Genomic DNA, 57,671 nt, shown 5'->3' on the forward strand with positions numbered 1-57,671 from the left:
CCGACGATCGAAACTGACGGGTTGTTCATCCGAACTTGGCGCCTGCCCTAGGACAGAGAGTCCATCGATAACCGCAGCATTGGTCGACCTGCAGACCAGGTCGGCATCGCGCTGTTCACGTACGACCCGGTGGGAGAGGTTCAGGCTTCGAACAAGATCACGAAGGCGTTCATTCAAACGAATGATGGACGAGCCAGGGTGTCATTCAAGCGAATGAACCTTCGCTCTCTTCTCTGGTCAAACGACATCCAACCTGCAGCAGCTTTTCTAGTTGGTCTCATCGCAATCGGCGTGTTGTTCGCCTTGCTGTTGACCTGACACAGGATGATGACCAGGTGACTAACCCGGTACCCAATAGTCTAGTGCGACTGAAGAACGTGTGGCTGGAGACTCCGAAGTGGCTGCGCACTGCAACTCTGGTCAGCTTCGCCATTTCAGCGGTTCTTTTCGTAGTGGGAGTCATCGCTGACGCTTTGAACTGGTCCCCAAGCGAGTGGGGTTACTTCGTCAACCTCTACTCGTCTGTTACCGCCTTTTTCGTGGCCGTGCCTATCGCGCTGATTGGACTCGACGCAATAGCCAAGGAGCGGGAACAGTCAGCTGGTCGCGAGCAGACCCGACGGCTTACGCAAGCGGCATGGAATCCAATCGTGGTAGATGTTTTGAAGTTAACAACTGAAGACCTGACTAAGAAGCCCTTGGAAGCCGTACAAAAATTCATCGCCGCCTGGAGTAAAGTTCCCACAGCGATACAAGACTATGCTGTTGATGGTAGAGAAAACCCTCTGACATATGACGAGATGAAAGCCAGGTTAGAGGATTGCGTTATCGAAATCGAGAGCGCGTTCGAAGACCTCAAGACCGCGGTTGGCAACCGAGGAGTTATAAACCACCGGTGGATATCAATAAAATCAAATCTTGAACTGCTGATGACGCTTGTTCGAGAACGACGACTTGGCTACGATATGCCATGGTTAGAGCCTATAGAGGAATCGAAACTCCGTTTCTACTTTCTAAAAGAGTCCAGTCCGCTGTCGCTAGTGATGGAACTGTGGCAGAGAGATGAGAACGGCAATTCTTTCAATGGTTTGAAATCGATGCCTAATCGAATACGCCGACTTGCAACTCTGCAAGACAAGAAAGCACTTATACGACAGTTCAACTCACTGAACGACGAACTACCTGTTACGCTTTTTAGCGACCGGGCGATCGCATCGAAAAGTAGCTTGCAGGGCATGCGTGAGATTGTTCAACGTGTCGACGCTTCTGACTTTGCGATGTAATTTGTTCTTGCTTTAATTCACACGCCACACGGCTTCCGATCAAGCGCTGCAACTCCACTTGCAGTTGCTCAAGCTGGTGCATCACTTGCATGGGGCGATCCGCAATTGTGGTCACTTCTTTGGACCCCACAGGCGTTTGCGCAACGGCGGCGGCGAGAACAATGTTCTCGGGTTCAGCGACAACAACTCTCGACGACGCGCCTCGCTCCGATGCATCTCGCGGAGCACGGACAGCAGTGCGTTCGGCTCGACAGCCATCGCACCCACTGGTAGTTCGATGTATTCGTCTGTGTCCCAACGAAAGCGCCCTTCTCGCGGGACAGTGCTGTGCGTCATCAGGCGGATCAACGGCGTCTTCGTGGTCCCCATCCTGTGGTGAATGAGCTTTACCTCGTCAGCAACTTCGAGGATGGATGCCCAGGGCAAGACGACGTCGCCGGCGGTCCGGGCAAACAGAGAGCGCTTGGCTGTCCTGACCACAACCTCCGGATACAGCTCGACACCCAACGTCGAACGAAGCATCGAAAGAAGCGGCACCAAACCAATAGTGACTACCGCGAAGAACGCCGAGATGACGTAATGGTGAACTCCAACTCGCGACTCCGGCAGGAGCGATTCGTAGCCCCAACGCCATACGAGGAGCACACAAGTGAAAAAGACAGCGCAGCCCAGCATCATGACCGTAATCAGATTCACCCCCAGCGTGCTTGGGCCAACCCGTACTCCGGATCCGTATTCGTCACGGACACAGGTAGTTACACGACGGGACCGCCGAACCCACCTGAAGCCCGCCATGTGCACGCCGATCCAAGAGCACACGAGGATCATTGCGCCCCCGCCGGCCGCGCCGATCGACCCAGCCACGCTGCCCGCATCACCCGACCATGCGAATACGAACGCGACGACTCCCCAAAAAGCCATGAAGACCGACATGGCCGACCACAACAGGCTGAACCGTTGCGGCCAAGTTTCACGCCAAATCGTCACTCCGGCAGATGATTCAGAGTTCGGAATCGGACCGCTCATCCTGCTACCTCCACAGGTATTGACCGAACTTCGGAACGGCGTATGCAGCGATGGCACCCGCCGCCAATCCCACGACCAGACCCACGGCAGTTCCCGCACCGGGGACGAGTGACCCCATCACAGCGCCCGCGCCCGCCGCGGCTCCGATACTCGAAAGCGTGCCCACGCTTTCCGTGACAATCGCCTTCGTCGGGTCCATTCCGCCTTCGATGTCGTTCGCGATGGCAGGGATGGTTCCGAGCACCGCACCTGCGGGTCCAAGCCGTCGACCTATGCCGTACGCGAGATCGTCCGCCGACGAGGCGGCGGCAGTCCTCAGACCCTCCCCCGTTACTTCGGCCATCCCACTGATCACCGTGCCCGCGACCAGTGCAGGCACGTCGGGCCTCCAGGAGAATCCGCCACCTACGGTCTCGACAACAGCCCCGCCCATCGTTCGACCCGAAAGCTGCTGCAGGGACGAGATCCGCGACCTGAACGCGTCGCACACTCCCCTGGACACAGCGTCTGCCTGGCTCAGCGCGGTAGCGACGGCAATGGTGGCTTCCTGCGTTCTGATGTGCAACGCAAGAAGTGCGTCCTCGGCGAGAGGGCCCGCGATCTGACGCAACGACGCGATGGCACGGTCTGCCGTCACCACTCCGCTGTCGTCGACGTCGAACCCGCGGTCGAGCAAGTCGTCGACGATGTCGAGAAGGTTCGATCGCGCCACGTTCACCGATTCGAAGCCAGTCTCGAACTGCCCTACGATCCGGCCCAGTTCATCGGCGAGTGAGCCGAGCGTCGACGTCTCCCATACGACCCGCTCGGCCGCGGCGACCGCGGCATCGCCGTGCCACGATTCAGCCAGCACGTTCTGCTCGGCTACGACGTTGTCGCGTTCAGCACGGATGGACCTCTGCACCCTGTTCAGTCCGTCGGCCGCGTCGAGCAAAAACGACGGGTTCCACGAACGGACGTCGGACACTGTGGCCGTCATCGGACACCGCTCATCGCACGGAGGCGGGCCGCGAACTCGTCCTCGGTGACGCGGTAGTCCTCGGCGGAACCCCGGGCAGACTGCGCCACGGCGTCCATCCTCTGCGACATTCCGTGCACAGCAGAACCAGTGCACTGGGAGGCTTCGCTGCACAATCCTGGCAGATCCGTCCCAGGTAACGCACTCTGCGCAGACCAGTACGCACCGACAACGTCGATGCTGCGCAAAGCGTCGCCCACGTCCCGCATCACCGCTGCGAATCGTCGCAAGATCTCTGGATCTACGTCCACCACCACACCCGTCGTCCGAGGAAAGGCCTACCCTTTCGGACGCGGCGGGGCGTCGGACGGTTCCATGTCCCCCGTATCTACGCAAACGCATATGCGTGTGCGTAGATACGGGGGCACCTCTATCTGGCCAGCACGACGGTACGGAGGAACACCGTCGGCACCGACCCTTCATTGACATACCGATACGCCCGGTCACTGCGCAGGCGCGCGGACTCCCCCGCCGCGATGCGCGAGACCTCGTCGTCGGCGGTCAGCGTCAGCTCACCCGACGTCACGTGAAACAACTCGAACGACCCCTGCGGGTCGGGCATGCCGCCGTAGCTGTCCCCCGGCACCAGAACCCAGGACCACAGGTCCGCGGCGCGAACACCCGGCGTCGAGACGAGCAAATGCGCGGTACTACCGGCAGGCGACGTCCACACCAGCAGGTGTTCGTCGGCCGCCACTCGTTCGATCGCCGCCTCACCCGGCACCGTGTCGCTGAGCAACTCGGTGAAGTCCGTTCCGAGACTGCGCGCGATGCGCGTGACCGCTACCAGACTCGGATTGGCTTGGCCGTGTTCGATCTGCGTCAGCAGCCTCCTGCTGACCTGCGCCTGATCCGCCAACTGCTGCACCGTCATATCGCGACCGGTGCGCAGAAGGCGGATGCGTGAGCCCACCTGATTCAGGAAGCTCTGTGTCAGAACTCCATCTTCGGTGGAGTCTTGCTCACTCACACTGCGAAGAGCTGCTCGATGTCGGCGAACGCCTTGAACTCCAGCGCATTTCCCGACGGATCCAGGAAGAACATGGTCCACTGCTCGCCCTTCTCACCCTTGAACCGCACGTACGGGTCGATGACGAACTTCGTATCCACAGCCTGCAGGCGTCCCGCCAGCTCCTGGAACTCGTCGACGCTGAGAACCAGGCCGAAGTGCGGAACCGGAACCTCATGTCCGTCAACCGGATTGGTCCCACGCACGCCCTGATCGGGGCTTCCGCCAACCTCATGCGTGACGACCTGGTGTCCACGGACGTTCCAGTCGGTCCACTTGACGTCCGAACGGCCGCGCGAGAATCCGAGAACGTCACCGTAGAAGTGGCGAGCGGCTTCGATGTCATGGACCGGGATTGCGAGGTGGAACGGGGGGATGGTGTTTGTCATGAGAGAATCATACTGCTCATGTCATGCGCACGCAACTGCGCATGACATGGTCAGTACCACTACCGTCGACCCGTAAGAGCCTGCGGCGACAGCAGTCTCGCGACATCCTCAGGCGTCAACAAGCCCGACTCGACGGCCAACTCGGCAACCGTCCTGTCCGACGCCAACGCCCGCGCCGCGAGCTCAGTGGCCGCGTCGTACCCGATGTGGGGGTTCAACGCCGTGACGACTCCTGCAGAACGCTCGACCATCGCCCGCAGCCGGTTAACGTTCGCCCTGATACCGGGTATGCACCGATCCGCGAGAGTGCTTGCAGCATGCGACAAGTGGGTGATCGAGTCGAGCAACTTGTGCGCGATCAGCGGCTCGAACGCATTCAGCTGCAACTGACCGGCCTCGGCCGACATAGTGATCGCAAGATCGTTGCCGATCACCTCGTACGCCACCTGCGTCACCACTTCGGGTACGACGGGGTTGACCTTGCCCGGCATGATCGACGAACCCGCTTGAACAGCAGGCAGATTGATCTCCCCGAAACCGGCACGCGGTCCCGACGACAGCAATCGCAGATCGTTGCAGATCTTCGACACCTTGACCGCGGTGCGCTTCAGCGTGCCCGAAATCTGCACGAACGCACCGACATCTTGCGTCGCCTCCAACAAGTCGGTCGCCGTCGTCAGCTGCAGACCGGTGAGACGACTCAATTCCGACCGGACCAGCTCCGCATACCGCGGATGCGAGTTGAGACCAGTCCCGATTGCCGTTCCACCGAGGTTGATCTCGTCGATCAGACGCGCCGCCTCGCCGAGACGGTGAATGTCCTCCCCGATCATGACGGCGTAGGTGCCGAATTCCTGACCGAGTGTCATCGGCACCGCATCCTGCAGCTGCGTGCGGCCCATCTTGATGACGTCGGCGAACTCCAGAGCTTTCGCCGCGAACGCCACAGCCAGATGCGCCAGTGACGCTTCGAGATCCGCCAATGTCGACCGAACAGCGATCTTGACCGCCGTCGGATAGACGTCGTTGGTGCTCTGCCCCAGGTTCACGTGCTCGAGAGGATGAAGGAACGCATAGTCACCGCGATCTCGCCCCAACAACTCCAGCGCACGGTTCGCGATGACCTCGTTCGCGTTCATGTTCGTCGACGTCCCAGCACCGCCCTGGATGACGTCGACGACGAACTGATCGTGCAGGGAACCGTCGGCGATGTCGTGACAAGCCGCGACGATCGCATCCGCACGCTCCGCGTCGAGTAGCCCCAGCTCCTTGTTGGACTGAGCTGCAGCCGCTTTCGTCAACGCAAGCGACCTCACGAGCGCCGGGTACTTCGCGATCGACACTCCCGTGATCGGAAAGTTCTCCAGTGCCCGCAGCGTGTGGACGCCCCAATAGACGTCCGACGGCACATCGCGGTCACCGAGCAGATCGTGCTCGCTGCGATGCAATTCCGTCACGACACGACCGCGTCGAGCACCAGCATGTGACCCGGGTAGTGCGTCGCCGCATACGCGAGACCTGCGCTCCCCAAGGCCAACTGGGGCGTGACGCCGCAATCCCAGAAGACGGGCACCTGCCCCTCCCCCACACCAGCGAAGACGCCGAAGTCGGGGCGGGTGATGTCGTCGATGCCGAGCTCTGCCGGATCGCCGACATGCACCGGCGATCCGTGACCCGTCGGGTAGCGACCGGTGACGGCGATGGCGTCGTCGACCAGATCTTTGTCGACCGGCCGCATGCTCACCGCGAGAGGGCCGTCGAACATGCTTGCAGCCCCGTCGGTTCGGAGGATCCGATCGGTGATGTACACCGGCGGCGCGGTCGTGGCGACCGAAATGCCTGCGCGACGCAACGGCCCGTCGAACGTGTGGCTGCATCCGAGCGCGAAGGCAACGGAATCGTCCTTCCACCAGGCGCTGAGATCGTTCGGCTCGTCGACGACGGTGCCGCTTTCCCAGACCCGGTAGCGCGGAATCATCGTCGAGATGTCCACAGTGCAGTCCTGGTAGACCATGGTGGGGTCGCCAGGCTGTGTGCGTGCGAGTACGGGACAGACGGTCGGATGCGCTGCGCAATACTCCTCGAAAGCCGCTGCGGCACTTTCCGGTACGACGACGAGGTTGGCCTGCTGATGGCCGTCGAGCAGACCCGCTGTGGCAGTGGTCCATTCGCCGGAGGCGATACGCTCTCGAAGCACGCGCGGTGTCACAGCAGAGCCTCCTTGGAGGACTCACGCACGGTCGTGAGAGTGACCAGCGCGAGAACTGCGGCACCGATGAGCAGGAACCCGGGCATGAGCAGGTTGTCGGTCTTCGAGATCAGGTAGGTCGCGAGGTACGGCGTCAGACCGCCGCCCACGATGGTGCCGATGTTGAACGCGAAGGACAGACCGGTGTAACGCACACGCGTCGGGAATTGTTCTGCGTACGTGGGGTACGTGACCGACTGGACGATCGGCATCGGCAACGCCAGCACCACCATCGCGCCGACGGCGAGGGCGAAGCTGCCCTGATCCATGACGATCATCGCCGGCAGGACGAGGATGGCGTAGCCGAGGAATCCGACGGTGATGACACGCTTGCGGCCCACCTTGTCCGACAGGCCGCCGAAGATCGGCATGAGCGTCGCGACGAACAGGCTGATGGCGCCCATGATCCAGAAGGTGTTGGACTTCGAGTAGCCGAGGTAGGTCGTCAGGTAGATGTTCATGAAGATCAGACCGACCCAGTAGCCGGTGTTGGAGCCGATCGCAAGAAAGATGACCTTGAACATGGCGGCGGTGTGCTCGGTGAAGACCTCGCGCAGAGGCGTTTTCGCGGGCTTCTCACGCTCGGCGACGGCGAGGAATTCCTGCGAGTCCTCGAGCTTGTGACGCGCGACGAGCGTGATGGCGATGAGCGGCAGGGCAAGCAGGAACGGGATGCGCCAACCGAAGTCGCGCAGTTGGTCGTCGGACAGGATCGTGCTTGTCAGGCCCGCGACGAGTGCGGCGGTACCGCCACCGATAGCCACGCCGACGGGTGTGAACGCACCGAAGAATCCACGACGCCCGGTCGGTGCCGATTCCGCGAGATACGTCGCCGAGCCGGTGACCTCACCGCCGGCGAAGAAACCTTGCGCGAGTCGGACGAGAAGCAGCGCCAATGGGGCGAGGACGCCGATGGTTTCGGCAGTCGGCAGGAGTCCGACGACGGCGGTGGCGGTGCCCATGCCGATGACGGTGGTGATGAGGACGGGCTTGCGGCCGATGCGGTCACCCAGGCGCCCGAGGACGATGCCACCGAGCGGACGCATCAGGAATGCGCTGCCGAAGACGGCGAGCGTCGACAGCAACGACGCCGTCGGATTGTCGCTGGGGAAGAACAGTGGACCGATGACGACGGCGAGGTAGCCGTAGACGCCGAACTCGTAATATTCGACGGCTGTGCCCGCTGCCGCGGCGAAGGCGGCGCGTCGGGCATTCTTGGGCTTGACGTGATTCTCGGGTGGAGTGAGCGATCCAGGTACTGTGGTCACGGAATATCTCCAGTTCGATGAGGTCGGTGGCGTTCGCACAGGACGGGTCAAGTCAGAGCGAACACACTGATGAGCAGGTGATGTTTCCTTCTGGCCATCGGCAGGATTGCCGTCCTGTCGATGGCCCGGACATCTATCGGTGTCGTAGTTCTTCGAGCGAAACAGTGGATCCGACGGTCGCTTGCCCCAGCAGATCCAGATCGTCCTCCGTGACGACCCCGATGACGGGATAGCCTCCGGTCACCGGGTGATCGGCGAGGAAGACGATCGGCTCCCCGGACGGAGGAACTTGTATCGCGCCCAACGCCATACCTTCACTGCGAAGGTCGACGGAGCCGATGGTCAGCGGAGCGCCGGTCAGCCGGACACCGACGCGGTTGCTGTCCGCTCCCACTGTCCAGCTGGTCGATACCAGAGCTCGTTTGTCTTCCGCGCTGAAGAGCGAATCTCTGGGACCCCACCGAAAGCGTAGCTGCACAGTACCTTCCGGGCACCGTGAGCGTGCAAGTTCGAGGGGGACATCGGGGGCGGCCGTGGTCGGCCCGAGTTCGAACTCGTCGCCTACCTTCAGTGCAGCGGGGCCGAGGCCGGACAGTGCGTCGGTGCTGGCGGATCCGAACGTGGTGTCGGCGCGAATACCACCAGAGATCGCGACGTAGATCCGGATGCCTGCGGTAGGCCGTCCGAGGGAAAGACGTTGTCCGGCTTGAAGGTACACACGTTCGGGCTCCCTCACCACTCGACCGTCGACCCGCACCTCCACGGGCGCACCTGCTACCGCGACGTACCGAGGGCTCGTGACGGTGAACGCCAGTCCGCCGAAGAGGTTCTCGAATACCGCCGCGTTCTCGGTGTTGCCGACGAGCCTGTTCGCCAACGCGGCCGCAGCACGATCGACGGGGCCCGAGGCGGTGATGCCGAGGTGGGCGTAGCCGGCTCGGCCGGCGTCCTGGACGGTAGTTGAGGCACCGGGGTCGAGGATGCACGCAGTAATTGTGCGCGTTGGTTTTTCGAGGACGCTGGTCATCGGTTCACCCTCTCGAACACGATACGGTCACCGACGGTCAGCCGACTCGGGTTGTCCCACTCGGTATTCCACAGCACGACGTCGGTGTGCCCGATGATGTGCCAACCGCCCGGCGTTCCACCCGGGTAAACCACGGTCTGCGTGCCTGCGATGGCAATGGCACCCGCGGCCACCTTCGGCCTCGGAGAGGTACGACGCGGCAGCGCGAGCCGATCCGGGCAGCCGTCGATGTACGCGAAACCCGGTGCAAACCCGAAGAATCCGACGGTGTGGACCGCGGCAGCGTGCTGTGCGGCTACATCTTGGGCGGAAATTCCCAGTGCGTTTGCGACGTCAGAAAGGTCTTCGCCGTCGTAGACGACCGGGATGGTCGTCGTGCGTCCGTGTTGCTGCTCCGTGGTTTCGGTGAGGCTGGGGTCGTTCAGTAGGGCTTGAATGTGCTTTTCCAGAGCGGGCATGTCATGACTGCGATGCGCGATGAACAGGATCGACGCAGCCGCCGGGACGAGGTCCTGCAGAAGCGCCGACCACTCACTGCGCCGTGTAGCGGCGATCCACGCTGGGATGACGTGCGGTTCCATGTCCACCAGCCATCCGCGATCGCCCGCACGATGCATCTGCTCGAGGGTGATCACGGGTGCCGTCCGATCGGGCTCAGGTCGAAACCGTTGTTGGCAAGTGCCTTACGCGTGTGGGTTGCGATCTCGAGCGCGCCGACGGTGTCGCTGTGCACGCACAGAGCAACCGCGTCGTACGACGACGGCAGCACCCGGACGGTGTCGCCGTCGACGGAGACCGTTGTGCCGGTCTGGACCATCTGCACTGCGCGTTCGGCGGCGGCTTCCGGGTCGGTGATCAACGCGGCCGGGTGACGGCGGCTGACCAGTCGGGCATTGGACGTGTAGTTTCTGTCGACGAAAAGCTCTGCGATGGGCTGGATTCCGGCATCTACCGCTTGGTTCCAGACCTCGGTGTCGTACTGGCACAGGATGGGCAGCGCGGGATCGACGAGCTTGACTGCCTCGACGATGGCGCTGGCGTGACCCGCGTTGTCGGCAGCGACATTGTACAGCGCGCCATGGGCTTTCACGTAGGTGACCTCGGTGCCTGCGATGCGCGCAAACGCCTGCAGGGCGCCGATTTGGTAGACGATGTCGTTGACGAGCGTCGGCACCTCGACGTCGATGAAGCGACGGCCGAATCCCGCGAGATCGCGATAGGAGACCTGCGCTCCGATCGAGACTCCGCGCGCGGCAGCATCTTCGGTCGTCTGGCGCAGGATATCGGGATCGCCTGCGTGGAAGCCGCACGCGACATTAGCGGCGCTGACGGTGTCGAGCAGTGGTCCGTCGTCGATGATTCCCCAGACGCCGAACCCTTCGCCGATGTCGGTGTCGATGTGTACGGCGGTCACAGCTTGGCCCTCCAATACGTGTTCATGTCGTCGGCCGAGTTCTCCCACGCGCGGTGCAGACCGGTTTGGCCACCTTCGATGTGGGCGAGGATCAGATCAGCCAGGGCTGTCGCGTCACCGCTGGACAAGGCGTCGACCATGCCCTTGTGCTCGCACTGCACGCGCTCATAGGCGTTGGTTCCGTGCACGTAGAAGCGGGAGTACGGCTCGAGCCGGTGGTACATCTGCGCGATGATCTCGTAGCGCATCGGCAGCCGCGACAGTCGATACATGTCGAGGTGGAACGACAGGTTGGTGCGGGACCAGGTGTCGGCGCCGGTGTCGCCGACGTTGTCCATCGCGTCGGCCATGTCCTCGAAGCGCGCGATGTCGCGTCGAGACACACGTTCGACGACGTGTTCGGCGAAGCTCGGCTCGATCAGTTTGCGGAGGTCGTAGATCTCGTCGATCTCCTCGATGTCGAGCGCGGTGACGAACGTTCCCCGGCCCCGCTCGGACCTGAGTAGTCCTTCACCGACCAGCGTCCGAAGCGCTTCACGCAACGGAATGCGCGAGACACCGAAGCGATCTGCCAACTCTTCCTGCACCAGCCGATGGCCAGGCGGGTAGACGCCCTCGACAATTGCCGTGCGCAGGTCGGAGGTGAGATCACCGCCATCGGTGTGGTGTGGACCACGGGAGTTCGAAGCCATATACGTTGTATACACTGCATCCATAGGGCTCGGGAACCACTTTCGGGATATTGCCCGAATCCGTAACCGAACCGACCCGGCGGGTAACACGGGCGATACACACCGAGTCCGATTCGGGTTCCTTGTGATCGAATAGGGCTTCGCTCGCCACCTCCCGAAGGAGCACGATGACGTCCCTGGCCCGCGGCGCCAACACTCCCCTGCCGATCACGTCGTTCGAGGTGTCGGTGACCGGCGCCGAAGCCGTCGACGTCCTCGCCTTTCAGGTCACCGAGTCACGTAAGGTCCGGTCCGACGCGGATTTCGTGTTCTTCAATCAACCGGTGTCGCCCGAGGGCGCGGTGCGGCTGACGTCGTCGTCGACACTGTCCGTCGACCTCACCCGAGTGCCGAACGACGTCGAGACGATCGTGATTGCGGTGGCGTCCGATCGGAAGCTCGCCGAGTTCCCGACGCTTGCTGCATCGATCCCCGACATTGCCAGTCCCGCAATGGGTTTGACGTCGGAGACCGCGGCCGTGCTGATCGAGATCTACCGACGCGCGGGCGGGTGGAAGGTCCGCAACGTCAGCGCGGGCTGGGATGCGGGATTCGCCGATCTGGTTCGTGAGCACGGTGTGACCGTCGATGACGAGCCGTCGGTACGCGTCGTTGCGGGTGAGGAGAAGCTGTCGCTGGTCAAACGCGAGAAACTCGACATGCGCAAGCGACAGGTCCACAAGGTCCTACTGACCAAGAATGCCACCGGACTTCGTGCGCGCGTCATTCTCGTGATCGACAAGACCGGCAGCATGAAGAAGATGTACGACCGGGGCGTCGTACATCGTGTCGTCGAGCGAATGGTCGCTGTCGCAACACAAATCGACGACGACGGTCAGCTGGAACCCTATCTGTACGGGTCGTGGTACGCCGCGCTGCCGGACATCACGGTCGAAGGTACGGAGAAGTGGTCCGAAACCTATCTTCACCTGTTCGGCCATCACGGTGGAATCGACTACAAGTCGATCGGCGGGGTGAACGACGAGCTGCCGATCATGAATCACATTCTGTCCACAGCGGTTCCGCGTCAGCCGACGCTGGTGTTCTTCTTCACCGACGGCGGGTTCACCAAACGCGGACCGATCACCGCGTTGATGCAGAAAGCGGCTGCGGCACCTATCTTTTGGCAGTTCGTCGGGGTGGGGCGTGCGAATTACGGCATCCTCGAGAAGCTCGACACCATGAGCGGGCGGGTCGTCGACAATGCCGGCTTCTTCGCACTCGACGACGTCGACGCCATCTCCGACGCGGATCTGTACGAGCGCATCCTGTCTGAGTTCCCGGACTGGGTGCGTGCCGCGCGCGAGGCGAGGATCATCGACTGAGGATTCTCGTCATTCACTTGAATGAATCCTGAGTTCGGATGCCTCGCAGCTGCATTCGACGGACGGAACTTGTCGTACCCCCTCGCTACAGTCGTCGCATCGTGTTTCGGCCACTGTTATCAAGGAGGCTCCTCATGAGCGAGGAACCTGATTTCGACGCGCGAGTGACTGCAGCATGGCGGCAGTTCTCGGGTCGGCTCTGCTCGTACTACATCGACATGGATCAGAACGACCGCCTGGCCATCCACACGGCCCAGGAAGGACTGTCGCTCGTCGTACATCCGTATGGCGCGGATGCCGTCGTCCAGGGCGACCTACTGGAAGCCGTCACGCACGAAGACCACATCATGTTGACCAACGCAGGCTGGTCCGGAGAGGGAATCTCGGACACCGCCCTGAGCCTGAGCATCATCGGAGATCCGGACGAGGTCGTCGACGCAGTCGAGTTCATCCTCCGCGAGCTACGCGGTGTGCCGCATCCGTCGTTCCTCGTTGGCAGCATCAACGGCGGACCGCACAAACCCATGTTCGACGACGGCTGGGAGCCCATCAGCGCCCGTACTCAGCTCGCCGCGGAAGTCGACGTCATGCTCACGTCGATCATGGGTCACCCACCGGTGAAGGACGACGACGGCGACATTCCCTTCGTATTCGACGGGCGGGCGGCGTTTCTGAGGGTCTCGACCTCGGCGCCGGTGATCGAATTGTTCACCGTGTTCCACGTGCACCCGGACAACCATTCAGCGACAGCGCTGGCCGCCGGATACTCGCATCGATGGCCGAATATCAAATTCGACGTCGGCGATCATCACGTCGTCGCGATTCAGCGCGTCGACTGTTCGCCGCTCATCGAGGAACACGTCGGACGCGCACTCGGCGCATTTACGAGGTTCTTCGAGGACGAGGCTGGGAAGATCGCCGACGAGCTCAGGCAGGAGCCGTCGGACATCGACTTGCCGCCCGAGTTGAAGACGATCATCCACCTCGATGCCGACTCACTTACTGCCGAGGACGTCGCGCTGATCTGCACCCACGATCGCGACACCATCCTCGGCCTGCTGGACGTGTGCGTTGAAGTGGAATCGGCCGAGCACATACAAAAACTGTTGCGCTCGGCCCTGCGGTTGGTCGTACTCGAGCTACCGCGGCAAGCCTGAGGCTCAGCAGTTGTTCGGCTCGTCGGTCTTGACGACGGACAGGACAGCGTCGCCTTCCTCGATCGGCACTCCGACGCCAGGGACCTGGCCGACGACGATCCAGTTCGAGTCGTTGATCTGCGCGCGCCCGGCGCCGGTGGCATCCTCGCTACGGGAGAAGAACACGCCGGCATCTTGAATAAGGTTCTGCGCTGCTTGGAGATTCATGCAGACCACGGGCGGCATCAACACTGGCGCGACATCGGGCAGAGGAGGCGCGACCGCGGGCGTCGGCTCGGGCGCGACCGCGGGCGAAGACGTCGTAGGGGGTGCAGTGGTCGTTGTGGGTGCGGTGGTGGTCGTGGTTTCGGTCGTTGTCGTAGCCGACTCGCTCACCGCCTGACCCGTCGTCGACCCGTCGTCCGAGCCGCATGCGGCAAGTGCGGTCATGAGCAACAGACCCACTGCGGCCCGGCTGATTGTCTTCGTCATTTCTCGATGCCTTCCTCGTGCGTGCGCGTGTGCGCCGAGGATTTAGATCGCCGGACCGGGCGGTCTGTTACAGCATGGCAGCCTTACAACGCCCCCACTCGTTTACAACAGATGCGCGCGTTGTAAACGAGCGAGCATGTTGTAAGAACGTCGCCCGCCATCGAAATCACCCCTGCCTTGGAACACAGACCGCTCTGTGGACGAAGATGTCGAGCGTGACCCTGTGGATTGTTGCTACCGGAGTGGAAGCGGCCGCGATCGTCGGCCTCGGTGTGTGGATCATCGTGTCTCGGCGGCAGTTGAAGAGCACACGCGACGCGCTCGAGCGGGCTCGCAGCGTCACACAGAACAAGCGTCGTCGACGGGGTCTTGCCCCGCTCGCGATCAAGACGGCGTTCCAGACCGCGGACTCGCTGATCAACAAGGGGTTCGGCGCGACCGTCCGCAACTCGATCGAGGACCTCGCCGGATGGGCCAGAGTCGAGCGACCCGATCTGGCCAGGCTGACCGCGGACGGCGATGTCGTCGTGATGTTCTCCGACATCGAAGGGTCGACAGCCCGCAACGAGGAACTCGGCGACCGTGGGTGGCTGAAGCTTTTGGAAAAACACAACCGGATGATCCAGAAGCAGGTCGAGGACTACGGCGGTCACGTCGTGAAGAACCAGGGTGATGGCTTCATGATCGCGTTCTCCGACCCTGCTCAAGCCGTGCGGTGCGGAATTCAGGTGCAGGAAGCGTTGCGAGAGAAGCCGGACCGCTGGAACGACATCCGGGTGCGCATGGGAGTGCACACCGGCAGCTCGGTGAGGCGTGGAGACGACCTCTTCGGCCTGAACGTCGCCATGGCCGCACGCGTCGCGAGCCAGGCCGAGGGAGGCGAGATCCTCATCAGCGAGCCGCTCAGTCTGAAACTCGGCCGCGACATTCCGCTCGGTGCGCCGCGGGAGGTGGAGCTCAAGGGCATGAGCGGGCGGCATCAGTTGTTTCCGGTCGACCTACCCGTCGTGAGTGAAAATGTATAGCCCCTGATTGACCGCTTGAATGGTTCATTCATGTTGTCAGACAACATGAATGAACCATTCAAGCGGTCACCCCATGTGCACGAAAATACATAACCGGCTATGCATTTTCGTGCACATGTGGCGAAGCCCCCTCACAAGCGGCGAAGCCGCCCCTCCCGGCGAGGAAGTCGTGGTGATCGTAGAAGTCGAACATCGCCCTCAGTCGAGCTGCCGCACCTGCGGGCATCGTGGACCCGACGGTCTCCTGCCACTCGTCGAGCGAGATCCGTTCGACCTCGACCGAGTACCTCGCAGCAAGCTCCCGGACCGACAGGGCTTCCGGCCCGCCGAGCTCGTAGGTCGCGCCGTAATGACGCGTCCCCTCGACCAACACTGCAGCAGCCACGGCGGCAACGTCCCGCAGACTCACGAACGAGAAGCGCGTATCCGGGCTGTACGGCAACGAGATTCGCGTCGACTCCCCCGCGAACACTGACGCGAAGTTGTCCAAGTACGCACAGGGTTGCAGCACAGTCCAGTTCAGCGGCGAACGGTGCAATTCGTCCTCGCACACCGCCTTGTCCATGTGATGCGGCATCGACGGGCTGAACGGCCACGCCACCGAGTGGTACACCACATGCGAGACACCGGCGGACGCCGCTGCAGTCAAGACATTCCGCAGTAACCGTGGCTCATCGGGATGGACATTGGGAGCGATGAAATAGACGGCGCGGGAACCGAGCAGCGCCTTGCGTAACCCGGCGCCCGTTTCCAACTCCACCGCGTAGTCACCGTCGACCCGCGCGGTGTGCACGAGCCGACGAGCACCAGGCGGCAATGCGTCGACGATCGCACTGCCGGTCTTGCCCGCGGCACCGATGACTGCGATATCGGTGCCGCGGACATTCTCGAAACTCATAGGTAGTCGTACACAGCCGACGTGTCGCCGCCGGACAGTCGCTCGTACCCGGGCCCGCGGTCGAAGAACGGCTCGTCCGCACCCCTACCCGCCCGCAACTGGTCACGAAGCGCAACCGTCGCGTCGACGTCGATATCCGGCTCGTCTCCAGCGATCACGACGACACCGTAGTCCTCGCGGGCACCGTCGACGGATACCTTGCGCCACCGGACATCGCGCAACACCTCGTCGACGGGGCGGTCCAGTGGATCTCCCCAGCCGCCGCCACCCGTGGTGCGGATGCGGACGATCTCTCCTGCCTTGATCGGCTCGGCGTCGGTGAGGGCGTCGAACTCGCGCTCGTTCGGGCTGCCTGGATTGAGGGTCACCGAGAACGGTCGACCGGCCTTACCGCCCTTCACACCCCAGCACGCCAGGATCGAACGATCCGCGATGGACATGAAATGCCCGTCCTTGAGCATCCGAATGTGCTTCTCGTAACCCAGGCCGCCGCGGTAGCGTCCGGCGCCGCCCGAATCGATTGCCAATCCGAGCTTTTCGACAATGAACGGGAACCGGCTCTCACTGAATTCCGTCGGGAGGTTACGCGAATCGGGTACGACGTGAATCGTGTCCTCACCGTCCGCGTAGTACCGACCGCCGGACCCGCCGCCGAGCACCTCACGCATGAGGTACGAATGGCCGTCGAAATCCTCGCCGTACACGCCGGTGTACCGGATGGTCTCCTGGTCAGCGGGCATGTTGCCGTCGACGGCCTTGGCGACGACACCCGACAGCACTCCCAGCAGTCGGAGAATCACGAACGTACGAGCATTCGTCGGCGCCGGGAAGATCGGCGTGATCAGCGTGCCCTTCTCGGGGAACTTCATCTCGATCAGGGGCACGACACCTTCGTTCACGTCGAGCTCGGCCATCCGCTCCGGCGTATCGGCGAGGTTGCGCAGAATCGGCGCGAGCCACTTGATGAGGAAGTTGCCGTCCGCGTAGTCACCACAGTGGTTGATCGGTCCCTTCGCCTGCGGACCGGTTCCGGTGAAGTCGAGGATCAGTCGCTCGCCACCCTCGTCCTCGGGAGACGTCTTGGTCAGCGTGATGCGCTGCGTGTGCAGCATGGGCTCGTCGACGCCGTCGTGCTCGGCATAGTCCTCCCACGTGTACTCCCCGACCGGGATCTTGCTCAGGATTTCGCGACGGTACGTCTCCGTCGTCGCGTCCATCATCGCGTCGAAGCAGGATTCGACCGTGTCGACGCCGTACCGCTCGAACAACTCCGTGAGCCGACGCGCCCCCATCAGGCACGCCGAGCATTCGGCGTCCAGATCGGCGGCCAGCGCGTCGGGCATGCGGGAATTGCGCGTCATGATGCGCAACGCAGCCTCGTTCGGAACGCCCTGGTCCCACAGTTTGATCGGCGGGACCATCAGGCCTTCCTCGTAGACCGTCGTCGCACCGGACGGCATCGAGCCGGGGCAGCATCCGCCGACGTCGTCGTGGTGGCCGAATGCCTGAACGAACGCAACGACTTTCGGCTCCGCATCAGGGGTGACGCGAGCGAACACCGGCACGGTGACGCAGAGGTCGGGCAGGTGGCCGATGCCGCCTTCGGAGAGGTAGACGTCGTTGTGGAAATACACGTCGCCGGGCTTCATCGTCTCCAGCGGGAAGTCTCTGGCGATCGGGTGCACGAGCGCCGAATACGAGCGTCCGGTCAGCTTCCGCAGGTTGCGATCGTGGATGCCGGCGCGGAAGTCGTGCGCATCGCGGATCATCGGCGAGCGCGAGGTCCGCGAGATCGACGTCTCGACCTCCATCTCGACGCTGGCAAGGTAGCCCGCGACGATCTCGACGAGAATCGGATCCGGGCTCGCGCCGTCTGTCTCGGTCAGTCGGTACGGCTTGGCTGCAGTCGTAGCGGCAGCCTCCAGAACACTGGTCATCACTTCACTCCGTTCGAGTCGGACGTCTTGGAGATACGGATGTTTCCGTGGGTGTCGATACGCGCCGAGAAGCCCGGGTGCACAGGCACAGTGGAGCTGAACTCCTCGATGACGGCCGGTCCCTCGATGGTGTCACCGGCGCCGAGTCGCGCACGGTCGTAGACGGTGGTGTCGACCCAGGAGTCGAAATATGCCTGACGCGAACCTGTTCGAGCCGTGGCAGCACCGGAACCCGCGGCAACAGTGCGCGCAGCCGGACGCTGAATGGGCCCGATTCCGCTGACGCGCAGGTTGACCCACTCGACGTGCTGTGCGGGGTCACCGCGGAAGTCGTAGCCGTAGAGCTCGCGGTGTGCGTCGTGGAACGCTTCGGCAGCAGCATCCATCAGCTCTGCGGAAATCGGTCCTTCGCCGACGGGCACCCGCACCTCGAAGGCCTGGCCCATGTATCGAAGGTCGGCGGTCCGGGCGTACTTGCGCTGAGTTTCGTCGAATCCTTCTTCGGCCAACGCAACTTCGGCCAACCCTGCGAGCGAATCGAACAGCTCCTGCAGTTCCGACGCCTGCAACCGATCGTGCCTGCCGACGTGCGTCTGCACGTAGTCGTTGCGCACGTCGACGGTGAGCAGCCCGAACGCCGAGACGTTGCCCGGATCCAACGGAACAAGAACGTCTTTCAGACCGAGGATGTCGATCAGCTTGCACGCCAACAGCGAACCGGAACCGCCGAACGTCACCAGCGTGAAGTCGCGGACGTCGAGACCACGCTTGACGGTGATCTGACGCAGTGCGTTCGCCTGGTTCCACGCGGACACTTCCAGGATCCCGACGGCGCACTCCTCGAACCCGAGGTTCAGCTCGGATGCCAGCTGCTCCAGCCCTTTTCGTGCCAGCTCGGTATCGAGTGGGATCTCACCACCCAGAAGGTGCGGTGGGATACGGCCGAGCAGCACATGGGCGTCGGTGATGGTCGGCTCGCTACCGCCCTTGCCGTAGCACAACGGTCCGGGATCGGCGCCTGCCGACTGCGGTCCGACACGCAGCGTCCGCTCGGGCGTCATCCACGCGATCGAGCCGCCGCCAGCTCCGACGGTCACGACGTCGATCATCGGGATCTTCGACGGATAATTCCCGACGCGTCCCTCTGTGGTCAGCGCAGGCTCTCCGCGTACGACGACCGTTACATCGGTCGAGGTGCCACCGCCGTCGCACGTCAGAACCTGGTCGACGCCTGCCGCGTCGGCGATCAGTGCAGCACCGAGTGCGCCGGCAGCAGGTCCGGACAGCACCGTCGTGATGGGCTGGTGAACGACCTCTTTCGCCGACAGCACCCCACCGTTGGACTTCATGACATAGAACGGGATGTCGCGCGACTCGCCGTCCGCGGTGGAGAACTCACGCAAGCGGTTCGCGATGTTGTTGACGTAGTTGCGAATGTTGGGCTTCACGGCGGCGTCGACGAGAGTCGTGATCGACCGCTCGTACTCGCGGTACTCGCGCAGCACCTGGCTCGAGATACTGACGGTGGCGTCGGGGAAGACCTCGTCGAGGATCTCGCGCACTCGCTCCTCGTGCGACGGGTCGGCGTACGAGTGCATCAGGCACACACCGATGGTCTTGATGCCCTGATCCTTGAAGAATTGGGCAGCGGTCCGCACGCTGTCCTCGTCGAGCGGCCGGATCTCGCTGCCGTCGAATGCCAGACGGCCACCGACGGTCTTGACGCGGTCCGCCGGCACGATGCGGTCGGGTTTGACCCAGAAGTACGAGTTGCCGTAGCCGTCGGGCACGGACTGACGGGCGATCTCGAGTACGTGCTCGTAGCCCTCGGTCGTGATGAAGCCAAGGTTCTCGACCTTGCCCTCGAGGAGCTTGTTGGTTGCGACCGTCGTGCCATGGCTGACGGCCCCGATGGAATCGCCGTGCTCACCGAGCTTGTCGAGCACCTTCTCGATGCCGGTGAGGAAACCTTCTGCGGGGTCGGACGGCGTCGACGGGGTCTTGGTGGTGACGATGGCACCGGTCTCGTCGTCGACCGCCACGATGTCGGTGAACGTGCCCCCGGTGTCGATGCCGATCCGAATCTTCCTGGATTCCACTGCTTCCTCCGTCAAGTCGTTCCCGATGGCCTGAACTGATCCGATCGGCTCGTTGGGTGTGAAGCCATTCCACAGCCTGCGCGAAGTGGAATCTTTGTCACAATTCGCCGAACCCGACGGACACTCTTCGGCGGACGCTCACGAGCGCCACGAAAAACGCCCCGAACCAGGGCGGTTCGGGGCGAAATTCCTTGACTGAAGTGCTATCTGGTGCGACCTAACAGTCCACCGATGACGACACCGGTCAGCGCGATGACCGCACCGGCCGCGGCACTGACGAGGACGGTGCGCGTGTCGGTTCCAGCAGAGGGGGCAACTACTCGACCGAGAGAAGGGTCCTTCTCCTGTTGTCCTACAGCAACTTCCGTGGCATTTTCAGGCATCGACGACGGCACCTTCGACGGAATCCCGTTCGCGATGACGCCGTCGATGCTCTTGAAGAACACCCCGGCCATCTTCTTCGCGACGCCGGTGATCATGCGCTGCCCGACGCCTCCCACCATCCCTCCGACAACTGCATCGGCGTCGTAGGACAGCAGCGTTCCACCTTCGTTCTCGGTCAAAGTCACCGTCACATCGGCCTTGACCGTGCCCGGCGCCCCCGCTCCCGACGCGGTCATGACGAACGAGTGGGGTCGATCCTGTTGCGAGAGCACCACTTCACCGTCGTACACGCCCTTGATCGACGCGACTCCCGCCATGATGGAGAGCTTGTAGTGGTTGTCGGTGAGCTGTTCGAGCGACTGCACTCCGGGAATCGTCGCGGCGAGCACGCGCCCGTCCTGAAGATTGTCGTACACCTCTTCGCGGGGTGCCGTGAGCTGTGCGGTTCCGGCGATTCTCATGAATTCTCCTGTGGTGACTGGTGTGCGAGCCGAAGTTCGAACAATTCCGACGGTGAAATAGGCATGGATGTGATGGGGATGCCCTCGGCGTTCTCGATGGCCGCGGCGATGACAGCGCTGGTGGGTATGACGCCCGCCTCGCCTGCACCTTTCATTCCCAACGGATTCAGCGCGGACGGGGTGACGGTGTGGTCCATCTCCAGCGAGTTCGGCATTTCGGTGACGAACGGCATCAGAAAGTCCATGTACGACGCGTTGAGCATCTGCCCGTGCTCGTCGTAGACGATCCGCTCGTACAACGCTCCCCCGATGCCCTGCGCGACAGCACCCTGGACCTGGCCTTCGACGATGCGCGGGTTGATGACGTTGCCGCAGTCGTGGATCACCACGTACCGCAGCACGGTGATCTCGGCGGTGATGGGATCGGTCTCGACGATCGCCGCATGCACGCCCGACGCGAACGTCGAATGCGGCGGCGAATAGAAGCCGGTCGCTTCCAGACCCGGCTGCTCACCCTCGGGAATCGGCGGTTTCGTCATGTCCGGGTCCGCCTTGGCGAAACCGGTGGCGAGCTTGGATTCGCGATCGAACGCATATCGCAGCGGATTCGACAGCACCGCAACCACACTCAGCGGAACCGAGGTCCCCTCGACGCCCGGCTCGGTCCCGATTCGGCAGACGTGACCGCCGCGGAGTTCGAGATCCAGAGCATCGATATCCAGAATCCCCGACGCGATCTTCTTCGCCTTCCCTGCCACCATCTGCGCTGCGACATGGAATGCCGAACCCGACATGACCGCGCCACGCGAGGCGAACGTGCCGACGGCATAACCGAATCGACGAGTATCGCCGGTGACGATCTCGACGTCGGACACCTGAACCCCCAGGTCGTCGGCGACGATCTGAGCGAACGCCGTCTGGTGCCCTTGACCCTGCGTCGTCAATCCCGTTGCTGCCTTGACCTTTCCCGACGTCTCGACGACGACGTGCGCGCCCTCGTACGGTCCGGGCCCGGTGCCTTCGACGTACGCGCCGATGCCGATGCCGACGGTCCGGCCCTCTTCTCGGGCCTGCCTCTGGTACTCCGGGAAGCCGTCCCAGTCGACCAGTTTCTTCAGCTTGTCGATGCCGGCTTGGTAATCACCGCTGTCGTAGATCAGCGGTCGGCCGTCCTGGAACATCAGACCGAAGTCGTACGGCATGTCCTCGGGCCGAACGAAGTTGATCTCACGCACCTCGATCTTGTCCTTGCCGAGGTGGTCGGCGATGGCGTCCATCGCGCGTTCCATCGCGAACACGGCCTGGGGTCGACCCGCGCCGCGGTACGGGGTGACGAGAACGGTGTTGGTGTACAGCGAATAGGCGTCGACGCGGAACGATTTGGGCTTGTACGGCCCCAGAACCTGTGTCGCCGTGTTGATCATGACGATGATGCCGTACGGCAGGTAGGCGCCGTTGTCGTGCCAGAACGTGAAATCGAAGGCCAGCAGCCGGCCGTCGTCGTCGAACCCGATGTCCACCTTCTGAATCTGACCGCGCTCGTGTGCGCTGGAGATGAAGTGCTCGCGACGATCCTCGACCCACTTGACCTCGTTCGAGACGCCCGCGCGGCCGAGGCGTCGGGCAGCCCAGGTCACCATGACCTCCTCGGGCCACGGGTGGACGATCTTCACGCCGAACCCGCCACCGACGTCCGGCGCGATGCAGTGAACCTTGTTCAGCGCCAAGCCGAGTCGCGCGGCGATCGCAGCACGCGCGGACGTGGACGTCTGCGTCGACGTCCAGAACGTCAGCGCGTTCTCGTCCCCGTCCCAGCGTGCGTAGACACCCTTGCCTTCCATCGGCATCGATGCGGAACGCTCGATCTCGAGGTCCAGCGTGAGCCGGTTCGGGGCAGCCGCGATCTCGGCATCCACATCACCGAACCCGTGTTGCAGACGCGCAGCCACGTTGTCCGGAACATCCGCGTGCACAGCATTGACCGCCGTGCGCGCCGTGTCGATCCCCACGACGGGGTCGAGCATTTCGTACGTGACGTCGATCTTGGCGCACGCGTCCTCGGCGATGTACCGATTGTCGGCGACGACCATCGCGATCGCCTCACCGACGTGGTTGACCTCGTCGCGAGCGAGTGGATATCCGTTGCGCGGAGCCACGATCGCCGGATGGGGAATCAACAGCGGAAGGTTCTCGGCCATCTCCTCCGAGTCGTCGAGAAGGTCGTCGTATACGTAGATCGCATGCACGCCCGCCACTTCCAATGCAGGGTCGATGTCGATGTCGACGATGCGCGCGTGCGCATGTGGCGACCGCACGAACGCTGCGATCAGCGCGCCGTGTCCCAAGTCGTCGAGATACCTGCCCTGGCCACTGAGCAGCCGCGTATCTTCCTCGCGCGGAATCGGTTTGCCGAAGAACTTTCCCGACGAGCCCACCGCCTGCTCGGTCTCGACCTGGATGCTCATGACCGTCCCGCCCGTCCGCCCACAGGCTGCGTGCTCCCCCGCACCTGACGGTCGAGCGCATCGCGGGTCGCTTCGTCGTCGACGCCGAGCGGAAACTGGCCTGCGCGTTCACGTGTGATTTCCGCCGCGCGAAGAACCGATGCTCGGATGTTCTGGTATCCGGTGCATCGGCACAGGTTGCCTGCGATCGCGTCGGTGGCCTCGTCGTGCGTCGGGTTGGGGTTGTCCTCGAGGAATGCGGCGATGGTCGTCACGAAACCTGGGGTGCAGAAACCACATTGCAGCCCGTGGCAATCCTTGAACGCTTGCTGAACCGGATGCAGCGTGCCGTCGGGCTCGACGAGCCCCTCGACCGTCGTGACCGAATGTCCCTCGAGACTGGCGGCCAATACGAGGCACGAACGCACCGGGTTTCCGTCGAGCAATACAGTGCACGCACCGCACACGCCGTGCTCGCACCCGACGTGAGTTCCGGTGCGGCGCAGATGATGCCGAATGGCATCCGACGCCAGCGTGCGAGACGGGAGTACGACGGTTTCGGTGACGCCGTTCAAAGTGAAGGTGACCGCCACATGGTGCTCGCCGGTGTCGGCTTGGAGCTCGGCCACTTGGTCGTCGATGGACTTCGGCATTACAACCTTCCTACGAGTGCGCGAGCCGTACGTGCGTCCCGTGCTGCTGCGAGCCCGACACGACTGGTCAGGGCGGACACCAACTGGGATCGATATGCGGCCGTCGCATGGATGTCCGCGTCGGTTTCTATTGTGTCGCGGGCGATGTCACCGACTGCACGCCACAGTGGGTCTCGTTCGTCGGTGGCCGACGCACCGGCAAGCGCATCGCTGTAGTCGACGACGGTACCGAGTTCGCCGGCCGAGATGTAGGTCATCCGCGCCGACAGCACGTAGCCGTCGACCACCTCGACCTGCGCGACGACACCGACCAACGCGTAATCGCCATGGCGTCGGGCAATCTCGTCGATCGCCGTGCCGACACCCTCTCGCGCCGACGGGACGCTGACCGACAGCGCGATTTCATCGGATTCGAGCGTGCTTTCCAGTGGACCGGCGAACAGGTCACTCGCGTCGATGACGCGGTGTCCACGCACCGACGTGACGGTGACCTGCCCGCCCAGCAGAGACAGCACTGCAGGCATCTCGGCCGACGGGTCCGCGTGCACGATCGATCCGACGGTCGTGCCGCGGTTGCGGATGGTCGGATGTGCGACGAGGTTCAGCCCCCGGCTCAGCAGCGGCTGAACCTCGCGGGCCTCGGCATGGTCGTAGAGCGCCGAGTGCGTGACGAGGGCTCCGAACTCGACCGCTTCGGGTGACACGGTGACCGCGTCGAGGTCGCGGACCGCACCGATGTCGACGATGTGCGCGGGCGCAGCCAGCCGCATCGACAGCAACGGAACGAGCGACTGACCACCGGCCATGACCTTGCCCTCGTGGGACACCTCGGAGAGGATGCGGCACGCCTCCTCGACCGTGGTCGGCCGGTGGTACGTGAGCGGCGACGGTTTCATGTCTCGATCCTGCCTGTCATCGTGCGTTCACTATCTGTCGAGATGTGACAACAGTCACCTCGGTGAGCTGTCAACGTCAATCAAGTGAGCTGTTTGGCGGGCGGTGTATCCGCGGCCTTCTTGCGTGGGATGTAGCCGTCGAGCTCGGGGTTTCGGGATCCGATGAACCTGCAGAAGTGATACATCGTGATGACGACGATCGTGCCGAGCGAGATGCCGCCGAGCGAGAACGTATCGCTGAAGGTCAGCGCGGTGTCACCGATGCCAATGATGAGGCCGGCGGCAATCGGCATCATGTTCAACGGATTACCGAAGTCGACGCCGTTCTCCTTCCAGATCTTCGCGCCCAGCAAACCGATCATTCCGTACAGAACGACGGTGATTCCACCGAGCACACCACCGGGCGTCGCCGAGATGAACGCACCGAACTTGGGTGAGAAGCCGAGCAGCATCGCTACGATGCCGGCGACGAAGTAGGCAGCCGTCGAGTACACGCGGGTGGCGGCCATGACACCGATGTTCTCCGCATACGTCGTGGTGGGAGATCCGCCGACGCCACTGGCGATGGCCGTCGCGAATCCGTCACCGGCGAGGGCACGGCCCATGTACGGGTCGAGGTCGTCCTTGGTCATCTCGGCCACGGCTTTGACGTGGCCTGCGTTCTCGGCGATCAGCGCGATGACACCGGGCAGCACGAGGACGATGAACGTGAGACTGAACGACGGCGCATGGATTCCCACGACCCCGTTGGCCTCGTCCGAGAACGGCGGCAGACCGAACCACGACGCCGACGACACCGAGTCCCAGTTGACGCGGAAATGCTCGGTGATGGCGCCGGCACTCGCGTCGAACGAGGTGATCGGGCCGGACACCTTGTCCAGTACCCACGAGACGACGTACCCGAGTATCAGCGCGAGGAAGATCGCGATACGCCCCATGAAGCCGCGCAGCCCTACCGACATCACGATCAGAGCCACCATGACCAACAACGCGACCCACTGATCCTGCGGCCAATACAGACCGGCTACGACGGGTGCGAGGTTGAAGCCGATCAGCATCACGACGGCGCCGGTGACCGCGGGCGGCAGCAACTTGAAGATCAGGCGTCCACCGAGGAAGTGAACAGCAACACCGATCAGGCCGAGGACGAGTCCGGACACCAGGATCGCACCGGTGACTTCCGCCGACGTGCCTCCCTGCGCGCGGATCGCTGCGATACCGCCGACGAACGCCGCCGAAGTCCCGAGGTAACTCGGAATTCGTCCCTTCACGACGAGCAGGAAGAAGATAGTACAGAAGCCCGACATCATCACGGCCAGTTGAGGATTGAGGCCCATGATGATCGGGAAGACGAAGGTCGCGCCGAACATCGACACGACGTGCTGGCCACCCAGTCCGATGGTCCTCCCCCAGCTGAGTCGTTCACCGGGAGCGACGACTTCGCCGGGAGCGACCGTTTTGCCATCTCCGTGCAGGGTCCAAATCGGCATGACTGGCCTTTCGTGCAGAGGAAGGCGCTTGCTGCGCTGTGGTCCAGCTCACAAACTGCCCTTGATGACACTGAACGCTATTACAGCCGGTCGGGGCCGACGTGATGACAATCTGACAGATCGGAGACCCTCGGATTGGCAGGATTAGTGATTGATGCCGCGCATCGCGATTATCTTCAGTGCTAGGGACAGGTCCAGCCGCAATTCCGGCTGCGCGGTGAACGAGCCCAGCATTTTCTCGAGCTTAACGACTCTGTAACGCAGTGTGTTGTAGTGGAAGTGGAGCTGCCGTGCGGTCTCGGCGATGTTGATGTTGGTCGCCAGCAACACTTCCAACGTGTTGCGCATGTCCTGAGCTTCGACGGTCTCCTCGGTGAGTTCGCGCAGCGTCTCCCGGGCGAAGTTCTCGAGCTCGTCCTCGTCTTCGACGAGCGAGAGCAATCGGTAGACACCGAGGTCGTCGAAGTTGGTCAACGACCACTGTCCCGAAATACGCCGCCCCACAGTCAAAGCCGTCCGCGCCTGCGTGTACAGGGCAGGCACTCCGTCGGTGGTCACTGCGGTGCGCGACACCCCGACGCTGAACGGCCTTCTGCCACCGCCTCCTTCGCCCCTCACCACACTCACGAGGTCGCGCACGAGCGCCATGGTGTCGTTTCCGACGCCCATGACGATGACAGTTTCCCCGGTCAGGGCCGTCACCGCGGCGCCGGGATCTCGATGAGCGATCGCACCCGAGAAGGCCATCGCCTGACGGTCGACGACGGGGAGCCTATGCGCGGCGCTGGTCGTTTCGTCCGGAACAGGGTCGGGCTCGATGCTGACGATGACCAACGGCCGGTCGAAATCCCAGCCGAACGTCTTGGCATGTGAGACAACGTGTTCGGTGTCGCCGGCCCGGCCGAGCATCAGATCGTGGATGAAGTTCGCTCGATGCCGCTCCTCGACGGAGGCGACCGCTTGTTGTCGCGTGACGACCAGCGCGCACACCGATGCAGCGCGTTCGACGAGGTACAAGTCGTGCTCGGTCATCTCGCGATCCCACGTGAACAACGCCAGTCGTCCGTGATCGATGTGGTTGGCGGAAATGGCGGCGACCGATCCCGAATGACCGTCGAACACGTGGAGTCCGAGTCCGCCTTCGACGGTGTCGGTACGCAGCCGCCCGGTGGAGTCGAGGGCAGGGCTCGTCGACAATCGTCTTCGGCCTGCGGCGTCGCCTGCACGGCAGATCTCACGGCCGTCCGACGTCGTCAGCAGTACGGTCCCGTTCAACTCGCGGGCCGCGACCTCGGCCAGCTCTGCCAACCCTCCCCCGGCCATGACGACGTCGACGAGCAGTCGGCGCACCCGCTCGGCCTCGAACATGGCCGACACCTGCGACGATTCGACGCGTGCTCGGTCGCGCGACAGTGAGTGATCGCCGTCGCCGTGGAATGCGACGATCGGCAGCTGAGCCTGTGCCGCGGCGTCGATCAACTCGGGTTCGAGATTCCAGCCGTCACCGTCGAATTGCACTGCGAGCGCGGCGACTCCGCGCGAACTGAGCCTGCCGACGAACGCCGTCGCGGACTCCGTCACCAACCCCAGCGTGCGCGGCGTCGTGATCAGGAGTTGGTCGCGCCGGAGCCAGGGGCCGATGTCAGGAACGGCCATGAAGCCGACGCGTCGCACATCGATGTCGTCGACGTCCCCCACGACGACCGACGACGAGGGCAGAAGAGAGGACCGCAGGAGTTCCGTGAGCGAAGGATCGGAGACAGGTGTGGACACGGACCTGACAGACACTGGCGGGCACCTCGGATTTCATCAGCTCGCGAAGGGGGGGGTCGCGAAGAGACGATCCTAACGCTCACAGGCCCGCGCGGCAGGACATTAGGTTATGCAGACGAACTGAGGCCATGGATCGGTCCGCGACGGTGGCGCAACTCCTCGCCCGACGCAGCGCGCATCGTCTTGGTGACCTCGGCCATCACCGACAGTGCGGTCTCGGCGGGAGTACGTGCACCCAGGTCGAGTCCGATCGGCGAATGCAGACGCGCGAGCTGATGGCGAGTGATCCCCTCTTCCTGCAGCAGGCCGACGCGTCGTTCATGGGTGGCGCGGCTCCCCATCGCGCCGACGTACCCGGCGTCGGACCGCAGGGCGAGGTTCAACAGCGGAATGTCGAACTTCTCGTCGTGGGTGAGCACGACGACGGCGGTGCGCGAGTCGATCGGCGCGCTGACCAGGAATCTGTCGGGCCACATGACGACGACCTCGTGCGCCGACGGGAATCTGGCAGGGGTCGCGAACACAGGACGTGCATCGACGACGGTGACCCGGTACCCGGCGAACGCCCCGAGAGTGCTTACTGCAGAGGCGAAGTCGATGGCTCCGAACACGTACATGCGCGGCAGAGGTGCATGGATCTCGACGAGAACGTCGTCGTCGATGCCGGTGAACGTGCTCCGGTGTGCGACGAACACCTCCGAGTCGCCGAGTCGCGCTCGCACGTCCTCGATGTCGTGCCGCGTCAGCGGAAGGTCGCCGTCGTGGCTGGCCTCGTCGATCACGAGGTGGCGGGACGGATGACCGTCGACCATCGTCGTCAGAATCGCAACCGGTCGGTCCTGGGCAAGTCGGTCGCACACTCCCCCGAACCCGGGCCAACGCGGGCCGACTAATTCGACCAGCACTTCGATCCTGCCGCCGCACGTCAACCCGACACCGAAGGCGTCGTCGTCGGTGACGTCGAAGGTCGCGATGCGCGAGTTGCCGTCGGCGAGAACGTCACGCGCGGTCTCGTACAGCGAGCTCTCGATGCACCCGCCCGAGACACTCCCGACGACCTCTCCGCTCCGGCTGACTGCCATCGCGGCCCCTGGTCGACGCGGGGACGAACGCCACGTACGCGTGACGGTCGCGAGCGCGAAGGACTCGCCGGCATCGAACCAGGTGTGCACCGCCGCAGAGATCTCACGCATCGTTTTCTCCGTTCGCTTGTCCTGCCTGTCACGCTAACGGGCACGACCGAGGTGTTCGCTCACAGAAGTCGCCGAAAAGTCGACCGGCTCGTTGTGCACTGTCGCCGACGCGCCGAACGGCGCCCTCGACCATCGTCAATGCTCGACCCAGGTGGACGAGAAGAACGAGGAACGCACCGATGGACGAACTACTCAGCGGAACAAAAGTTCTCGACCTGACCAGGGCACTCGCCGGCCCGCTCTGCACATCCCTGCTGTCCGATTTCGGTGCGGACGTGATCAAGGTGGAACCCCTTGGTACAGGTGACAGTTCCCGCCAGTGGCCACCGTTCGACGACGACCGGAGCCTGTATTTCACGTCCGTCAACCGCGGGAAACGTTCCGTTGCAGTGGACTTTCGAAGCGCGTCGGGTCGAGAGTTGTTGCGCCGGTTGGCTCTCGATGCGGATGTGCTGGTGGAGAACTTTCGGCCCGGCGTGTTGGCGGACATGGGACTCGACCCTCAGGAACTCGAACGCGAGAATCCGCGGCTGATCGTCATGAGCGTCAGCGGATTCGGCCCGGTGGGCCCCGACCATCTCGCGGCAGGTCTCGACCAAGTGGCGCAGGGGATGTCCGGGCTCATGTCCGTGACAGGTGACGCCGGGAGCGCACCGATGAGGGTAGGAATCCCGATTGTCGACACGGTCTCCGGAATCTATGCAGCGCTGGGGATTGCAGCAGCTTTGGCTGCCCGCGAGCGCGACGGACGCGGCCGACGCGTCGAGACCTCCCTGCTGGAGTCGGCCATTTCGATCATGACCTTCCAGGCTCAGAACTACATCAGCACAGGTCGGGTCGCGCAACCCAACGGCAACACGCATCCGTCGATCACCCCGTACGGCGTCTTCGATACCGCGGACTTTCCGATCACCATCGCAACCGGCACTGAAAAGCATTGGATAGCACTGTGTTCGGTCCTGGGTGCGCCGGAGCTCGTGGACAGGCCTGAGTACGCGGATGGGAAGCTCCGTACTGAGCATCGGGACCAGCTGACGAAGGAGATACTCGAACTGCTGACCGTGCATGGTGCTGCGAGTTGGATCGAACAGATGCGCGCCGCGGGAATCCCGTGCGGGCCGATCCACACCCTCGATCAGGTGTTCACAGACCCGCAGGTCCGCGCGCTCGAGATGGTCCAGGAAACAGAGGATTCCGACGGACGCCGAACCCCAGTCGTGCGCGGACCTTTCTGGGTCGACGGGAAGGTGCTTTCGGTACGCAAAGCCCCGCCGATCACGTTGGGCGCGGACACCGTCGAGGTGCTCACCGAACTGGGTCTGGGTGCAGACGAGATCGTCGACCTGCGTAAGCGCGCGGTCATCTGACCCTCCGGGCCCGCTCCTACTTCAGGAGCGGGCCGGCGACGGCAAGGGCATCCGCCTCGCGCCACGGGCGAGCGATGATCTGCAGTCCGATCGGTAAACCGTTGCGGGCCTTACTTATCGGTATGGTCAAGGAGGGCAAGCCGAGAACACTGATCGCCCGGCAACTCGCCAGAGCATCCATCCACGTGAGCTCACGCGAGCCGACGGTGAACTCCTCCAGCCCCAACGGAGGTGCCAGGATCGACGCGACCGGCATGACCAGGACGTCGCCCATCTCGTCGAGGAATTGCCTGATGAGCATTGCTCTGTCGGCCCAGAGATGTTCGACGGGGCCCTCGGGGGTCTCATCCGTGGATTCCGACCCGATCAACGCGCGTATGTCCGCGTGGGACTCGGTGGCACGCAATGCTCCGAACAGCGCGTTGCCGCGTTCGAGCGCAATGCCGTCGTATGGCTTTGCGTCCACTGCGCGAGCAGCGGCCGAAACGGCGGCGATGATCTCGTCGTCGACCGGCATGGTTCCGTCACCAGGTGCCCATCGGATGTCGAGAGTGTCGGGGTTCACGGATGCGGAATCAATCTTCGCAAGGCTTTTTTGAGACAGAACATCCAGTGCCAGTTCGAGATCCGAGAGATTCCGTGCCAGCGGGCCGATCGTCTGGATCGCGCCGTGCACCGTCACCGGATTCGCCAGCACATGGCCGTCGAACATGACCCCGGGGATCTGGCCGTCGGTGTCGACGCGGCCGAGTGTCGGGCGGATCGCGACCAGCCCGGTGCAGTGCGCGGGCCATCGGAGCGAACCGCCGAAGTCCGTGCCGAGACCCAACACGCTCATACCTGCTGCGACAGAGGCAGATTCGCCGCCGCTCGAACCTCCCGGTGACCGTGCAACCCCGTCGGCGATGAGTGGGCTGGCGGTAGTCCCGAACAAATCGTTGGAGGTGAGGCCCGACGCACCGAACTCCGGCGCATTGGTCTTTCCGACGAGGACGGCACCCGCGGCCTTGAACGCGGCCACCGCGGTCGCGTCGCGCATGGGGATGTTCGACGCGAGTGCGCGGGACCCGGCCGTTGTTCTGACACCGGCCGTCGTGATGGTGTCCTTTACCGTGAACGGGACGCCTGCCAGGGGGCCGAGGACTTCGCGTTGGTTTCTGGCGCGGTCGATGCTATCGGCGGCTGCCAATGCCTCTGTGCCGCATACCGTGACGATCGCGTTGAGACCGGGGTTCAGCTCGTCGATTACCGAGAGGTGATCCTCGACGACCTCGCGCGCGGTGACCTCACCCGCGCGTACCGCAGCGGCGATGGACCGCGCCGAGCGTCCCACCCACGTCCGAACGTCCACCTGGGGCCTCTCGATCGACTTCATCACCTCGAACCTAGGTTCCTGTCGGTGGGCAACATATGACCACAGTCGACACAGAATCGTCGGTGACGCTGGCAATGTGTGCCGAATGCGTGGGGTGCTGCAGTTGGAAGGATGACCAGGATGCCCGTGAGTTGGATCCGTGTGGTTGCCGTCGTGTTCGCCGTGAGCTGGGGCGCCAACCAGTTCGCCCCCATGCAGCTCGTGTATCGCGAGACCGTGGGCCTGACGAGCACGTCGTTCACGGCGATGTTGGGTAGTTATGCGCTGGGGCTCATTCCGTCGCTGCTGTATTTCGGTCGATTGTCGGATCGACGAGGACGACGGTTCGTCGTTCGGCCAATGATCGGTGTGGCCGTCGCGTCGACCGTCGTGCTCGCTCTCGGCGCCGACATGCCTGCCCTGCTGTATCTCGGGCGGGTGCTGGCCGGGGTCGCGTCGGGAATGGCGTTCACCGCGGGCGGCGCGTGGATCAAGGAGCTGAGCGACAACCCGGGAACCGGAGCACGTCGGACTGCCGTCGCGCTGTCCGCTGGATTCGGTTGCGGCGCACTGTTCGCGGGGTTGATCGCGCAGTGGCTGCCTGCGCCGGACGTGCTGCCCTACGTAGTTCACCTGGGGATGATGGCGGTCACCGGGCTTCTGGTGTGGAGGGTCCCGGAGACGAGGGCACGCAACACTTCTTCTGGGCGGAACCCGCGCGTCATCGGGCAACGTTGGTTCTACGCTGGGGTCGCGCCGTGGGCACCGTGGGTGTTCGGGGCCGCGACGGTGGCGTTCGCGACGTTGCCCCCGCATGTCGCCGACGTCACCGGGCCGTTGTCCATCGCATTCACGGGAGGCATTGCGGCACTGACGCTCTGGACGGGCGTGGCGGTCCAACCTACTGCCCGACGGCTGTCCACTCGCGGCGACATGATTCCCGTGCGGACCGGCGTCGCATTCGGGTGCGCGGGATTCGTTTGCGCTGCAGCGGCATTGAGTATCAACGGGATCGGATCCGTTGCGCTCGTCGTGATCGCGGCGGTGTTGCTCGGATCCTGTTACGGAATGCTGCTGGTGTCGGGCCTGGTGATCGTCGAGAAGAACACGCCACCCGAGGGTGATCTGTCCAGCGCCACCGCGGTGTACTACTGCTTCGTCTACCTGGGTTTCGCCGTGCCGCTGCTGCTGTCGCTGACCGTCTCGACCATCGGACTCGCGGTGGCAGCGGTACTGATGGTGGCGGGGTGCGTCGCGGCGTCGGTGCAGTCGCGGGGCGTGCGCACCGCTGCTTGAATGGCCCATTCATGTTGTCTGGCAACATGAATGGACCATTCAAGCGATCACAGAGCTAGCTCGTAAAGCTGGCCAACGCCTCGTTGAACGTCTTGCTCGGACGCATGACGGCAGAAGCAGCCTCGGGATCCGGGAAGTAGTATCCGCCGATCTCGACCTCCTTGCCCTGAGCGTCGTTGAGTTCCTGCACGATTGCGTTCTCGCTCTCGGCCAGGGTCTTCGCGAGGGCACCGAAGTGCTCCGCGAGCTCCGCGTCCTCGGTCTGTGCGGCGAGCTCCTGCGCCCAATACAGGGACAGGTAGAACTGGCTGCCGCGGTTGTCGAGCTCGCCGGTGGTGCGCGACGGGCCCTTGTCGTTCTCGAGGAGCTTGCCCGTAGCCGCATCCAGAGCGTTGGCGAGGATCTTCGCCTTCTGGTTGTCGGTCTTGATGCCGAGGTCCTCGAGGCTGACTGCGAGAGCCAGGAATTCGCCGAGCGAATCCCAGCGAAGGTGGTTCTCCTCGATGAGCTGCTTGACGTGCTTCGGCGCGGAACCGCCCGCGCCCGTCTCGTACAGTCCGCCGCCTGCCATCAACGGCACGATCGACAGCATCTTGGCACTGGTGCCGAGCTCGAGGATCGGGAACAGGTCGGTGAGGTAGTCGCGCAGGATGTTGCCCGTCGCGGAGATGGTGTCGAGCCCGCGGATGAGGCGCTCCATCGTGTAGCGGATCGCGCGGACCTGCGACATGATCTGGATGTCGAGGCCCTCGGTGTCGTGATCCTTCAGGTACTTGCGCACCTTGCCGATGAGCTCGTTCTCGTGCGGGCGGTACGGGTCGAGCCAGAAGACGACCGGCATGCCCGAGTTGCGGGTACGCGTCACGGCGAGCTTGACCCAGTCCTGGATCGGCGCGTCCTTGACGATGCACAGGCGCCAGATGTCACCCTCTTCGACGTTCTGCGTCAGCAGCACCTCGCCCGTCGCCAGGTCGGTGATGTTGGCGACGCCCCCCTCGGGGACCTCGAACGTCTTGTCGTGCGAGCCGTACTCTTCAGCCTTCTGCGCCATGAGGCCGACGTTCGGAACGGTACCCATCGTGGTGGGATCGAACGCGCCATTGGTCTTGCAGAAGTTGATCATCTCCTGGTAGATCCGGAAGAAGGTCGACTCGGGGCTGACGGCCTTGGTGTCCTTGGGCCGACCGTCCGCGCCCCACATCTTGCCTCCGACGCGAATCATCGCGGGCATCGACGCGTCGACGATGACGTCGCTCGGGGAGTGGAAGTTCGAGATGCCGCGCGCGGAGTCGACCATGGCCAGCTCGGGGCGCTTCTCGTGACACTTGTGCAGATCGTCGACGATCTCCTCGCGCTGTGCGCTGGGGAGCGATTCGATCTTGCTGTACAGGTCGGACAGACCGTTGTTGACGTTGACGCCGAGCTCGTCGAACAGCTCGCCGTGCTTGGCGAATGCGTCCTTGTAGAAGACCTTGACGGCGTGCCCGAAGACGATGGGGTGAGACACGCGCATCATCGTGGCCTTGACGTGCAGAGAGAACATGATGCCCGTCTTGTAGGCGTCCTCCATCTGCTCTTCGTAGAACTCGATGAGCGCCTTCTTGCTCATGAACATGCTGTCGATGACGTCACCGTCGGTGAGCGACACCTTCTCCTTGAGGACGATGGTCTTGCCGCTGGTGGTCAGCAGCTCCATCTTGACCTCGCGGTCGCCTTCGACCGTCATCGACTTCTCGCCGTGGTAGAAGTCGCCGTGCCGCATGTGAGCGACGTGCGTGCGCGACGCGGGAGACCACTCACCCATGCTGTGCGGATGCTTACGCGCGTAGGCCTTGACGGCCTTCGGCGCGCGACGGTCCGAGTTACCCTCGCGCAGAACAGGATTGACGGCACTGCCGGTGCATTTGGTGTAACGGTTCTTGATCTCTGCTTCTTCGTCGGTCTTCGGGTTGCCCGGGTAGTCGGGGATGGCGTAACCCTTGCCCTGCAGTTCCTTGATCGCGGCAAGCAGCTGAGGTATCGAAGCCGAGATGTTCGGCAGCTTGATGATGTTGGTCTCGGGGAGTTGCGTCAGCCGACCCAGCTCGGCCAGGTTGTCCGGAACCCTCTGCTCCTCGGTGAGGTAGTCGGGGAACTCCGACAGGATGCGGCTTGCGACGGAGATGTCGCTGGATTCGACGTTGATGTCGGCTGCACCCGCGAATGCCCGGATGACGGGCAGAAACGCGTGGGTGGCGAGCATCGGGGCTTCGTCGGTCAGTGTGTAGATGATGGTCGGCTGTTTCGCACTCATGTTCTGCCTTTGCCTCAGTGTCCGTCGACGCATCGCTTTGTGTGCGTGCGTCCTCTTCAACCCTAAACTTTGACGTAACATTACGCGCGTACTGCGAAGTGTTTCGAGCCCCCCGGCCAGTGCGAAAAGTTACTCGTCGGTACCGATCATGATGGTCGACGCCGCACTTCGTCGACCTGCAATGCAGCATCCGATCTGTCCGAATCGGAACAACAACCCCCACGTGGCCCGTTGTTGAAGTATGACGACATACAAGACTGTCAATCCGGCCACCGGCGAGACCGTCAAGGAGTTCGACGCACTCGACTCCGCAGGCGTCGAGCGAGCGCTGGAGTCGGCGCACTCCGGCTTCCAGACGTGGCGAATCACGTCGCCGCAACATCGTTCCGAGGTCCTCGGCCGAGTCGCGACGCTGTACGCCGAGCGCGCCGACGAACTTGCCCGCAGCATCTCGATCGAGATGGGCAAACCCGTCAAGGAAGCCAAGGGTGAGGTGAAGCTCGCGGGAGCCATCTTCCAGTACTACGCCGACAACGGCCCCCGCTTCCTCGAGGAAGAGACACTCGACGTGCCCGGCGCCGAAGAGTCCGTGGTGCAGCGCAAACCCGTCGGCGCGCTCGTCGGCGTCATGCCGTGGAACTTCCCGTACTACCAGGTTGCGCGCTTCGCAGGGCCGAACCTGATGGTGGGCAACACGATTCTGCTCAAGCACGCCCCGAACTGTCCGCAATCCGCGCTGCTCATCGAGGAGATCTTCCACCAGGCGGGCCTGCCCCAGGACGCCTACATCAACATCTTCGCGACCAACGAGCAGATCGCCGACATGATCGCCGACAAGCGCGTTCAAGGCGTCTCGCTCACCGGTAGTGAGCGCGCCGGAACGAGCGTCGCCGAAACTGCGGGCCGCAACCTCAAGAAGGTCGTCCTCGAACTCGGTGGCTCCGATGTGTTCATCGTGCTCGACTCCGACGACATCGACGCCACGGTCAAGTCCGCCACCCGCGCGCGTTTGTCCAACGCGGGCCAGGCCTGCAACGCCGCCAAGCGGATCATCGTCACCGAGGACTACTACGACGAATTCGTCGGCAAGCTGACCGCGTCGTTCGCCGCGACCAGGACCGGAGATCCGCTCGACGAGAACACCAAGCTCGGTCCCCTATCGTCGCAAACGGCCGCGGACACGCTCATCGAACAGATCGACGACGCCGTCTCCAAGGGTGCGACGCTCTTGACCGGCGGCAAGAAGATCGACGGCCCAGGCGCCTATGTCGAGCCGACGCTGCTCTCCGACGTCACACCGGACATGCGCGCGTACGAGGAAGAGCTCTTCGGTCCCGCAGGCGTCGTCTACAAGGTCAAGAACGCCGAAGAAGCAGTCACCCTCGCCAACTCGTCGCCGTTCGGTCTGAGTGGTTCGGTGTGGAGCTCCGATCTCGACAATGCCCGCACCGTCGCCGAGCAACTCGAGGTCGGTATGGCCTTCGTCAACGAGCACGGGACCACGCTGCCGGGGCTGCCCTTCGGCGGCGTCAAGCGTTCGGGTGTCGGACGTGAGCTCGGACCGTGGGGCATGGACGAATTCGTCAACAAGAAGCTCGTCCGCGTCTCGAAGAGCTGATGTGTACGAGGGCCGCGCCTGGCATGGCGCGGCCCTTGCTGTGTCGTTGTCGCCGAACGTGATTCACTCCCCCACCAGCACCGCGACGAGCCCGCACAGATGACGGACTTCGGAGACCGTCGGCGCAAGTTCGTACGCATGGTGATGGCACGCAGAGCTGAGTCGATTCCAGGCGATGGCGGCCGCGTCGGCGCGTTCGGACGTGTCGAGTGACCGCAGGACGACCAACCTCGATCGCATACTCGCGCCAGGGACATCGACGTCGAGAGCACGACACCGCTCGTCGACGAGTGTCTCCAGCGCCTGGCGTGCAAGAAACGCCGCGAGCCGCGCGGAACTACCTGCGGCACCGACGTTTCCGTCGAGAAGCCGTTCGGCGTTGTGCAGCATCACTGCCGGCGATGTCGCAGTGGTCATGACGTCAGGATCCCGTCTACCACTTTCTGCAGATCGTTCACCGTGCCCCACGAGATGTCGACGTCGGCGCCGTGCACTCCGGCGTTCGCGATCCGCACCGTCGACTTGCGCCCGTCCCGCTGCGCAAGCCACCCGGACAGATCCTTGTCGGGATCGTCGTGCACGGCCAGCGCCAGCCTGTTGCGGGTCTTCTTGACGTCGGACCACCGTTGTTCGGTCTCGAGTCTGCTCGCCCCGCTTCGATGCCTCTTGGCGTAGAACAACTGCTGCGCTGCAGATTCCAGAGCGAGGCGGAACAACCCGGGTGCGACGCGGCGCTTCACATCACTCGGCACGGCCTCGTCGAGTATCAGTGCACGGACGTCGTCGACGTATCGCGTCGCTTGATCGAGAGTGTCCGCGACATGGATCTGCGACCCCGTCTCCCGCGTCACTTCCACCAACCGCGCGTCGACGGCCAACTGCCGGATGGCAGTGGCGAGGCGATCGTCATGCGAGAACACGACCACCTGACGGGTGGTCGCCAGAGTCGAGAGGACTCGAATGAACCCGTCGATCTTCGCCGGGTGAATCCTGTAGCTCGTCCACCAATACGAGCGCGGCGCGGTGTGCGTCGTCGAGATCCCGCCGACCCTGCTTGTACCGCGCGAGCTTGGAATCTTCGAGGTCGATCAGCTCGTGGGTGTGCGCGGCCCATGCGTCGTCGAGCGTTCCTGTTGCGCAGACGGGGCACTCGATGGTGCCGGTCTTGCTGTGCAGGTCGAGGGCCGCCGACAGCACCACGGCGCGACGTTCGGCGACCGCCAGTGCGTCGTCGGCGAGTTCGACGGTGTTCGACACGGCCGTGCGCAGTGTGCCGGCGACAAGATCGACCTGCTCCTGCAGCGGGATCGGCAGGGTAGCCAGGCCACGCAGTCCGACGAGTGCAGGTGACTGCGTCGTATCGGATCCTGTTGCGAGCGACCGTACTGCGTCGACGTCGACCAGGCGTTTCTTGATCAACGTTGCGGCTGCGGAGGCGCGATCCTCGGTGGATTCGGAGCAGATGCGTTTGAGCTGCTTCAGCTCGTCGGATGCGCGCTGACGCGGAACCTTGGCGGTCTTCGCGGCTGAAGCGAGACGCTTCTCGGCGTCGGCGATCTCGTCGAGACCCAGCAGCTTGGCCAGCGCGTCGTGCAGCGTCGACGGGCTGTCCTCGACGAGGCCGCCGATTTCGTCGTAGGACAGGATCGGGCGGTGGAGTTCGACGGCGGACTTCCACCCCAACGCGTCGGTACCGGCAGTACGTTTCACGGAGCCGACCTGCGTCCACGTGGTGTTCTCACGCAGCGGCACGTCGGCTTTCCAGTCGACACCGACGACGGTGGGTTCACTGCCTTCGATGGTGAGGCCGATCTGCACCTCGCAGGGCGACGGGTGATGCAGGTTTCGCCAGGTGTCGGCCCAGAGTTTCGCTTTGTTCTCCCAGCGGTAACTCTTACCGGTGACTGCGAATTCGAGTGCTTCGGCGAAGCTGGACTTACCCGACCCGTTTCGGCCGCTGACGATGGTGATGCCCGGCGCTGGGTGTAGCCGCAGCTCCGACTTCGGACCGATGCCACGGAAGCCTGCGACGGCGATCGACGTCAGAAAGGCACCGACCGGTTGCTCCCGGACCGCGCCCGCAGCACGCCGGACCGGCACCGGCGCAACACCGTCGAGTTGTTCGTCGAGCGCATCGGTACCGTCGAGTGCAGCCAGAACCAGATACTTGGCGTCGTCGGACAATTCGTTGTCACGGTCGATGGCCTCGACTACGACATCCATCAACGGTCTGTCCACGGCTTCGTCGGTTGCGCTCACGCGTCGTCCCTTCGATTCGTACGTCTCCCAACCGGACACCAGGGTTTCACACCGGTCCGACACATTGCAGGAACTCTCCGACCCGACGGGCACGCTTCGGAGTCGGTGTCGGTCGTTCGAATGACACATCTTCTCGTGTCACGTCGACAAGTCCGAGCAGTTCATCGACAAGCGATGGACTACAAGTCCGCGAGATCGCAAAAGCCCGTCGCCATAGGGCGTTACAGTTCATCCAGGAAATAGACCAAGGCACAGCTTCCTGCTTTTTCCGAGTCGAGACAACGGCTCAGCTGCCACCTAGGAGTGCCCGTATGCCTGAGGACCGCAACGATTTCGACACGGAGATCGAGACCGCGTGGAATCAGTTCCGCACTCGCCTCGGTACCTACCTCGTGAACATGAAGCCCGGTGATCTGCTGACCATCTGCCCAGGAGGTGGTCGAAAACGCGACGACCTCTACCTGACGATCACCGGCAGATTCGGCAATCGACTCGTAGGTGACGCAGGGATGAACGGACGTCTCGTCGCAACAGTCACGTCGGAGAAGATCGAACTGATGGCCGAGCAGGGCTGGCAGGAATACGACATGGACGACGGCTTGCAGCGCACCTTCGGTCTGGACGCACACGCGGACGATGTCGCAGAGGCGGTCATCGTTCTCGTCAGAGACGTTCGAGGTATTGCACACCCGTCGTTTCTCGCGGCCAGCTCGGTAGGGGCGCCGGTCACGTCTGTGTTCGACAGTGGATCGATGTTGGAGGACTGGACACTCGACCCCGTGCGGACCAGGCTGGTCGGCGAAGTGGACAGGGCGCTCGAGTCGATCACCGGCTCCACACCAGTTCGAGACGACGACGGGGACATTCCGTTCGACAGCGGGCGGCACGTCGCCTACGCACGGCTGTTGGACGACGAGCCGGTACTGGAACTGTACGCAGTGTTTCCGATCCATACGCGTGCCGCCACGGTCGATGCCACCGTCGCTGATCTCTCGAACTCGTGGCCGGACATCAAGTTCCAGCCCAACCACACGCACGTGGTGGCATCGACGCGTGTGGATTGCGCACCCGTCGTGGAAGAGCATCTCGGACGTCGACTCGGGATGTTCGTGAAGTTCGTCGAGGAACAGGGTGACGCGATCACCATCAGGTTGTCCAGGAACTCAGCTATGCAAGTTCCGACGCATGCGATCCTCGCGGACCATTTCAGACGAATTCGTTTGGCCGACATGGACGCGTCCACGCTGGCGTTCACGATCGGTTACGAGGCGCGCGAGCTCGGGTTCACCTCTCCGATGCTGCACGACGCCATGTCCCTCGCCGCGGGTGCTCACCTGTACCAGCGACGGTTCGGTGGTGCCGCAGGCAGTGATCCCCACGTGGTTCACCCCCTTCGAAACGTATTGCGTCTCATCAGGTTCGGATGCACCGACGAGGTCGTTCTCACCGCGAGCGCACTACACGACACCGTCGAGGATCAGGCCGACCGCATCGTGTCGCTTCTCGACTCCGGTCGCACGCCGACCCGAGAGAACACGCTGGCGATCATCGATGATCACTTCTCACCGACGGTTGCGTCGGTGGTCCGCGCGGTCACCGATCCGATCGAGCCGGAAGGGCTCACGACAACCGAGAAAAACCGGGCTTACCTCGATCATGTCGCGACCGCCATCGTGGATCCGAGGGTGTTCTTGGTGAAGCTGTCGGACTTCATCGACGACGCAGGCATCGTGGAGCACCTCGAGGACGACGACAAGCGGAACCGGCTCCGCGTCGAGTACGCACCGGTGCTACAGGTGTTCGTCGACGCCCGCGAACAGCACGGAGCTTCACTGAACCTCACGGCCGAGGGTGAGCACCGCCTCGACGCTCGATTGGGCAGCCTGGCCCGAACGTTGGGGTGAGGCTCGCTCACTCCCCCCGCGCCCGACGGCGATCTTCCTCGGAAAAGCCCCGGGCCGGCGGCGCACCCATGATCGTCGCACGCTTACGGTCCTGGTAGCTGGCCACCGAATCGAAGGCAGCGGTGACCCCGACGGTCGTCGACATGTACGTCATCGACTTGTCGGGTGCGAAACCGAGATCCGTACCGACGTTCACCGCATCGATGTTGGCACCGAGGAAGACGAAGTCCCACTGGTAGTCGCGTTCCTGCTGTTCGATCAGCTGGCGTACAGCCACGTTGGTCCACTCGCGGCTGGCATTCTCGTGTCCGTCGGTCATCACGAGAACAGTGACCGATCCGGGACGCTGATCCTCCGGCAGCGCAGCCAATTCGACGCCGACATCGGTGATGAGCCGGCCGATACCGTCGTACAGAGCGGTGGACGCACGCGGCTCCAACACGAGCGGCGGCACCTCGTCGATCGGATTGGAGCTGTAGACGAGCTCGTATCGGTCGTCGAACTGCGCAAGCGTGACGACGGTATCGCCCTCTTGCGCACGCTCTTTCGCGATGAACGAGTCGAACCCGCCCCTCGTGTCGTCGGCAATGGTGTGCATGGAACCCGAACGGTCGAGCAGAGCGGCAACAAGAGACAGCTGTGGATTGGTCAATGGATCCTCCTGTAAGAGATGCGTCGGAACCGGCGCGGTGAAGATGATGGCCCGAACCATACCGAGGGGTACCGACAAGAAACTCGAATCAGGTCCTGGGAGTCTGCCGCGATAGGTCGCGGCGCTTGGCGAGCGGCGGCATCCCGAACCACCGACGACTACTGCGGGTCAGCGTGCTCGGCTCCGAATAGCCGAGCTGTCGCGACACAGCGGAGATGGACACATCGGCATTGGCGAGAAGACTCAGCGCGAGCTCTCGGCGCGAGTCGTCGACCAGAGTGTCGAACGTCTTGCCCTCCGTCGCCAATCTCCGCTGCAACGTTCTCGGATGCAGGACCATCAGCCCTGCCACCTGCTGCAGGGTCGCGGCCCCGGCGGGCAACGATCGAACGATGAGCGCGGACACGGCGTCGTGAAACGCCGTACTCGGGTCCCGACCCGCCATGTACCGCACCGCGAAATCGTGAGCCAGAGGATCCACCTGCGGCAGATGCCGGTGCAGAACACCACGCGGAAAGTTCAACGTGTTGGACGCAGACGAGAACTCGACGGTACACCCGAAATAATCTGTGTACGTGGATATTTCGGATATCCGAGGATGCTGGAACGAGATGCGTGTCGGATGGAAGTCCGGTCCCGCCATCATACGGAACGTCGACAACGTGACCCCGAGCGCCAATTCGACGACGTGTGCACGAGACGGAAGTCGATGCAGCACAGTGTCGATGCTGTAGCTCGCCTCGACGTCACCGACTGTCAATGCAGTCGACAGTGCCGGACTGTAGACGTGTGCGTACTGCGCGACGCCGCGCACGGCGTCGCCGATCGTGTCCGCGTTGCGTGCCGCGATGGCAACCGGCCCGAGGATGTCCGGATCCTGACGGGCAGCAAGACGCAGGGCGAAATCCGGCACTCCCAACTCTCGCGCACAGAGTCCGAGCAAGGTCGACAGCGCACTGAACGGAACGAAGTTGTCATACGTCCCGATCACCGACGGATCGATGCCTACCCGGTCGCAGAATTCGTACGGATCGCCTCCACACTCCTCGATCAGCTCCGGCACGCGACTCAGTGACGACGCACTGATCAGGTCGGCCATGTGTCGAAATGTAAAAAAGATGGCGTGTGATGTCAATTTTGAGCCGGCCATGACAGTGATGATCGACACAGATGGCCTGTTCAGTGTCGAACACCGTCCCAGGAGGAGCTACACCATGACATCTCGCATCGAGCGCGACGCACTCTTCATCGGCGGCCAATGGAGGGCGCCGGACAGCGCCGCCAGAATTCCCGTCGTCTCTCCGCTCACCGAGCAGGAGATCGGATCGTTCCCCGCATCGGCTGCAACCGATGTCGACACCGCCGTCGCCGCAGCCCGAACTGCGCTACGACGCCCGGAGTGGGCCGGGCTCTCCCCTATCGACCGAGCAAACGCGATCCGACGGTTCGCCGACGAACTCGACAAACGCGCCGAACAACGGGCCACGACGGTCACCGCGCAGAACGGGATGCCGATCGGGCTCGCGCGCTTCGCCGAGGGCGCAGCACCCGTCCAGTTGCTCCGGTACTACGCCGATCTCGCCGAATCGACTCCGATCGAAGAACAGCGCGCCAGCCAACCGATGCCGGGGACGACGATCGTACGACGCGAACCCGTCGGCGTCGTTGCTGCCATCGCGCCCTGGAACTTTCCTGCGGTGCTGTCGATGTTCAAGATCGCTCCCGCATTGGCCGCGGGATGCACGATCGTCCTCAAACCGTCGCCCGAGACCACACTGGATTCCTACGTGCTCGCGGAGGCCGCGATCGCTGCTCGGTTACCCGATGGTGTCATCAACATCGTCACGGGTGGACCCGACATCGGGCAGTATCTCGTCGCGCATCCGGGCGTCGACAAGGTCGCGTTCACAGGCTCCACCGCGGCTGGGCGCCACATCGGACGGGTCTGTGGCGAACTGCTGCGCCCCGCAACACTGGAGCTCGGAGGGAAGTCGGCGGCGCTGATTCTCGACGACGCGGACATCGAGCAGACGGTCACCGGCCTTGCCACGGCGTCGTTGCTCAACAGCGGACAAACCTGCTACATGTCGACGCGAATCCTGGTGCCACGCAATCAGAAAAGCGTCTACACCGATGCGATCACGTCGATGGTCGCTGGACTCCAGGTGGGAGATCCCATGGACGAGGCGACGTTCTTCGGCCCTCTTGTCAGTGCGCGTCAGCGCGATCGGGTGCTGTCGTTGATCGACCAGGCCCGGTCCGAAGGCGGCACCATCACCACCGGGGGCCACGCTCCCGAAGGCGTCGGATACTTCGTCCAACCGACCGTCTTCGCCGACGTCGACAACACGAGCACCATTGCGCGCCAAGAAGTATTCGGACCGGTGCTGTCCATCATCGCCTACGACGAACTCGACCACGCCGTTGCACTCACCAACGACTCGGACTACGGCCTCGGCGGCACGGTATGGACGTCGGATCAGGACCGCGGAATCGATGTTGCCCGACGCGTCGAGACAGGGTCGTTCGGCGTCAACACCTACAACCTCGATTGGGGTTCTCCGTTCGGCGGGGTAAAAGCGAGTGGTCTCGGACGCGAACTCGGACCGGAGGGTCTTGCGTCGTACCAGCAACTCAAATCCATCTTCCTCGCATCCCCCTAGGAGTCGACAACCCATGTCCCAGAACGGACTTACCGGTGCACATGCACTGGCCACGAACACCGTCGAGATCGCCGAGCAATTCGGGACTGCCGAATGGGAGGCGGACAGCGCCTGTCACGGGTGGCGTGTCCACGACCTGATCGGCCACATGGCGTTCTTCTTCAACTTCATCGCCGACCCGAACCTGGTGTTTCCACCGAACCCCAGCGGCACATCCGAACGACTCAACGACGCAGCGGTGCGCGAACGCGCAGACTGGCCACACGAGAAGATACTCGACTACTACCGCGAACAGTCCGAGGCCGGACTTGCAACGCTCACTGCGCTTCAGGGTGAAGAACTGCGCGACAACCCGATCGCCATGCTGGACCTCGGAACGTACAAACTCCATCAGCTCGCCGACGCTGTCTCGTTCGACCACCTGGTGCACCTGACGTCGGACCTGCTGGCTCCCTTCGGTCCGATCCCCGTCGGTGATGTCGATGTGCAGGCGGCCATCGACCCGGCAATCGACTGGATGCTCGCGGGACTCCCTCAGATGTGCGGAGAGCGAGTAGCTCCTGCTCTGACTTCGCCTGTCGCACTTCGACTCACCGGGATCACCGAGCGCAGTGTCGTGCTCGCGTCGGAGGACGGCGTCGTCACAGTCACCGAAACCGGCGATGCACCCGAGGATGTGGCTACCTCGTCGGCCACTGATTTCCTACGTTGGGGCACAACCCGTTCCGCATGGCGTTCCGCTGTCACCCTCAGCGGCGACCACACGAGAGTGGCATCGGTACTCGACGCCATCGATATCGTGTAACACGAAGAGAGAAGGAAGAAAGCAATGTCGCAGTACCTGCAGGACAAAGTCATTCTGATCACCGGCGCCGGTGGTGGCTTCGGTCAACTCATCGCGGAAAAGGTTGCGGCACAAGGCGCCAAGGTCGTCGGTGTGGACATCAACGAACAGGGACTGAAGACCGTGTTCGACGGCATCGCCGCTGCCGGATTCCAGGGAACCTACGCGGTGGCCGACGTCACCGAGATGGATCAGGTCGTCGCAGCAGCGAAGCACGCGGTGGATACCTTCGGCGCGCTCGATGTATTGGTGAACAACGCAGGCGTCATGCCACTCGCGTATTTCGCCGACCACGAACGCGCATGGCAGAAGTGGCACAAGGCAATCGACATCAACATCAAGGGCGTCGTCAACGGAATCTCGGCGGTGTACGACCAGATGATCGCGCAGGGCCGCGGCCAGGTCGTCAACATCTCGTCGATCTTCGGCAACGCAGGCATCGACGGATCCGGTGTCTACAGCGCGACGAAGGCTGCCGTCACGACGATCTCCGATTCACTGCGCATCGAGGCCAAGGGCAAGATCAAGGTGACGACGGTCAAGCCGACGGGCGTCACCGGGACCAATCTCGCGAGCTGGATCGTCAACGAGAACGCGATCCTCGGACTCACCGGTCAGCGGGCCGCCACCTTCACCGAGAACATGACCGCTGCGACCACCGACACGCTTCGGCCCGAGCAGAAGGACGTCGACTCGATCGAATACTGGCTCATCAAGCCCGACGACCTGGCCACCGCCGTCGTCCACGTCATCGATCAGCCGTGGGGAATCAGCATCAGCGACGTCACCGTCCGTGCCAGTGGCGAGGATTATCTGTACTGAGCGCTGCCCGTGTGCGTGGCGCAGTCGCGCCTTCTCACACGTTCCTGGCACGCGAGTTTCGCAGATTCACGTAATTCGCGCATCGCGCTGCGTGATAACGCGCCGACCGGTTCTTCGATCGATCGTGAAATGCGACGCTGCATTGTCCGAGGGCGCAGAGCTTGAGCCGAGACCACTCTCCTCGAGCCTGCGCCCTCAACATCTCCGCGAAAACCAGTCCTGCGACATCGTTTTCGAGTCCAGCCACGACGGTTCCCGACTCGTCGAGCGTCAATGCCACCGAGTGCAGGTGCGGCACGATCGACGCGGTATCCCCGGACACTGCGGCTCGGATAGTTTCTCGCAAGGCGCGAAGCGATTCGGCGTCGACAGACGCCGGAGGAAGTCCCCGAGCCACAAGGGCAGCATCGGCCCAGCGTTGAGCCGTGTCGGACTCGGCGAGAAGATCCGGCGTCGGGTCGCGCAGTCCAGCGGAGGCAGTGTTGAGAAGCTCCTGCACTATGTCGAGTCCGTCCGGCGCAGCCGTCACTCCGTAGCGACTGTTCGCGCTGTCAACCATTGCTCGATCGTACGATGAGTCATTCACTTGCCCCGACCAGCTCCGCTGTCATTTCAGGTGTGTCGCGCAACATGCGCGACAGCAAGCATCCGTCGCGGGCCACCGTCGTCAGCGCCGCGAACTGATCGGAACGGATGCCGGGCACGACGGCTTTCAGGGCAATCCTGACCGTGCCCGGCTGCCCGCCACGCACCCCGAGCTCGACCTCGAATTCGACAGCGGTTTCGATCGACTCGGCGACGAAGTTTCCCCATCCCAACACGTTCGCAACGGCCTGATTCAGGCAACCGGCATACGCTGCCGCGAAGAGTTCCTCAGGGCTTGCGCCTGCCTCGTCGTCGAAACGACTTCCGTAGCTGAAGGGCGTCGGTGGAACTGTCGGCCTCGACGTCGCAATCGTCCCGGATCCCCGATGCCAATCGCCCGACCATGTCGAACTCCCACGCGCGATCATCGCGCGTCACCGCCGTTCGCCAGTTGCACCAGCAACGCCGGATGATCCCGCTCCGCGTTCGTCGCTCGTCCCCACCCCGCCGACTCCATGGACGCCATTCGTCGCCGAGCCTCTGGATGCGCGATTGCCTCCCCGATCGCCGAAAACGATTGGGCGAGTTCGTCGGTCGTCGGCACGATCGATCGGTCGTCGACGATCCGCTTGGCCGACGCGATCGCATGACGCGGAAACCCTGCAATCCGTTCGGCCAATGCCGTCACCTCGTCGTCGAGTCGGTCGTCGGCGATCGCTCGGTTGATCCAGCCGTAGCGCTCGGCCGTGGCCGCATCGAAATCATCTGCACCGAGGACTATTTCGAGTGCGCGGGACCGCCCTACGATTCGGGGAAGCCAGTCGAGCCCTCCCCCGCCAGGAACGACGCCGAATCCAACTTCCGGCTGGCCCAGCCGCGCGGTCTCGAGACTTGCGAATCGCATGTCGCACGCAAGTGCGAACTCGCTTCCGATACCGCGGGCACGTCCTCTGATCGACGCGATGGTGACGACCGGTGCCGACGCGAACCGTCGTACGAAGGTCGGCCACGTGCGCGGCAGGGACGCTGCACCTGGAATGTCGGGGACCTCGTCGAGCCTGTCGACGTCGAGATGAGACACGAAGTAGTCGGAATCGGCACTGTCGATCACGACGACGCGCAGGTTCTCGTCGTTCTCCATGCGGTCGAGTAGAAGGTTCAGGGCTGCATAGAGATGCGGATCGAACAGGTTGATAGGCGGGTTGTCGATCGTCACCCGTATCAGTCCTGGCGCCTGTTCCTCGAGTATCAGCGTGGTCATCGGCTCTCCAATCGGTGACAGCAGTGAAATTGCTTTACCCATGTCTACACCCTTGACCGGCGCGCCCGCATCCGTTAGACAGGACTCAACCCCTTATGCCGCTGTCAATCATCGATCCACAGGAGCACCGGATGCCAACCCTGACCGTCGGGACCGAAGAACTGCACTTCGAGGATCACGGCTCGGGCAGACCCCTTGTACTGATCCACGGATTCCCGCTGGACGGCACATCGTGGGAACCTCAGGAACTCGCTTTTCTCGACGCCGGATTCCGCGTGATCACCTACGACAGGCGCGGATTCGGCCAGTCGAGCAAGCCTGCAACGGGATTCGACTACGACACCTTCGCCGACGACCTGAACGCGCTGCTGTCGTATCTCGACCTGACGGACGTCACGCTGATCGGATTCTCCATGGGCACAGGAGAAATCGCACGTTACCTCGGACGGTACGGCGCGACCCGAATTCGATCGGCAGCAATGCTCGCAACACTCGGCCCGCAGTTGGTTGCCAGTGCCGAGGACCCCGTCGGCGTACCCGCCGAAGCATTTCAGGCAATCCAGGACAACATTCGCCGAGATCGATTCCAATACCTCGAGAACTACTTCCTGACGCACTACATCGCCGAGGAAAATCTCGGAAACCGTGTGAGCGCACCGACTCTGCGTCAGAACTTCGTCGTCGCCTCTACGGCAGGAGCGTACGCAACGCTGCACTGCGTCGACGCATGGCAAGAGGACTTCCGCGCCGACCTACGGAAGATCGATGTTCCACTGCTTGTCCTGCACGGCACCGAGGACCGGAACATCCCCATCGACTTCGGGGCGCGGCGCATTCCCGAGTTCGTGCCGCACGCAGAGATCGTCGAGGTCGTAGGTGGACCCCACGGCATCGGTACGACGCACGTCGAGGTGGTCAATCCGAAGCTCCTCGACTTCGTCGGAAAGTAGCAGGTCCGGCTGTTCAGCCTAGCCGAACATGGACTTCAGCGTGCCCTTGACCAACTTGCCCGTCGGCGTACGGGGTAGGTCCGCTGCGAAGACGACTCGGCGCGGCACCTTGTAGCGAGCGAGTTTGTCCTTGGCGGCTGCGAGGATCTCCTCGGCGACTGCGTCCGAGGGCTCGACCCCTGGCACGAGCTGCACGACGGCCAACACCGACTCGCCCATCTCGTCGTCGGGCACTCCGATGACGGCGATGTCGAGGATCTTCGGCTGCGCTGCGAGCGCATTCTCGATCTCCTGCGGATAGATGTTGACCCCGCCGGAAATGATCATGAACGTCGAGCGATCCGTCAGGAACAGATACCGGTCTTCGTCCAGGAAGCCGACATCACCCGTCGTCGACCAGTTCTCGTGGTTCGGGTGCTGCGCGGCCTTCGTCTTCTCCGGATCGTTGTGATAGGCGAACGGCATCGTCTCCCGCTCGAAATACACGTCGCCGATCTCGCCCGCACCGAGCTCACGGCCGTCGGGACCGCAGATCCGTACGATTCCGACGAGCCCGTCCTTGCCGACGGAGCCCGGCTTCTTCAGCCATTCCTCCGAGGTGATGCTGGTCATCCCGGCGAGCTCGGTGGACGAGTAGTACTCGAGCAGAATCGGTCCCCACCAGTCGATCATCGCGCGTTTGACGTCGATCGGACACGGCGCGGCGGCGTGAATCGCTGCTCTCAGCGAGGACGTGTCGTACTTGTCGCGTACGGTCCGGTCCAGCTTGAGCAGGCGAACGAACATCGTCGGCACCCACTGGCTGTGCGTGATGCGGTACCGGTCGATGAAAGTCAGCGCGGTTTCCGCGTCGAATTTCGGCATGACGACGACGGTTCCGCCGAGCGCCTGCACCGACGCAGCCGTCCGCAGAGGCGCAGCGTGGTACAGCGGCGCTGTCGACAGATAGACCGTCTCCGACGTCATCCCCCACACCGACGTCGCCAGGCCGACCATCGTGTCACCCGGCTCGTACACTTCCCGGTCCGGCAGTGTCGGCTCGATCCCCTTGGGCCTGCCCGTGGTTCCCGACGAATACAGCATGTCGGCACCGCGCGGTTGCACGGCGAGAGGCTCGTCGGAGATGCCGTCGAGCTCGGTGTCCAGTGAGGCATACCCGTCGATCTCTCCCCCGAAGGACAGAAAGAAATCGACCTTGCCCGACGCCTTGGCCACCTCGGCTGCCACGTCGGCCAATGCCGCAGAGGCCACGACGACGCGAGCCTCACAGTCGTCGACGATGTAGCCGACCTCCGCGGGCGTCAGGTGACGGTTGATCGCGGTGATGTAGAGCCCCGAGCGCATCGCTGCCCAATACACGTCGAACACACGTGGGTCGTTGTCGCTGATCAGCGCGATGTGATCACCCTTGCGCACGCCTCGGCCATGGAGATAGCGCGCCAGCCGAGCCGACCGCGACTCGAGCTCGGCGAAACTGACCTGGATTCCGGTATCCGCCATGATCACTGCGGGCTTGTCCGAATGGGTCGCCGCATGGGCACCGGGAAACATCGACTACCACCTTCACTGAACAGCTACCGATCGATCGTTCACACGATGTTAGCTGTTCGATGCTGCCCGCGGAAGGCAGTCAGGCAACTCGGAGTGCTTGCGTCACGTTCCTCAGGGCTGCCACCGACTTCCAGTCCGTCACTGCCGCACAGTTTCGCGCGAGCAACGCGAGAATCAGCCGGTTCACGACGTCGTTGTCCGGCAATACGTCGATGGCGGCAAGCGTGATGTACAGACCGCTCAACAACTGAATCTGGTAGTCGCACGTTGCCTGTCCGAGGTCGTAGCCAGGCGTGCGTTCGGCGAACACATCGATGTATTTCTGCAGGAGCCTGTTCTCGTGAGCTCGTCTGGCCTCGATCCCGACGCTGCCGGACATGAAGTATCCGACGTCGTACATGGGATTGCGCAGCCCAGTGACCTGCCAGTCGATGAAAATGGCGGCAGGCTGCGCGCCCGAGGTGTCGAACAAGATGTTGTCCACCCGAGGATCGCCGTGCGTGAACGTAAGGCGTTGCTGCGGAAGCTGATACCAGTCGCGGACCAGAGCCGTCGCTTCGGAGATCGCACCGAGCGACTCCGCGGGAAGGTCGTTCGAAAACCGTTGCAGCGCAGCTCGTGCACCCGACTCCGCCGCCACGGACCAGTACTCGCACACAGCCCCGAGCCGAATCATCCATGCCGGCGCCGACTCGTCGGTCAGAGGGAAGAACTCCGAATGGAGCCGTGCCATCTCGATGACGACGGATTCCGCTTCCACCGGCCCGCACCCGGCGACCTGGTTACCTGCCGTTGTCGTCGTGCTGAGGTCCTCCATCACGAGATTGATGGTGGTCTCGTCCCCGGTGACCCAGTACTTCAGGGGAATTCGGCACGCGTGACGCTCCGAGATATCCACGTAGGCGCCGATCTCACGATGGTAAGCACCGCTCCGAAGACCGTGCGCGTGAACCGCCGGATCGCTGGGCTTCAGTTTCACGACGAGCGAGCTCGGCGCATCACCCGCTGGAGTCGAGTAATCGATCTCGACCCGGACCGTGTCGCTGACGTTGCCCGCCCCGATGGGCGCCGACGAGATCGACGCGACCTCCGCTCCAGGGATTCCCGAGTACCGAAGCACGGACTGAATCCACGCGGCATCGATCTCGGCGACGGTATCCAACAGGCGAGGCTCGAGAGTGCTCATGACCATGACCCTTCGAAGTAGCCGGAATTCCAGACGTCGGTGATGACACCGTCGTCGGCCTTGAATATTTCTATGCCACAGAGCTTTTCTCCCGTGCTGTGACGGATTGCGTTCCAGGTGAGTGACGCAAAAGTGTCGTCTCCCACCAGCGTCACTATCGAGAATTCCGGTTCGTGCGCCGCCAGATCTGCTTCGATGCGCGCGAACTGCTGCTCCCTGGTGAGTGCGGTGACCGATCCTGCTGCGTGCCTCAGCATCGGTTCGCCGCAGATCTCGTGAACAAGGTGAATCTGTCGATCGTTGTAGAGCTCGAAGAGGTATCGCTCGACAAGATGAGAAGGTGTCATGCGGACACCCGCGCGTTCCGAAACGCCGTCACCGTCGACCTCAGCTCGGACGGTGTGGCACCGTGCAGGATGACACCATCGACACCGAGATCGAACTGATGACGGACCAGATCGGCGCATCGTTCCGCCGAACCGGTTGCAGCGCAGTCCAACCACTCGGATGGAATGACCTCGGCGAGTTCGGCGAACGTCTCCGAATCGCCGACAGCGTCGGCCCATCCCGGAAGCCCCTGCACGACGGCCGATTCACGGAATTCTTTCAGTCTTGCCGGATCCCACCGGTTGGTGGACACCAGCAGATCGCCATAGACCTGGAGGTACGTGGCGATGCGGCCGACCGTCTTCTTCAGGAACGTCTGCTCGTCGATTTCGTCGGACACCGTGGCGTAGCACGACCAGACCTTCACGCTCCGAGGATCTCGGCCTGCCTGTTCGGCGGCGTCACGTACTGCCTGCACCGAACGTACGACGGTCTCGTCGGAGAAGAAGGTGTGCAGCACGACCATGTCGTACGCCCGACCTGCCATCGCGAGCGTCTTGTCGCCGAATGCCGTTGTCGCGAGCGGAATGCGTTCGTCGAACGTCGGATCCAACGACAGCGCGGGAAATTTTCCGAGGGGGCCGTCGTAATCCAGGATCTTCTCGCCCTGCCACAGGCGTCGCATCACGTGCGCAAATTCCTCGAGTTGCACGGTGGTGGTCTGCTTCAACCCCATCGCATCGATCTGTGGCCGTAGACCGCGCCCGACGCCGAGCGTGAACCGACCGCCGGTGAGGCGGTGCATCGTCGACCCGAACGCAGCCGTGATCGACGGATGGCGGGTGTTGATGTTCGTTGCGGCAGTGGTGATTCCGATGCGGCTGGTTACCGCTCCCGCGGCGCCGGACAGCGCGCATGCCTCCTTGACATTGAGTCGCTCGGAGATGAAGGCCTGCCCGAGCCCCATTGCCTCGGCCTCGGCCAACTCGTCGAGCATCGTCCGAGGGCTCTCGACGTGGCCACCCAATGTGTAGAAGCCGAGCTGGTCGACCCTCGCGTCAGACATGGGCTAGAGAACCGTCACGGTGCCGGTTGTCCCGTCGACTTCGATTTCGGCGCCGTCCGGGATTCGGACAGTCGCATCCGTTGCCGAGACGATGCACGGGATCCCGAGTTCGCGGCTGACGATCGCGGCATGCGAGAACGGCGCACCGACGTCGACGACGACAGCCGCGGCCGTGACGAAGAGCGGCGTCCACGACGGATCGGTGATCGGTGCGACGAGAATGTCTCCTGCATCGAGAGCGGACGGATCGTCAGGTGTAGTGAGGACGCGAGCCCGTCCACGCGCGATTCCGGTACAACCGGAGACGCCGGCGATCGACTCACCCTTGCCCAGCACAGTGCTGCGCTTGTCCGACCGCAGAGGCCACTCCTCGACCGGAGGCGCGGTGCCATCGACGACGAACGGCGGCTGTCGGTCGAACAGGTGAAGGTAAGTCTTCTCACGGTCGGCCAAAACGGATGTCAGCGCGGACGGATCCGCGAGATAGCTGTCGATCTCGTCGGCGAACAGCATGAAGATGTGCTTCACCTCCGCCAAAGAGCCGGATTCGACGCCTCGCTTGCCGAGTTCCAGTGCTGCCAAGCGGATCTCGTGCATCAGCATCGCAGCAGTAGTGCGCCCGCGCTCTCGTCCGCGCATCCAGAGCGCAGCTGCATTCAGAACGGCTTCGAACTGAGCCGATGCCTCGGCGTCCGCTGCGAGCGCAGCACGAACGTCGGTCGATGCTGCTTCACGCTGCGCAGCCCGCTCGGCGGTCTTCGCCTCGGGTGCTTCCGACTCGTCGACGAGTCGCATTCGGTCGATGGTGCCCAGCGCCAAAGCTGGATTGACACCCCACGTCGTCGCACGGATCTCCCATTCGGCTGGGCCGCGGAAGTCCCAATCGGCGAGGAAGTCGTCGAGTTCGGCGGCGAACGCGACGACGTCGGAATCCTCGGAGCCGCTGAGTCGTTCGTACAGGCCTTCGACACCGGCGTCGAAGAGAGCAGCGATCTGCGGCTTCTGCGCGAGACGCCCGAGGTTCCACATCCTGATCGACGGTAGGGCAGAGTCGATGTTGCCGATTCCCGCGACGAGCGTCAGCGCCAATTCGGGTCGGCCGATGGCCTCGGTCAGTTGCGCCATTGCGCCGAGGCCGACGCCCGACTTGAGGCTCGCTTCGATGTGATGCTTGAACAGGCGCCGGAGAACAGTTTCGAAAGACCGCATGCGCGTGAACAATTCAGCATCCGACAGGCCCGTCAGATCGGGACGGTCGGCTCGGATCTGTTCGACCTCTGCCCTGTCCACGTCGTAAGCGGCGAGATCCGTTGCGCCGAGAACCTGCTCGCCGAGCCACTGGCCGGCCTTCGCCTCGTACTCGGCGTTCTCGTCGAAATCGCGACGCTCGCTTTCGTAGCTGGGAATACCCGGCATGTCGCCGAAGTACTGGAGGTCGACGGCTTCGGCGGACATACCGGGAACGCGGACTCCGAACAGCCGCATCAGCGACATGTTGATGTACAGGTAGCTGCCGAACGCAGGAAGGATGTTCATTGCGACGTTCTCGACGTACAGATCGGCATCCCACACACCGCACGCGACGAAAGCGTCGCGCCAGCCGGGCTCGAGGCAGTGCTGGAATCCGACCGATGCATTCAGCGGACTGATCGGATCGGGGAAGATCTCGCCGACATTGGCCCGCGAGTACAGAGGAAATACCTTGGACGTTGCGTCGTCGATCGGCCACTCGGCCATGTCGTACCTCTTTCGTGGGCGTTGGTCCCGTGCGTGAAGACGTTCGGCGCAGCTCATCGTCGTACCGGATGGTTAGCGAACGTGTATTCACAGTATTATGTGACTGCGATCACGGTGTCAAGACCTCTTTCGAGGCCTTTCGCCGGGCTTCGGGTCGACATCGCGTCGCGACGCACTGAAGGCTGGACAAAAGTGCGAACTTTGAGTCACTATCGGACTCACGATCACTGGCGCACCCCATTCTCGGTGTGCGCGAAAGGGGAACTGCGATGCGCATTCTGGTCACCAACGACGACGGAATCGAGGCCCCGGGCCTGCTGGCGGTAGCCTCTGCGCTCGTCGAGGCAGGACACGACGTCGTGATCGGTGCCCCCGCCGTCGAGAGCAGCGGGAGTGGATCCTCACTCGGGACACTCGAACACGGGGCTGTCATCGCCGTCGAACCTCGTCGACTACCGGAATTGCCGAGCGTGGACGCGTACGCATTCGACTGCCCGCCTGCATTCGCCGTGCTGGCTTTCTGCGCGGGCCAGTTCGGCCCACCTCCGGAACTGGTCGTGAGCGGCATCAACCCCGGTCACAACACCGGACGATCGGTTCTCTTCTCCAGCACGGTAGGCGCCGTGCTCACTGCCCAGATCGCGGGAATCGGGGGCGTCGCGGTCAGTTGCGGGTTCCCGCCGTCACATCGATTCGACACCGCAGCCGACGTAGCCGTGCGGGTCGTGCAATGGATCGACGACAACGAGGCCCATGGCCTCACACTCAACGTCAATGTCCCGGACCTGGACTTCGATCAGCTCACCGGTGTACGCGTCGCAACCCTCGGTGCGCGCAGCCTGCTCGGGTTGAAGATCACGCGGGTGGACGGCGGCGTCGAACTGCGCAGGTACGACAACACGTCGGGCCTGGGAGCGGACACCGACGCTGCGACGGTGTTGGCCGGTGCCGTTGCGGTGACTGCGTTGACGACCGTCGGCTCGGATGAGTCCACCGAATTGGCCGGGGTCGGAGATCTCTTGCGATATGGCTTCGCCGCCCGTGCGTGAGGAGTTACGCCGCGGCGTAACTCCTCACGCACAGAGCCCTATTCGTCGTGCTCGCCCCGCTCTCGACGCAACACGAACAGCAAGTCCTGGTGTAATTCCATCCAGATGTCGTGGTAACTGTCGTTCATCGGCCGGGCGAAGGCACCGCGATCGCCGGCTCGGATTCTGTTCAGCGCAGCGGTGAGCCGAGGCGCGTAGAGCGACATCCGCGGATCCTCCGCTCCCAGCGGCTTCAGAGCTTCGGCGATGTCGGCATGTACGACAGCAAGATCGTCGACGACCCGCGCGTCGTATTCGATATCTGCATGATCGTTGGGCGTCGCCTCGTCCCGCATCTGCCAGGCGCTGCATACCTGCTTGAACCGCCCGTTCAGCGGAAGGAATGCCTCGTAGAACGCCTCGACGGCGGGTCCTGCCTGCTCCGATGCAAGCAATTCGGCGTGCCGTTCCTTGCCGACGGGGCTGAGCATCGAGCCGCTCATCCGCCCTTCCTTACGCACGACGAGGTGGTCGTCGACGAGCGGTTGCAACCGCAACTGCAACTCGTCCGGACCGATTCCGACCATCTCCGCGAGCACGGGATCGGTTGCCAATCCTTTGATCCGGATCGAGTGCAGAATCGAAAACGATTCCTGAGCAGTGGTTGTCATGACTGTCCTCCTATGTGAGCGAATTCGTCCTTCAGGGCACGCTTGTTCAACTTGCCGGTGGGCAGCCGCGGCAGTCGCGAGGTGAATTCGACGACACGCGGAGCTTTGTAGTGCGCAAGCCGACCTCGGCAGAACGCGATGAGATCGGCCTCGGTGACCGTCGAATCTCTCAGTTCGACAACAGCTTTGACGCGCTCACCGAATTCGGCATCGGGCACTCCGATCACGGCAGCGTCGAGGACACCGGGATGCGAGACGAGTACTGCTTCGATCTCATCCGGATAGATGTTGACCCCACCGGAAATGATCATGAACCCCGCGCGTCCGACGAGATACAGAAATCCGTCCTCGTCGAGATAGCCGAGGTCGCCCATCTGCTTCCGGCCACTCGCGTCGGCGATGTTCGTGTAGCTCTGAGCCGCGGTCGGTTCGAACCAGACAGTCCCCACCTGGCCTGCGGGCAGTTCGACGCCGTCGCCGTCGGTGATGCGCACGGTGGTCTTTCCGAGCGGGCGCCCGACCGACCCGGGATGCGTCCTGGCCTCCAGCGGCGCGATATAGGTGTGGCCGTAGCCCTCGGATGCGCCGTAGTACTCGTGCAGAATCGGGCCCCACCAG

52 protein-coding genes (1 of these 52 running past the window's edge) are annotated in these 57,671 nt (G+C 63.2%); 13 read left to right on the plus strand and 39 right to left on the minus strand.

What is annotated here, in order from left to right:
* Positions 1 to 362 precede the first annotated feature (362 nt).
* Positions 363 to 1,283, plus strand: coding sequence for a hypothetical protein (locus CHB96_RS13750; protein WP_089247062.1), 921 nt, complete (start codon positions 363 to 365; stop codon positions 1,281 to 1,283).
* 111 nt (positions 1,284 to 1,394) lie between these two features.
* On the opposite strand, the gene CHB96_RS13755 is transcribed toward CHB96_RS13750, so the two are convergent.
* From CHB96_RS13755 to CHB96_RS13810, 11 genes are all read right to left on the minus strand, one after another.
* Positions 1,395 to 2,309, minus strand: a complete 915-nt coding sequence (locus tag CHB96_RS13755) for a hypothetical protein (RefSeq protein WP_141136483.1) — start codon at positions 2,307 to 2,309, stop codon at positions 1,395 to 1,397.
* A 4-nt stretch (positions 2,310 to 2,313) separates the two neighbouring features.
* A complete protein-coding gene (locus CHB96_RS13760; protein ID WP_089247066.1) occupies positions 2,314 to 3,288 on the minus strand; it encodes a hypothetical protein in 975 nt (324 codons plus the stop codon).
* A gap of 409 nt (positions 3,289 to 3,697) precedes the next feature.
* Positions 3,698 to 4,297, minus strand: coding sequence for a helix-turn-helix domain-containing protein (locus CHB96_RS13770; protein ID WP_089247070.1), 600 nt, complete (start codon positions 4,295 to 4,297; stop codon positions 3,698 to 3,700).
* Entirely contained in the window at positions 4,294 to 4,725 is a 432-nt protein-coding gene (locus tag CHB96_RS13775) for a VOC family protein (protein ID WP_089247071.1), read from the minus strand. The genes CHB96_RS13770 and CHB96_RS13775 overlap by 4 nt, the downstream gene beginning before the upstream one ends.
* A 59-nt stretch (positions 4,726 to 4,784) precedes the next feature.
* Positions 4,785 to 6,173 carry an aspartate ammonia-lyase gene (locus CHB96_RS13780; RefSeq protein WP_217899954.1) on the minus strand — a complete coding sequence of 463 codons (1,389 nt, stop codon included), beginning with the start codon at positions 6,171 to 6,173 and terminating at the stop codon, positions 4,785 to 4,787.
* 5 nt (positions 6,174 to 6,178) lie between these two features.
* The gene (locus tag CHB96_RS13785) at positions 6,179 to 6,934 is read right to left on the minus strand and encodes a D-glutamate cyclase family protein (RefSeq protein ID WP_089247075.1); all 756 of its coding nucleotides are present in this window, start codon (positions 6,932 to 6,934) and stop codon (positions 6,179 to 6,181) included.
* A complete protein-coding gene (locus tag CHB96_RS13790; protein ID WP_089247077.1) occupies positions 6,931 to 8,241 on the minus strand; it encodes an MFS transporter in 1,311 nt (436 codons plus the stop codon). Before CHB96_RS13790 ends, CHB96_RS13785 begins: the two co-directional genes overlap by 4 nt.
* A gap of 133 nt (positions 8,242 to 8,374) precedes the next feature.
* Entirely contained in the window at positions 8,375 to 9,268 is an 894-nt protein-coding gene (locus tag CHB96_RS13795; RefSeq protein ID WP_089247079.1) for a 5-oxoprolinase subunit C family protein, read from the minus strand.
* Entirely contained in the window at positions 9,265 to 9,903 is a 639-nt protein-coding gene (locus CHB96_RS13800) for a 5-oxoprolinase subunit B family protein (RefSeq protein ID WP_089247081.1), read from the minus strand. Before CHB96_RS13800 ends, CHB96_RS13795 begins: the two co-directional genes overlap by 4 nt.
* Positions 9,900 to 10,682, minus strand: a complete 783-nt coding sequence (locus CHB96_RS13805) for a LamB/YcsF family protein (RefSeq protein WP_089247083.1) — start codon at positions 10,680 to 10,682, stop codon at positions 9,900 to 9,902. The genes CHB96_RS13800 and CHB96_RS13805 overlap by 4 nt, the downstream gene beginning before the upstream one ends.
* On the minus strand, positions 10,679 to 11,374 hold the full coding sequence (locus tag CHB96_RS13810) for a GntR family transcriptional regulator (RefSeq protein ID WP_176444289.1): 696 nt from the start codon (positions 11,372 to 11,374) through the stop codon (positions 10,679 to 10,681). Before CHB96_RS13810 ends, CHB96_RS13805 begins: the two co-directional genes overlap by 4 nt.
* 167 nt (positions 11,375 to 11,541) lie before the next feature.
* On the opposite strand from CHB96_RS13810, the gene CHB96_RS13815 reads away from it, so the two are divergent.
* Both CHB96_RS13815 and CHB96_RS13820 read left to right on the plus strand, forming a co-directional pair.
* On the plus strand, positions 11,542 to 12,738 hold the full coding sequence (locus CHB96_RS13815; RefSeq protein ID WP_089247087.1) for a vWA domain-containing protein: 1,197 nt from the start codon (positions 11,542 to 11,544) through the stop codon (positions 12,736 to 12,738).
* A gap of 134 nt (positions 12,739 to 12,872) precedes the next feature.
* A complete protein-coding gene (locus tag CHB96_RS13820) occupies positions 12,873 to 13,895 on the plus strand; it encodes a T3SS (YopN, CesT) and YbjN peptide-binding chaperone 1 (protein WP_089247089.1) in 1,023 nt (340 codons plus the stop codon).
* A gap of 3 nt (positions 13,896 to 13,898) precedes the next feature.
* Here CHB96_RS13820 and CHB96_RS13825 read toward each other — a convergent pair whose 3' ends face one another.
* Positions 13,899 to 14,366: a hypothetical protein gene (locus CHB96_RS13825; protein WP_245865643.1), complete on the minus strand. Its 468-nt coding sequence runs from the start codon at positions 14,364 to 14,366 to the stop codon at positions 13,899 to 13,901.
* A 206-nt stretch (positions 14,367 to 14,572) separates the two neighbouring features.
* Between CHB96_RS13825 and CHB96_RS13830 the strand changes: the two genes are divergently transcribed.
* Entirely contained in the window at positions 14,573 to 15,391 is an 819-nt protein-coding gene (locus CHB96_RS13830) for an adenylate/guanylate cyclase domain-containing protein (RefSeq protein ID WP_176444290.1), read from the plus strand.
* A gap of 97 nt (positions 15,392 to 15,488) precedes the next feature.
* Here CHB96_RS13830 and CHB96_RS13835 read toward each other — a convergent pair whose 3' ends face one another.
* From CHB96_RS13835 to CHB96_RS13880, 10 genes are all read right to left on the minus strand, one after another.
* On the minus strand, positions 15,489 to 16,289 hold the full coding sequence (locus CHB96_RS13835) for an SDR family oxidoreductase (protein ID WP_089247091.1): 801 nt from the start codon (positions 16,287 to 16,289) through the stop codon (positions 15,489 to 15,491).
* Positions 16,286 to 18,226 (minus strand): hydantoinase B/oxoprolinase family protein, encoded by a 1,941-nt coding sequence (locus CHB96_RS13840; RefSeq protein WP_089247093.1) that lies wholly within the window; start codon positions 18,224 to 18,226, stop codon positions 16,286 to 16,288. Before CHB96_RS13840 ends, CHB96_RS13835 begins: the two co-directional genes overlap by 4 nt.
* On the minus strand, positions 18,226 to 20,325 hold the full coding sequence (locus CHB96_RS13845) for a hydantoinase/oxoprolinase family protein (protein WP_089247095.1): 2,100 nt from the start codon (positions 20,323 to 20,325) through the stop codon (positions 18,226 to 18,228). Before CHB96_RS13845 ends, CHB96_RS13840 begins: the two co-directional genes overlap by 1 nt.
* Positions 20,326 to 20,528: 203 nt before the next feature.
* On the minus strand, positions 20,529 to 21,170 hold the full coding sequence (locus CHB96_RS13850; protein WP_089247097.1) for an SRPBCC family protein: 642 nt from the start codon (positions 21,168 to 21,170) through the stop codon (positions 20,529 to 20,531).
* Positions 21,167 to 23,635 carry an aerobic carbon-monoxide dehydrogenase large subunit gene (gene cutA / locus CHB96_RS13855; protein ID WP_089247099.1) on the minus strand — a complete coding sequence of 823 codons (2,469 nt, stop codon included), beginning with the start codon at positions 23,633 to 23,635 and terminating at the stop codon, positions 21,167 to 21,169. Before cutA ends, CHB96_RS13850 begins: the two co-directional genes overlap by 4 nt.
* Positions 23,632 to 24,267, minus strand: a complete 636-nt coding sequence (locus CHB96_RS13860; protein WP_089247101.1) for a (2Fe-2S)-binding protein — start codon at positions 24,265 to 24,267, stop codon at positions 23,632 to 23,634. The genes cutA and CHB96_RS13860 overlap by 4 nt, the downstream gene beginning before the upstream one ends.
* The gene (locus CHB96_RS13865; RefSeq protein ID WP_089247103.1) at positions 24,267 to 25,163 is read right to left on the minus strand and encodes an FAD binding domain-containing protein; all 897 of its coding nucleotides are present in this window, start codon (positions 25,161 to 25,163) and stop codon (positions 24,267 to 24,269) included. The genes CHB96_RS13860 and CHB96_RS13865 overlap by 1 nt, the downstream gene beginning before the upstream one ends.
* A gap of 80 nt (positions 25,164 to 25,243) precedes the next feature.
* Positions 25,244 to 26,653, minus strand: a complete 1,410-nt coding sequence (locus tag CHB96_RS13870) for a uracil-xanthine permease family protein (RefSeq protein WP_089247105.1) — start codon at positions 26,651 to 26,653, stop codon at positions 25,244 to 25,246.
* A gap of 144 nt (positions 26,654 to 26,797) precedes the next feature.
* Entirely contained in the window at positions 26,798 to 28,441 is a 1,644-nt protein-coding gene (locus CHB96_RS13875) for a helix-turn-helix domain-containing protein (RefSeq protein ID WP_176444291.1), read from the minus strand.
* A gap of 92 nt (positions 28,442 to 28,533) precedes the next feature.
* Entirely contained in the window at positions 28,534 to 29,619 is a 1,086-nt protein-coding gene (locus CHB96_RS13880) for an XdhC family protein (RefSeq protein WP_089247109.1), read from the minus strand.
* A 179-nt stretch (positions 29,620 to 29,798) separates the two neighbouring features.
* On the opposite strand from CHB96_RS13880, the gene CHB96_RS13885 reads away from it, so the two are divergent.
* The gene (locus CHB96_RS13885; protein ID WP_089247111.1) at positions 29,799 to 30,986 is read left to right on the plus strand and encodes a CaiB/BaiF CoA transferase family protein; all 1,188 of its coding nucleotides are present in this window, start codon (positions 29,799 to 29,801) and stop codon (positions 30,984 to 30,986) included.
* Between the two features lie 16 nt (positions 30,987 to 31,002).
* Here CHB96_RS13885 and CHB96_RS13890 read toward each other — a convergent pair whose 3' ends face one another.
* Positions 31,003 to 32,361: an amidase gene (locus tag CHB96_RS13890; protein WP_176444292.1), complete on the minus strand. Its 1,359-nt coding sequence runs from the start codon at positions 32,359 to 32,361 to the stop codon at positions 31,003 to 31,005.
* 120 nt (positions 32,362 to 32,481) lie between these two features.
* Between CHB96_RS13890 and CHB96_RS13895 the strand changes: the two genes are divergently transcribed.
* Positions 32,482 to 33,636, plus strand: coding sequence for an MFS transporter (locus CHB96_RS13895; RefSeq protein ID WP_245865684.1), 1,155 nt, complete (start codon positions 32,482 to 32,484; stop codon positions 33,634 to 33,636).
* Positions 33,637 to 33,691: 55 nt separating this feature from the next.
* On the opposite strand, the gene CHB96_RS13900 is transcribed toward CHB96_RS13895, so the two are convergent.
* Positions 33,692 to 35,929: an NADP-dependent isocitrate dehydrogenase gene (locus tag CHB96_RS13900; RefSeq protein ID WP_089247115.1), complete on the minus strand. Its 2,238-nt coding sequence runs from the start codon at positions 35,927 to 35,929 to the stop codon at positions 33,692 to 33,694.
* A gap of 241 nt (positions 35,930 to 36,170) precedes the next feature.
* On the opposite strand from CHB96_RS13900, the gene CHB96_RS13905 reads away from it, so the two are divergent.
* On the plus strand, positions 36,171 to 37,547 hold the full coding sequence (locus CHB96_RS13905; RefSeq protein WP_089247117.1) for an NAD-dependent succinate-semialdehyde dehydrogenase: 1,377 nt from the start codon (positions 36,171 to 36,173) through the stop codon (positions 37,545 to 37,547).
* Between the two features lie 63 nt (positions 37,548 to 37,610).
* On the opposite strand, the gene CHB96_RS13910 is transcribed toward CHB96_RS13905, so the two are convergent.
* The 3 genes from CHB96_RS13910 to CHB96_RS13915 are packed head-to-tail and all read right to left on the minus strand — an operon-like array spanning position 37,611 to position 39,806.
* A complete protein-coding gene (locus CHB96_RS13910; RefSeq protein WP_089247119.1) occupies positions 37,611 to 37,964 on the minus strand; it encodes a hypothetical protein in 354 nt (117 codons plus the stop codon).
* Entirely contained in the window at positions 37,961 to 38,467 is a 507-nt protein-coding gene (locus CHB96_RS30130) for a hypothetical protein (protein WP_245865645.1), read from the minus strand. The genes CHB96_RS13910 and CHB96_RS30130 overlap by 4 nt, the downstream gene beginning before the upstream one ends.
* Complete coding sequence (locus CHB96_RS13915; protein ID WP_245865647.1) at positions 38,454 to 39,806, minus strand: AAA family ATPase; 1,353 nt, start codon at positions 39,804 to 39,806, stop codon at positions 38,454 to 38,456. The genes CHB96_RS30130 and CHB96_RS13915 overlap by 14 nt, the downstream gene beginning before the upstream one ends.
* A 311-nt stretch (positions 39,807 to 40,117) precedes the next feature.
* Here CHB96_RS13915 and CHB96_RS13920 point away from each other — a divergent pair, with 311 nt between their 5' ends.
* Positions 40,118 to 41,710 (plus strand): TY-Chap domain-containing protein, encoded by a 1,593-nt coding sequence (locus tag CHB96_RS13920; protein ID WP_089247121.1) that lies wholly within the window; start codon positions 40,118 to 40,120, stop codon positions 41,708 to 41,710.
* A gap of 7 nt (positions 41,711 to 41,717) precedes the next feature.
* On the opposite strand, the gene CHB96_RS13925 is transcribed toward CHB96_RS13920, so the two are convergent.
* Positions 41,718 to 42,362: a vWA domain-containing protein gene (locus tag CHB96_RS13925; RefSeq protein ID WP_245865650.1), complete on the minus strand. Its 645-nt coding sequence runs from the start codon at positions 42,360 to 42,362 to the stop codon at positions 41,718 to 41,720.
* An 88-nt stretch (positions 42,363 to 42,450) separates the two neighbouring features.
* On the minus strand, positions 42,451 to 43,461 hold the full coding sequence (locus tag CHB96_RS13930; RefSeq protein WP_089247123.1) for an AraC family transcriptional regulator: 1,011 nt from the start codon (positions 43,459 to 43,461) through the stop codon (positions 42,451 to 42,453).
* 115 nt (positions 43,462 to 43,576) lie between these two features.
* Between CHB96_RS13930 and CHB96_RS13935 the strand changes: the two genes are divergently transcribed.
* From CHB96_RS13935 to CHB96_RS13945, 3 genes are read left to right on the plus strand one after another with little or no spacing between them, the layout of a single operon-like run.
* Positions 43,577 to 45,025 carry an aldehyde dehydrogenase gene (locus CHB96_RS13935; protein WP_089247340.1) on the plus strand — a complete coding sequence of 483 codons (1,449 nt, stop codon included), beginning with the start codon at positions 43,577 to 43,579 and terminating at the stop codon, positions 45,023 to 45,025.
* A gap of 13 nt (positions 45,026 to 45,038) precedes the next feature.
* Positions 45,039 to 45,830 carry a maleylpyruvate isomerase N-terminal domain-containing protein gene (locus CHB96_RS13940; protein WP_089247125.1) on the plus strand — a complete coding sequence of 264 codons (792 nt, stop codon included), beginning with the start codon at positions 45,039 to 45,041 and terminating at the stop codon, positions 45,828 to 45,830.
* 24 nt (positions 45,831 to 45,854) lie between these two features.
* Positions 45,855 to 46,691: an SDR family oxidoreductase gene (locus tag CHB96_RS13945; protein WP_089247127.1), complete on the plus strand. Its 837-nt coding sequence runs from the start codon at positions 45,855 to 45,857 to the stop codon at positions 46,689 to 46,691.
* A gap of 34 nt (positions 46,692 to 46,725) precedes the next feature.
* On the opposite strand, the gene CHB96_RS13950 is transcribed toward CHB96_RS13945, so the two are convergent.
* Genes CHB96_RS13950 through CHB96_RS13960 form a run of 3 tightly spaced genes read right to left on the minus strand, consistent with a single transcriptional unit; the run spans position 46,726 to position 48,537 of the window.
* On the minus strand, positions 46,726 to 47,250 hold the full coding sequence (locus CHB96_RS13950) for a CGNR zinc finger domain-containing protein (protein WP_089247129.1): 525 nt from the start codon (positions 47,248 to 47,250) through the stop codon (positions 46,726 to 46,728).
* Positions 47,251 to 47,269: 19 nt separating this feature from the next.
* Complete coding sequence (locus CHB96_RS13955) at positions 47,270 to 47,704, minus strand: OsmC family peroxiredoxin (RefSeq protein WP_089247131.1); 435 nt, start codon at positions 47,702 to 47,704, stop codon at positions 47,270 to 47,272.
* Positions 47,701 to 48,537: an enoyl-CoA hydratase/isomerase family protein gene (locus tag CHB96_RS13960; protein WP_089247133.1), complete on the minus strand. Its 837-nt coding sequence runs from the start codon at positions 48,535 to 48,537 to the stop codon at positions 47,701 to 47,703. The genes CHB96_RS13955 and CHB96_RS13960 overlap by 4 nt, the downstream gene beginning before the upstream one ends.
* 131 nt (positions 48,538 to 48,668) lie before the next feature.
* Here CHB96_RS13960 and CHB96_RS13965 point away from each other — a divergent pair, with 131 nt between their 5' ends.
* Complete coding sequence (locus CHB96_RS13965; RefSeq protein WP_089247135.1) at positions 48,669 to 49,487, plus strand: alpha/beta fold hydrolase; 819 nt, start codon at positions 48,669 to 48,671, stop codon at positions 49,485 to 49,487.
* A gap of 18 nt (positions 49,488 to 49,505) precedes the next feature.
* Here the strand turns inward: CHB96_RS13965 and CHB96_RS13970 are convergent, their stop codons facing one another.
* The 5 genes from CHB96_RS13970 to CHB96_RS13990 form a co-directional block, all read right to left on the minus strand.
* Positions 49,506 to 51,038: an acyl-CoA synthetase gene (locus tag CHB96_RS13970; RefSeq protein WP_089247137.1), complete on the minus strand. Its 1,533-nt coding sequence runs from the start codon at positions 51,036 to 51,038 to the stop codon at positions 49,506 to 49,508.
* A gap of 79 nt (positions 51,039 to 51,117) precedes the next feature.
* Positions 51,118 to 52,224 (minus strand): phosphotransferase, encoded by a 1,107-nt coding sequence (locus CHB96_RS13975; RefSeq protein ID WP_089247139.1) that lies wholly within the window; start codon positions 52,222 to 52,224, stop codon positions 51,118 to 51,120.
* A complete protein-coding gene (locus tag CHB96_RS13980) occupies positions 52,221 to 52,571 on the minus strand; it encodes a hypothetical protein (protein ID WP_089247141.1) in 351 nt (116 codons plus the stop codon). Before CHB96_RS13980 ends, CHB96_RS13975 begins: the two co-directional genes overlap by 4 nt.
* Entirely contained in the window at positions 52,568 to 53,617 is a 1,050-nt protein-coding gene (locus tag CHB96_RS13985) for a TIGR03857 family LLM class F420-dependent oxidoreductase (RefSeq protein WP_089247143.1), read from the minus strand. Before CHB96_RS13985 ends, CHB96_RS13980 begins: the two co-directional genes overlap by 4 nt.
* Before the next feature lie 3 nt (positions 53,618 to 53,620).
* Positions 53,621 to 55,354: a PEP-utilizing enzyme gene (locus CHB96_RS13990; protein WP_089247145.1), complete on the minus strand. Its 1,734-nt coding sequence runs from the start codon at positions 55,352 to 55,354 to the stop codon at positions 53,621 to 53,623.
* 269 nt (positions 55,355 to 55,623) lie between these two features.
* Between CHB96_RS13990 and surE the strand changes: the two genes are divergently transcribed.
* Positions 55,624 to 56,403 (plus strand): 5'/3'-nucleotidase SurE, encoded by a 780-nt coding sequence (surE, locus tag CHB96_RS13995; protein WP_089247147.1) that lies wholly within the window; start codon positions 55,624 to 55,626, stop codon positions 56,401 to 56,403.
* Between the two features lie 38 nt (positions 56,404 to 56,441).
* Here surE and CHB96_RS14000 read toward each other — a convergent pair whose 3' ends face one another.
* Together CHB96_RS14000 and CHB96_RS14005 are read right to left on the minus strand one after the other, a co-directional pair.
* On the minus strand, positions 56,442 to 57,053 hold the full coding sequence (locus CHB96_RS14000; protein ID WP_089247149.1) for a hypothetical protein: 612 nt from the start codon (positions 57,051 to 57,053) through the stop codon (positions 56,442 to 56,444).
* Positions 57,050 to 57,671, minus strand: partial view of an AMP-binding protein gene (locus CHB96_RS14005; protein ID WP_089247151.1) — the 3' end only. 869 nt of this gene lie beyond the right edge of the window; the window shows 622 of its 1,491 coding nt (coding positions 870–1,491); its start codon lies beyond the right edge, outside the window — the gene reads right to left on this strand; its stop codon occupies positions 57,050 to 57,052. Before CHB96_RS14005 ends, CHB96_RS14000 begins: the two co-directional genes overlap by 4 nt.

Origin of the sequence: Rhodococcoides kyotonense (assembly GCF_900188125.1) — a bacterium.
In the GTDB taxonomy this organism is placed as follows: Bacteria; Actinomycetota; Actinomycetes; order Mycobacteriales; family Mycobacteriaceae; genus Rhodococcoides; species Rhodococcoides kyotonense.

Bases quoted from the DNA above. Each gene is read 5' to 3' on its own strand.
- CHB96_RS13985 (WP_089247143.1), bottom strand. From the start codon at position 53,617: ATGTCTGACGCGAGGGTCGACCAGCTCGGCTTCTACACATTGGGTGGC.
- CHB96_RS13960 (WP_089247133.1), bottom strand. From the start codon at position 48,537: ATGACCACGCTGATACTCGAGGAACAGGCGCCAGGACTGATACGGGTG.
- CHB96_RS13975 (WP_089247139.1), bottom strand. From the start codon at position 52,224: ATGAGCACTCTCGAGCCTCGCCTGTTGGATACCGTCGCCGAGATCGAT.
- CHB96_RS13950 (WP_089247129.1), bottom strand. From the start codon at position 47,250: ATGGTTGACAGCGCGAACAGTCGCTACGGAGTGACGGCTGCGCCGGAC.
- CHB96_RS13910 (WP_089247119.1), bottom strand. From the start codon at position 37,964: ATGACCACTGCGACATCGCCGGCAGTGATGCTGCACAACGCCGAACGG.
- CHB96_RS13830 (WP_176444290.1), top strand. From the start codon at position 14,573: ATGTCGAGCGTGACCCTGTGGATTGTTGCTACCGGAGTGGAAGCGGCC.
- CHB96_RS13885 (WP_089247111.1), top strand. From the start codon at position 29,799: ATGGACGAACTACTCAGCGGAACAAAAGTTCTCGACCTGACCAGGGCA.
- CHB96_RS13860 (WP_089247101.1), bottom strand. From the start codon at position 24,267: ATGCCGAAGTCCATCGACGACCAAGTGGCCGAGCTCCAAGCCGACACC.
- CHB96_RS13990 (WP_089247145.1), bottom strand. From the start codon at position 55,354: ATGGCCGAGTGGCCGATCGACGACGCAACGTCCAAGGTATTTCCTCTG.
- CHB96_RS13775 (WP_089247071.1), bottom strand. From the start codon at position 4,725: ATGACAAACACCATCCCCCCGTTCCACCTCGCAATCCCGGTCCATGAC.
- CHB96_RS13810 (WP_176444289.1), bottom strand. From the start codon at position 11,374: ATGGCTTCGAACTCCCGTGGTCCACACCACACCGATGGCGGTGATCTC.
- CHB96_RS13880 (WP_089247109.1), bottom strand. From the start codon at position 29,619: ATGCGTGAGATCTCTGCGGCGGTGCACACCTGGTTCGATGCCGGCGAG.
- CHB96_RS13870 (WP_089247105.1), bottom strand. From the start codon at position 26,653: ATGCCGATTTGGACCCTGCACGGAGATGGCAAAACGGTCGCTCCCGGC.
- CHB96_RS13795 (WP_089247079.1), bottom strand. From the start codon at position 9,268: ATGACCAGCGTCCTCGAAAAACCAACGCGCACAATTACTGCGTGCATC.
- CHB96_RS13930 (WP_089247123.1), bottom strand. From the start codon at position 43,461: ATGGCCGACCTGATCAGTGCGTCGTCACTGAGTCGCGTGCCGGAGCTG.
- CHB96_RS13820 (WP_089247089.1), top strand. From the start codon at position 12,873: ATGAGCGAGGAACCTGATTTCGACGCGCGAGTGACTGCAGCATGGCGG.
- CHB96_RS13825 (WP_245865643.1), bottom strand. From the start codon at position 14,366: ATGACGAAGACAATCAGCCGGGCCGCAGTGGGTCTGTTGCTCATGACC.
- CHB96_RS13895 (WP_245865684.1), top strand. From the start codon at position 32,482: ATGCCCGTGAGTTGGATCCGTGTGGTTGCCGTCGTGTTCGCCGTGAGC.
- CHB96_RS13835 (WP_089247091.1), bottom strand. From the start codon at position 16,289: ATGAGTTTCGAGAATGTCCGCGGCACCGATATCGCAGTCATCGGTGCC.
- CHB96_RS13865 (WP_089247103.1), bottom strand. From the start codon at position 25,163: ATGAAACCGTCGCCGCTCACGTACCACCGGCCGACCACGGTCGAGGAG.
- cutA (WP_089247099.1), bottom strand. From the start codon at position 23,635: ATGAGCATCCAGGTCGAGACCGAGCAGGCGGTGGGCTCGTCGGGAAAG.
- CHB96_RS13890 (WP_176444292.1), bottom strand. From the start codon at position 32,361: ATGAAGTCGATCGAGAGGCCCCAGGTGGACGTTCGGACGTGGGTGGGA.
- CHB96_RS13955 (WP_089247131.1), bottom strand. From the start codon at position 47,704: ATGATCGCGCGTGGGAGTTCGACATGGTCGGGCGATTGGCATCGGGGA.
- CHB96_RS13965 (WP_089247135.1), top strand. From the start codon at position 48,669: ATGCCAACCCTGACCGTCGGGACCGAAGAACTGCACTTCGAGGATCAC.
- CHB96_RS13970 (WP_089247137.1), bottom strand. From the start codon at position 51,038: ATGTTTCCCGGTGCCCATGCGGCGACCCATTCGGACAAGCCCGCAGTG.
- CHB96_RS13920 (WP_089247121.1), top strand. From the start codon at position 40,118: ATGCCTGAGGACCGCAACGATTTCGACACGGAGATCGAGACCGCGTGG.
- CHB96_RS13755 (WP_141136483.1), bottom strand. From the start codon at position 2,309: ATGAGCGGTCCGATTCCGAACTCTGAATCATCTGCCGGAGTGACGATT.
- CHB96_RS13900 (WP_089247115.1), bottom strand. From the start codon at position 35,929: ATGAGTGCGAAACAGCCGACCATCATCTACACACTGACCGACGAAGCC.
- CHB96_RS13760 (WP_089247066.1), bottom strand. From the start codon at position 3,288: ATGACGGCCACAGTGTCCGACGTCCGTTCGTGGAACCCGTCGTTTTTG.
- CHB96_RS14000 (WP_089247149.1), bottom strand. From the start codon at position 57,053: ATGACAACCACTGCTCAGGAATCGTTTTCGATTCTGCACTCGATCCGG.
- CHB96_RS13850 (WP_089247097.1), bottom strand. From the start codon at position 21,170: ATGAGAATCGCCGGAACCGCACAGCTCACGGCACCCCGCGAAGAGGTG.
- CHB96_RS13980 (WP_089247141.1), bottom strand. From the start codon at position 52,571: ATGACACCTTCTCATCTTGTCGAGCGATACCTCTTCGAGCTCTACAAC.
- CHB96_RS13935 (WP_089247340.1), top strand. From the start codon at position 43,577: ATGACATCTCGCATCGAGCGCGACGCACTCTTCATCGGCGGCCAATGG.
- CHB96_RS13815 (WP_089247087.1), top strand. From the start codon at position 11,542: ATGACGTCCCTGGCCCGCGGCGCCAACACTCCCCTGCCGATCACGTCG.
- CHB96_RS13940 (WP_089247125.1), top strand. From the start codon at position 45,039: ATGTCCCAGAACGGACTTACCGGTGCACATGCACTGGCCACGAACACC.
- CHB96_RS13840 (WP_089247093.1), bottom strand. From the start codon at position 18,226: ATGACCAGTGTTCTGGAGGCTGCCGCTACGACTGCAGCCAAGCCGTAC.
- CHB96_RS13905 (WP_089247117.1), top strand. From the start codon at position 36,171: ATGACGACATACAAGACTGTCAATCCGGCCACCGGCGAGACCGTCAAG.
- CHB96_RS13945 (WP_089247127.1), top strand. From the start codon at position 45,855: ATGTCGCAGTACCTGCAGGACAAAGTCATTCTGATCACCGGCGCCGGT.
- surE (WP_089247147.1), top strand. From the start codon at position 55,624: ATGCGCATTCTGGTCACCAACGACGACGGAATCGAGGCCCCGGGCCTG.